At 44.9% G+C, this 51527-nt stretch carries 59 protein-coding genes and 1 pseudogene; 24 read left to right on the forward strand and 36 right to left on the reverse strand.

The genetic code is table 11. The annotated features are described in order from the left end of the window. Positions 1 to 59: 59 nt before the first annotated feature. The gene (gene purU, locus QUB30_RS18400) at positions 60 to 914 is read left to right on the forward strand and encodes a formyltetrahydrofolate deformylase (RefSeq protein WP_333336099.1); all 855 of its coding nucleotides are present in this window, start codon (positions 60 to 62) and stop codon (positions 912 to 914) included. 137 nt (positions 915 to 1051) lie between these two features. Here the strand turns inward: purU and QUB30_RS18405 are convergent, their stop codons facing one another. Both QUB30_RS18405 and QUB30_RS18410 read right to left on the reverse strand, forming a co-directional pair. Further along, positions 1052 to 2038, reverse strand: coding sequence for a mechanosensitive ion channel family protein (locus QUB30_RS18405; RefSeq protein ID WP_333336101.1), 987 nt, complete (start codon positions 2036 to 2038; stop codon positions 1052 to 1054). 309 nt (positions 2039 to 2347) lie between these two features. Continuing rightward, the gene (locus tag QUB30_RS18410) at positions 2348 to 2983 is read right to left on the reverse strand and encodes a hypothetical protein (RefSeq protein WP_333137922.1); all 636 of its coding nucleotides are present in this window, start codon (positions 2981 to 2983) and stop codon (positions 2348 to 2350) included. Between the two features lie 143 nt (positions 2984 to 3126). Between QUB30_RS18410 and QUB30_RS18415 the strand changes: the two genes are divergently transcribed. Both QUB30_RS18415 and QUB30_RS18420 read left to right on the forward strand, forming a co-directional pair. Next, a complete protein-coding gene (locus QUB30_RS18415) occupies positions 3127 to 4152 on the forward strand; it encodes a YihY/virulence factor BrkB family protein (protein ID WP_333037462.1) in 1026 nt (341 codons plus the stop codon). Positions 4153 to 4390: 238 nt separating this feature from the next. Then, positions 4391 to 5053 (forward strand): hypothetical protein, encoded by a 663-nt coding sequence (locus QUB30_RS18420; protein ID WP_333336105.1) that lies wholly within the window; start codon positions 4391 to 4393, stop codon positions 5051 to 5053. 91 nt (positions 5054 to 5144) lie between these two features. On the opposite strand, the gene QUB30_RS18425 is transcribed toward QUB30_RS18420, so the two are convergent. The 3 genes from QUB30_RS18425 to QUB30_RS18435 all read right to left on the reverse strand — a co-directional run bounded on the left by QUB30_RS18425 (position 5145) and on the right by QUB30_RS18435 (position 7316). Beyond that, positions 5145 to 5837, reverse strand: a complete 693-nt coding sequence (locus QUB30_RS18425; protein ID WP_333336108.1) for an MAE_28990/MAE_18760 family HEPN-like nuclease — start codon at positions 5835 to 5837, stop codon at positions 5145 to 5147. Positions 5838 to 5839: 2 nt separating this feature from the next. Then, positions 5840 to 6922, reverse strand: a complete 1083-nt coding sequence (locus tag QUB30_RS18430; RefSeq protein ID WP_333336111.1) for a DUF262 domain-containing protein — start codon at positions 6920 to 6922, stop codon at positions 5840 to 5842. Positions 6923 to 7082: 160 nt separating this feature from the next. Then, positions 7083 to 7316, reverse strand: coding sequence for a hypothetical protein (locus QUB30_RS18435; RefSeq protein WP_333336114.1), 234 nt, complete (start codon positions 7314 to 7316; stop codon positions 7083 to 7085). A gap of 205 nt (positions 7317 to 7521) precedes the next feature. Here QUB30_RS18435 and QUB30_RS18440 point away from each other — a divergent pair, with 205 nt between their 5' ends. Together QUB30_RS18440 and QUB30_RS18445 are read left to right on the forward strand one after the other, a co-directional pair. Continuing rightward, on the forward strand, positions 7522 to 7698 hold the full coding sequence (locus tag QUB30_RS18440; RefSeq protein WP_333336117.1) for a ribbon-helix-helix domain-containing protein: 177 nt from the start codon (positions 7522 to 7524) through the stop codon (positions 7696 to 7698). Between the two features lie 39 nt (positions 7699 to 7737). Then, complete coding sequence (locus QUB30_RS18445) at positions 7738 to 7929, forward strand: ribbon-helix-helix domain-containing protein (RefSeq protein ID WP_333062430.1); 192 nt, start codon at positions 7738 to 7740, stop codon at positions 7927 to 7929. Between the two features lie 117 nt (positions 7930 to 8046). Here the strand turns inward: QUB30_RS18445 and clpB are convergent, their stop codons facing one another. After that, a complete protein-coding gene (gene clpB / locus QUB30_RS18450) occupies positions 8047 to 10662 on the reverse strand; it encodes an ATP-dependent chaperone ClpB (protein ID WP_333336121.1) in 2616 nt (871 codons plus the stop codon). 410 nt (positions 10663 to 11072) lie between these two features. Here clpB and QUB30_RS18455 point away from each other — a divergent pair, with 410 nt between their 5' ends. Next, the gene (locus tag QUB30_RS18455; RefSeq protein WP_333336124.1) at positions 11073 to 11765 is read left to right on the forward strand and encodes a DUF2259 domain-containing protein; all 693 of its coding nucleotides are present in this window, start codon (positions 11073 to 11075) and stop codon (positions 11763 to 11765) included. A 365-nt stretch (positions 11766 to 12130) separates the two neighbouring features. Here the strand turns inward: QUB30_RS18455 and QUB30_RS18460 are convergent, their stop codons facing one another. From QUB30_RS18460 to QUB30_RS18480, 5 genes are all read right to left on the reverse strand, one after another. Continuing rightward, complete coding sequence (locus QUB30_RS18460) at positions 12131 to 13846, reverse strand: ATP-binding protein (protein ID WP_333336127.1); 1716 nt, start codon at positions 13844 to 13846, stop codon at positions 12131 to 12133. Between the two features lie 259 nt (positions 13847 to 14105). Next, positions 14106 to 14627 carry a hypothetical protein gene (locus QUB30_RS18465; RefSeq protein WP_333336129.1) on the reverse strand — a complete coding sequence of 174 codons (522 nt, stop codon included), beginning with the start codon at positions 14625 to 14627 and terminating at the stop codon, positions 14106 to 14108. Between the two features lie 188 nt (positions 14628 to 14815). Further along, positions 14816 to 15814 (reverse strand): hypothetical protein, encoded by a 999-nt coding sequence (locus QUB30_RS18470; protein WP_333336132.1) that lies wholly within the window; start codon positions 15812 to 15814, stop codon positions 14816 to 14818. Between the two features lie 46 nt (positions 15815 to 15860). Then, complete coding sequence (locus tag QUB30_RS18475; RefSeq protein WP_333336135.1) at positions 15861 to 16433, reverse strand: thermonuclease family protein; 573 nt, start codon at positions 16431 to 16433, stop codon at positions 15861 to 15863. A gap of 11 nt (positions 16434 to 16444) precedes the next feature. Then, complete coding sequence (locus QUB30_RS18480) at positions 16445 to 19813, reverse strand: DNA polymerase I (RefSeq protein WP_333336139.1); 3369 nt, start codon at positions 19811 to 19813, stop codon at positions 16445 to 16447. A 98-nt stretch (positions 19814 to 19911) separates the two neighbouring features. Between QUB30_RS18480 and QUB30_RS18485 the strand changes: the two genes are divergently transcribed. Continuing rightward, complete coding sequence (locus QUB30_RS18485) at positions 19912 to 21312, forward strand: J domain-containing protein (RefSeq protein ID WP_333336142.1); 1401 nt, start codon at positions 19912 to 19914, stop codon at positions 21310 to 21312. A gap of 60 nt (positions 21313 to 21372) precedes the next feature. On the opposite strand, the gene QUB30_RS18490 is transcribed toward QUB30_RS18485, so the two are convergent. From QUB30_RS18490 to QUB30_RS18505, 4 genes and pseudogenes are all read right to left on the reverse strand, one after another. Further along, entirely contained in the window at positions 21373 to 23124 is a 1752-nt protein-coding gene (locus QUB30_RS18490; RefSeq protein WP_333336145.1) for an EAL domain-containing protein, read from the reverse strand. 187 nt (positions 23125 to 23311) lie between these two features. Next, positions 23312 to 23685, reverse strand: a pseudogene (locus QUB30_RS18495) (sensor histidine kinase). Continuing rightward, complete coding sequence (locus QUB30_RS18500) at positions 23642 to 24706, reverse strand: PAS domain-containing protein (RefSeq protein WP_333336151.1); 1065 nt, start codon at positions 24704 to 24706, stop codon at positions 23642 to 23644. The pseudogene QUB30_RS18495 and the gene QUB30_RS18500 overlap by 44 nt, the downstream one beginning before the upstream one ends. A gap of 553 nt (positions 24707 to 25259) precedes the next feature. After that, positions 25260 to 26450, reverse strand: a complete 1191-nt coding sequence (locus QUB30_RS18505) for a WD40 repeat domain-containing protein (RefSeq protein ID WP_333336155.1) — start codon at positions 26448 to 26450, stop codon at positions 25260 to 25262. 259 nt (positions 26451 to 26709) lie between these two features. On the opposite strand from QUB30_RS18505, the gene QUB30_RS18510 reads away from it, so the two are divergent. From QUB30_RS18510 to QUB30_RS18520, 3 genes are read left to right on the forward strand one after another with little or no spacing between them, the layout of a single operon-like run. Continuing rightward, the gene (locus QUB30_RS18510; protein WP_190743059.1) at positions 26710 to 27084 is read left to right on the forward strand and encodes a DUF1257 domain-containing protein; all 375 of its coding nucleotides are present in this window, start codon (positions 26710 to 26712) and stop codon (positions 27082 to 27084) included. Positions 27085 to 27130: 46 nt separating this feature from the next. After that, complete coding sequence (locus tag QUB30_RS18515; protein ID WP_333336159.1) at positions 27131 to 27991, forward strand: DUF6920 family protein; 861 nt, start codon at positions 27131 to 27133, stop codon at positions 27989 to 27991. Beyond that, the gene (locus QUB30_RS18520) at positions 27975 to 28199 is read left to right on the forward strand and encodes a hypothetical protein (protein WP_333336162.1); all 225 of its coding nucleotides are present in this window, start codon (positions 27975 to 27977) and stop codon (positions 28197 to 28199) included. The genes QUB30_RS18515 and QUB30_RS18520 overlap by 17 nt, the downstream gene beginning before the upstream one ends. On the opposite strand, the gene QUB30_RS18525 is transcribed toward QUB30_RS18520, so the two are convergent. From QUB30_RS18525 to QUB30_RS18535, 3 genes are all read right to left on the reverse strand, one after another. Continuing rightward, entirely contained in the window at positions 28187 to 28534 is a 348-nt protein-coding gene (locus tag QUB30_RS18525; RefSeq protein ID WP_333336165.1) for a type II toxin-antitoxin system PemK/MazF family toxin, read from the reverse strand. The two genes, QUB30_RS18520 and QUB30_RS18525, sit on opposite strands and share 13 nt — an antisense overlap. After that, complete coding sequence (locus tag QUB30_RS18530; RefSeq protein ID WP_015177442.1) at positions 28534 to 28740, reverse strand: hypothetical protein; 207 nt, start codon at positions 28738 to 28740, stop codon at positions 28534 to 28536. Before QUB30_RS18530 ends, QUB30_RS18525 begins: the two co-directional genes overlap by 1 nt. 138 nt (positions 28741 to 28878) lie before the next feature. Then, positions 28879 to 29397: a hypothetical protein gene (locus QUB30_RS18535; RefSeq protein ID WP_333336168.1), complete on the reverse strand. Its 519-nt coding sequence runs from the start codon at positions 29395 to 29397 to the stop codon at positions 28879 to 28881. A gap of 277 nt (positions 29398 to 29674) precedes the next feature. Here QUB30_RS18535 and QUB30_RS18540 point away from each other — a divergent pair, with 277 nt between their 5' ends. The 3 genes from QUB30_RS18540 (at position 29675) to QUB30_RS18550 (ending at position 30822) form a co-directional block, all read left to right on the forward strand. Beyond that, positions 29675 to 29995 (forward strand): hypothetical protein, encoded by a 321-nt coding sequence (locus tag QUB30_RS18540; protein WP_333261838.1) that lies wholly within the window; start codon positions 29675 to 29677, stop codon positions 29993 to 29995. 201 nt (positions 29996 to 30196) lie between these two features. Then, the gene (locus QUB30_RS18545) at positions 30197 to 30412 is read left to right on the forward strand and encodes a hypothetical protein (RefSeq protein WP_333083234.1); all 216 of its coding nucleotides are present in this window, start codon (positions 30197 to 30199) and stop codon (positions 30410 to 30412) included. Positions 30413 to 30417: 5 nt separating this feature from the next. Continuing rightward, positions 30418 to 30822 carry a hypothetical protein gene (locus QUB30_RS18550; protein WP_333083233.1) on the forward strand — a complete coding sequence of 135 codons (405 nt, stop codon included), beginning with the start codon at positions 30418 to 30420 and terminating at the stop codon, positions 30820 to 30822. A gap of 13 nt (positions 30823 to 30835) precedes the next feature. Here QUB30_RS18550 and QUB30_RS18555 read toward each other — a convergent pair whose 3' ends face one another. The 3 genes from QUB30_RS18555 to QUB30_RS18565 all read right to left on the reverse strand — a co-directional run bounded on the left by QUB30_RS18555 (position 30836) and on the right by QUB30_RS18565 (position 31770). Further along, positions 30836 to 31084, reverse strand: coding sequence for a hypothetical protein (locus tag QUB30_RS18555; RefSeq protein WP_333336173.1), 249 nt, complete (start codon positions 31082 to 31084; stop codon positions 30836 to 30838). 161 nt (positions 31085 to 31245) lie between these two features. Continuing rightward, entirely contained in the window at positions 31246 to 31443 is a 198-nt protein-coding gene (locus QUB30_RS18560) for a hypothetical protein (protein ID WP_333336176.1), read from the reverse strand. 27 nt (positions 31444 to 31470) lie between these two features. Further along, positions 31471 to 31770: a hypothetical protein gene (locus tag QUB30_RS18565; protein WP_333336181.1), complete on the reverse strand. Its 300-nt coding sequence runs from the start codon at positions 31768 to 31770 to the stop codon at positions 31471 to 31473. A gap of 221 nt (positions 31771 to 31991) precedes the next feature. Between QUB30_RS18565 and QUB30_RS18570 the strand changes: the two genes are divergently transcribed. The 3 genes from QUB30_RS18570 to QUB30_RS18580 are packed head-to-tail and all read left to right on the forward strand — an operon-like array spanning position 31992 to position 32868. Continuing rightward, the gene (locus QUB30_RS18570; RefSeq protein WP_333336184.1) at positions 31992 to 32162 is read left to right on the forward strand and encodes a hypothetical protein; all 171 of its coding nucleotides are present in this window, start codon (positions 31992 to 31994) and stop codon (positions 32160 to 32162) included. A gap of 26 nt (positions 32163 to 32188) precedes the next feature. Then, positions 32189 to 32524: a DUF433 domain-containing protein gene (locus tag QUB30_RS18575; RefSeq protein WP_333336187.1), complete on the forward strand. Its 336-nt coding sequence runs from the start codon at positions 32189 to 32191 to the stop codon at positions 32522 to 32524. Next, entirely contained in the window at positions 32521 to 32868 is a 348-nt protein-coding gene (locus tag QUB30_RS18580; protein WP_333336190.1) for a DUF5615 family PIN-like protein, read from the forward strand. The genes QUB30_RS18575 and QUB30_RS18580 overlap by 4 nt, the downstream gene beginning before the upstream one ends. A 35-nt stretch (positions 32869 to 32903) precedes the next feature. On the opposite strand, the gene QUB30_RS18585 is transcribed toward QUB30_RS18580, so the two are convergent. The 6 genes from QUB30_RS18585 to QUB30_RS18610 all read right to left on the reverse strand — a co-directional run bounded on the left by QUB30_RS18585 (position 32904) and on the right by QUB30_RS18610 (position 37683). After that, a complete protein-coding gene (locus QUB30_RS18585) occupies positions 32904 to 33182 on the reverse strand; it encodes a hypothetical protein (protein ID WP_333336194.1) in 279 nt (92 codons plus the stop codon). Beyond that, complete coding sequence (locus QUB30_RS18590) at positions 33179 to 34351, reverse strand: hypothetical protein (RefSeq protein ID WP_333336197.1); 1173 nt, start codon at positions 34349 to 34351, stop codon at positions 33179 to 33181. The genes QUB30_RS18585 and QUB30_RS18590 overlap by 4 nt, the downstream gene beginning before the upstream one ends. 69 nt (positions 34352 to 34420) lie before the next feature. Next, positions 34421 to 35932 carry a threonine ammonia-lyase, biosynthetic gene (gene ilvA / locus QUB30_RS18595; RefSeq protein WP_333336200.1) on the reverse strand — a complete coding sequence of 504 codons (1512 nt, stop codon included), beginning with the start codon at positions 35930 to 35932 and terminating at the stop codon, positions 34421 to 34423. A 4-nt stretch (positions 35933 to 35936) separates the two neighbouring features. Then, positions 35937 to 36107: a hypothetical protein gene (locus tag QUB30_RS18600; RefSeq protein WP_333164050.1), complete on the reverse strand. Its 171-nt coding sequence runs from the start codon at positions 36105 to 36107 to the stop codon at positions 35937 to 35939. A 24-nt stretch (positions 36108 to 36131) separates the two neighbouring features. Further along, entirely contained in the window at positions 36132 to 37274 is a 1143-nt protein-coding gene (locus QUB30_RS18605) for a GUN4 domain-containing protein (protein ID WP_333336203.1), read from the reverse strand. Between the two features lie 52 nt (positions 37275 to 37326). After that, entirely contained in the window at positions 37327 to 37683 is a 357-nt protein-coding gene (locus QUB30_RS18610; RefSeq protein ID WP_333336207.1) for a hypothetical protein, read from the reverse strand. Between the two features lie 180 nt (positions 37684 to 37863). Between QUB30_RS18610 and QUB30_RS18615 the strand changes: the two genes are divergently transcribed. Beyond that, complete coding sequence (locus QUB30_RS18615; RefSeq protein ID WP_333336210.1) at positions 37864 to 37989, forward strand: hypothetical protein; 126 nt, start codon at positions 37864 to 37866, stop codon at positions 37987 to 37989. A 356-nt stretch (positions 37990 to 38345) separates the two neighbouring features. Further along, the gene (locus tag QUB30_RS18620) at positions 38346 to 38900 is read left to right on the forward strand and encodes a GNAT family N-acetyltransferase (RefSeq protein WP_333336213.1); all 555 of its coding nucleotides are present in this window, start codon (positions 38346 to 38348) and stop codon (positions 38898 to 38900) included. A 91-nt stretch (positions 38901 to 38991) separates the two neighbouring features. Here QUB30_RS18620 and QUB30_RS18625 read toward each other — a convergent pair whose 3' ends face one another. From QUB30_RS18625 to QUB30_RS18645, 5 genes are all read right to left on the reverse strand, one after another. Next, positions 38992 to 39561 carry a hypothetical protein gene (locus tag QUB30_RS18625; protein WP_333328596.1) on the reverse strand — a complete coding sequence of 190 codons (570 nt, stop codon included), beginning with the start codon at positions 39559 to 39561 and terminating at the stop codon, positions 38992 to 38994. Between the two features lie 188 nt (positions 39562 to 39749). Then, positions 39750 to 40607, reverse strand: a complete 858-nt coding sequence (locus QUB30_RS18630) for a bifunctional class I SAM-dependent methyltransferase/HIT family protein (RefSeq protein ID WP_333336216.1) — start codon at positions 40605 to 40607, stop codon at positions 39750 to 39752. A gap of 109 nt (positions 40608 to 40716) precedes the next feature. Continuing rightward, entirely contained in the window at positions 40717 to 42381 is a 1665-nt protein-coding gene (locus QUB30_RS18635; RefSeq protein WP_333336219.1) for an Hsp70 family protein, read from the reverse strand. 20 nt (positions 42382 to 42401) lie between these two features. Beyond that, positions 42402 to 43184 carry a helix-turn-helix domain-containing protein gene (locus QUB30_RS18640; protein ID WP_333336222.1) on the reverse strand — a complete coding sequence of 261 codons (783 nt, stop codon included), beginning with the start codon at positions 43182 to 43184 and terminating at the stop codon, positions 42402 to 42404. An 11-nt stretch (positions 43185 to 43195) separates the two neighbouring features. Beyond that, positions 43196 to 43408: a DUF2997 domain-containing protein gene (locus QUB30_RS18645; RefSeq protein ID WP_172187871.1), complete on the reverse strand. Its 213-nt coding sequence runs from the start codon at positions 43406 to 43408 to the stop codon at positions 43196 to 43198. Positions 43409 to 43490: 82 nt separating this feature from the next. Here QUB30_RS18645 and QUB30_RS18650 point away from each other — a divergent pair, with 82 nt between their 5' ends. Continuing rightward, on the forward strand, positions 43491 to 44513 hold the full coding sequence (locus QUB30_RS18650) for a low specificity L-threonine aldolase (protein ID WP_333336225.1): 1023 nt from the start codon (positions 43491 to 43493) through the stop codon (positions 44511 to 44513). Positions 44514 to 44712: 199 nt separating this feature from the next. On the opposite strand, the gene QUB30_RS18655 is transcribed toward QUB30_RS18650, so the two are convergent. Both QUB30_RS18655 and QUB30_RS18660 read right to left on the reverse strand, forming a co-directional pair. Beyond that, the gene (locus tag QUB30_RS18655; RefSeq protein WP_333336228.1) at positions 44713 to 45111 is read right to left on the reverse strand and encodes a DUF4112 domain-containing protein; all 399 of its coding nucleotides are present in this window, start codon (positions 45109 to 45111) and stop codon (positions 44713 to 44715) included. Between the two features lie 70 nt (positions 45112 to 45181). Then, a complete protein-coding gene (locus QUB30_RS18660) occupies positions 45182 to 45520 on the reverse strand; it encodes a helix-turn-helix domain-containing protein (protein ID WP_333336231.1) in 339 nt (112 codons plus the stop codon). Positions 45521 to 45636: 116 nt separating this feature from the next. Here QUB30_RS18660 and QUB30_RS18665 point away from each other — a divergent pair, with 116 nt between their 5' ends. Next, a complete protein-coding gene (locus QUB30_RS18665) occupies positions 45637 to 46335 on the forward strand; it encodes a pirin family protein (RefSeq protein WP_333336234.1) in 699 nt (232 codons plus the stop codon). Between the two features lie 76 nt (positions 46336 to 46411). Here the strand turns inward: QUB30_RS18665 and QUB30_RS18670 are convergent, their stop codons facing one another. Next, on the reverse strand, positions 46412 to 46864 hold the full coding sequence (locus QUB30_RS18670) for a DUF2442 domain-containing protein (RefSeq protein WP_333336237.1): 453 nt from the start codon (positions 46862 to 46864) through the stop codon (positions 46412 to 46414). A 189-nt stretch (positions 46865 to 47053) separates the two neighbouring features. Here QUB30_RS18670 and QUB30_RS18675 point away from each other — a divergent pair, with 189 nt between their 5' ends. Both QUB30_RS18675 and QUB30_RS18680 read left to right on the forward strand, forming a co-directional pair. After that, positions 47054 to 47260 (forward strand): hypothetical protein, encoded by a 207-nt coding sequence (locus QUB30_RS18675; RefSeq protein ID WP_333164430.1) that lies wholly within the window; start codon positions 47054 to 47056, stop codon positions 47258 to 47260. Positions 47261 to 47565: 305 nt separating this feature from the next. After that, positions 47566 to 49209, forward strand: a complete 1644-nt coding sequence (locus QUB30_RS18680) for a WD40 domain-containing protein (protein ID WP_333336241.1) — start codon at positions 47566 to 47568, stop codon at positions 49207 to 49209. 220 nt (positions 49210 to 49429) lie between these two features. Here the strand turns inward: QUB30_RS18680 and QUB30_RS18685 are convergent, their stop codons facing one another. Continuing rightward, positions 49430 to 49627 carry a helix-turn-helix transcriptional regulator gene (locus tag QUB30_RS18685; protein WP_332970604.1) on the reverse strand — a complete coding sequence of 66 codons (198 nt, stop codon included), beginning with the start codon at positions 49625 to 49627 and terminating at the stop codon, positions 49430 to 49432. Positions 49628 to 49799: 172 nt separating this feature from the next. Here QUB30_RS18685 and QUB30_RS18690 point away from each other — a divergent pair, with 172 nt between their 5' ends. Together QUB30_RS18690 and QUB30_RS18695 are read left to right on the forward strand one after the other, a co-directional pair. After that, positions 49800 to 49997, forward strand: coding sequence for a hypothetical protein (locus tag QUB30_RS18690; RefSeq protein ID WP_333336243.1), 198 nt, complete (start codon positions 49800 to 49802; stop codon positions 49995 to 49997). A 327-nt stretch (positions 49998 to 50324) separates the two neighbouring features. Continuing rightward, positions 50325 to 51527, forward strand: a 1203-nt coding sequence (locus QUB30_RS18695; RefSeq protein WP_333336248.1) for an ABC transporter ATP-binding protein, incomplete at its 3' end; no start/stop codon positions are given.

Below are 51527 nucleotides of genomic sequence, written 5' to 3' on the forward strand. Positions count from 1 at the left end.
AACTCCTGTGAGATAACTTTTTCTTGCTCGACTCAGCGAGACAATTTTGTCATTCTACCATGACTAAGCCTACAGCAACCCTGTTAATTGCCTGTCCCGATCGCAAAGGACTCGTCGCCTTACTTGCTAACTTTATCGCCTCCCACAATGGCAATATCATCCACGCGGATCACCATACAGATTTTACCGCTGGATTATTTCTGAGCCGTCTAGAATGGCAATTAGATGATTTTGATTTAACCACCGAACAAATAACACCTGCTTTTAGTGAAATTGCCAAGGACTTACAAGCCAATTGGCAATTGCATTTCTCCCAAAAAATTCGACGCATCGCAATCGGGGTAAGCCGTCAAGATCACTGTTTATTAGACTTGATTTGGCGACAGCGAGCGCAAGAAATCAGAGGTGAAATTCCGCTGATAATCAGCAACCATGAAAATTTAAAGCCCATTGCCGCACAATACGGTATCGACTTTGAGTATATTCCCATTACTAAAGACAATAAAGCTATTCAAGAAGCACAACAGTTAGAACTTCTTAAAAAATATAATATTGATTTAGTAGTTTTGGCTAAATGTATGCAAATATTGAGTCAAGACTTTATCAGAAATTTTCCCAATGTGATTAATATTCACCATTCATTTTTACCCGCCTTTGTGGGCGCAAATCCCTACGAAAGGGCTTATGAAAGAGGGGTAAAAATTATCGGTGCAACAGCGCACTATGTTACACCCGATTTAGATGCGGGCCAGATTATCGAACAAGATGTTGTGCGCGTGAGTCACCGCGATGAAGTGTCTGATTTGGTTCGCAAAGGTAAAGATTTAGAAAGAGTTGTGTTAGCAAGGGCGGTGCGATATCATTTACAAAATCGTGTTTTAGTTTACGGCAATCGGACTGTGGTTTTTGCTTGAAAATTAGGCATCATATCAATCCTGGTTTGTTACTCTTTTAATCCCTCGGTGAGTGATATCAATTCCGGTTGCACGAGCGAAGTGCAGCGAATCCCACAGTTTGCTCAACTTGATATTTTTCATTAATTGTGATGCTGTTAAGATTTTCCGTTGTCGTCAAGTTGCGATCGCCCTTGGGTCAATTTTCGCAAAGAGCGGCCCCTACGACGAGGTTTCGGAACTTTACTTTTGCCCGCGGGCCATCCTTCGCGCTGCTGGGAGCGATCGCCATCGGTCTCTTCGGTTTGGTCATGAAACAAAATTTGTCGCGTGGGATAAGGCAAATCGATGCCGTTTTCCACAAGCTTTTTTTTAATAGCACAAATTACCTTGTCGCGCGATCGCATATCGTCAATTCGGCGCGGCGGAGAAATCCACCACCGAACGCGGATCTTGACGGTACTTTCTACTAGCTCAAGCACCAGCACATCGGGTGCAGGATCTTTCAACACCTCCTTTATGTTGTACAATGCTTCCAGCATTAACTGCTTGGCGCAATCAATATCGTCGCCGTAACCAATACTAAAATCGTATTCTGTGCGGCGTTTATCGAAAGCGGTATTCACTGTCACCGAATTCGTAAACAATTCGGCATTTGGAATGACAATCCGGCGACCATCATAGGTTAAGATTGTTGTAGCGCGCGTCTCAATATTTTCTACCGTTCCCTCAAAGTTTTTAAACACAATCTGGTCATCGATACGGAACGGTTCAGTCAACAGAATTAGGATACCGGCTAAGAAGTTTTGCAAGATATCGCGAAAGGCAAAACCAATCGCCACCCCGCTAATTCCCAGCAATTGAATCAAATCCCCAGCCTTAAATGTGGGAATTATAATCGAAAGCGCAACAAACAGACCAACTAGAACGATCGTACCCTGCGCCAACCGTCCTAACACCAGCCCCAAATTTCGTGCTTGGCGGTGGTGGCGGGTAACCCGCCTGACCGCTCTCTTAATTGCCCCGCCCACACAGAAAAAGATTGCAAAGACAATTAACGCCAGCACAATATTTGGCAACATGATAATCAAGCCGTCGATCATGCTCTCCATCTTTACCCAGACTGCGGATATCTCTGCCTTCATGAAGTTTCCTCGCGTATCAGTCGGTGTCGATATTACTAAAATTTAGCTCGGTTAAGTTCTATCTAAAGACTGTAGATTAATATGACGCGAGGAATATCTTTTGGCAGTTTTCAAAATTTTGAATGTGGATTATAGATTGGGATAGAGTACAGTTACATCGATTAGTACACCATCTGTAGATGGGGAATAATAAAGAAGCGGATGAATTAATGCCCTCTAATTGCAGTTAAGGCAAAAACAACGCATCGGTGACTAAATCCTACCTGTTAAGGGGACTCGCCATGCCGAAAATTCCTGAATTTTTAACTTCTAATTCCCAAAGGGCGGTAGATCGAGTAACTGATTTTTAGAAGGTGGAAGCTGGGCGGGATTTTTGCCTGTTTGGGCGGAAGTTTGGCGGATTTCCAGAGCAGTTTCGCCAGGATTTGCAGTGCGAGTAGGTACTATTTCTAAAGAATATACTGTCTCCGTTTTTGCAGGGGCAGGATTTTGTGCTTTCGTGAGCAAGTCAACGGCATCTCCGAGGGCGCTAGTTAAATTTTTGCTAGTTTCGGCGTGACGGGCCTCTTCTTGTTTGAGGGCTTGAGTGAGTTGTTTAACTTGTTCGATCGCCCGATCGCGCTCTTGAAGAACTTCTGCTAACTTAGCTTTAAGTTCGCCTACTGTTTGCAGTTGTTCGACTTCCTGCTGGCGAGCAACTCCAGCATCGTCCCCTTCGGGCATAATGGGGGAAAAATTTTGTAATTGCTCTATTTGTGCTTCCAGAGAAGCGATGCTTTGCTGAGTTAATTTGGCATCATTCCGCCGCTGTTCGGCTTCGGTATTGTAGAGTTGACGCCACTGAGCCGCACTTTCACCGGCTTCATCGCGATCCCGCGAAACTTCTGTTAACTGCTGTTGCAGCCGCTTGATTTCATCTAACCACTGTCTGACATCCTGAGCCATATTGATTTTAGATTTTAGATTTTAGATTTTAGATTAACAATGGCGCATTGGTAATGGCTTAATTAAGTAACGCTGCTTATTTCCAGTTGCGCGATCGTCCTGCATTCATTTTCCATTTTCTAGTTCCCCGTCTCCTGTGCGCTATGAACATTTTTTACTGGTTGCGCTACCTGATTTTAGCTTTGTTTAAGGCATTTTTGAGGCTGCTTCGAGCTCTCAAACGGAAATTTGGGGGTTTTTGGCTGTTTTGTCGGTGTTTGACTTGGGGCACGCTCAAGGAAGTCGGCGCGAAGGCGGGAGAGCAGCGCTTGCCGGGGCTGTCTGCAGAAATGGCCTACAATTCTATGCTGGCGCTGTTTCCGGGGCTGTTGGCTATCTTATCTGCGATCGCCCTCTTTGAACCTTTGCAGTCAACACTTTATCAAATCGCCCGTCTTTTGGGCGAAGTTATACCCGATGACGTGCGGAAGTTGATTGGTGGCTTAATCAAAGAAATTCTGTTAACTCGCAATAAAGGGCTGTTTTCGGTGAGCTTTCTTGCCTCGATTTGGGCATTTTCTGGAGTAATGAGCGCGGCGATGGCTGCACTCGATCGCATCCATGAAATCCCTAGCGATCGAACTCGACCATTTTGGAAAGCAAAACTTATTTCTTTGGCGCTGAGTGTCGGCACAATTGTGCTGTTAATTCTAGCATCGGGAGCTGTATTTCTCAGCGACTTAATTGTGCAAGCTGTTGCCCGCCAGAGTTGCCTGCTGGAGTCCGTCGCCAACTGCGATTTAAAAGATGTCCAAAACTGCTTGCTCCCCGCCGACAATTGCCCTTTGGAGTCGGAACTATTAGGTGTTTGGCGGCTGTGGCGGTGGCCGATTTCTTTAGGAATTGTCTCACTTGCCTTTGCCTTTATTTACCGCTACGGGCCGAGCCGCCGTCAACCAGATATTCCTATTTTGTCGGGAGCTGTTTTTGCAGCTATTTTGTGGGCACTATTTTCAGCTTTATTTCGGTTTTATGTTTTGCATTTGGGCAATTACAGTTGGACTTACGGCACGATCGGAACTTTTATTGTGTTGCTGCTGTGGCTCGATCTTTCTTCTTTGGTGATGCTGATCGGCGCTCAGTTCAATGTGACAGTGGGAAAGGCAATGAAACAATCCAAATTAAAATAATTTGTTAACTTTTAAGTGTTAATTCTTATTTGTTATTTGCCGGATGCTGGCTTACCGACGGAGTAAAGTGCTGAGGATACCCGCAACAAAAGACAACAAAATCAGTATCCAGATAACACCACCGGGAATGAATGTCAATATCCCAACACCTCTGAGAATCCAAACTAGGAGGGTGAGGCCCAGGATAGCCAAAAAGATACGGGTAGATAGTCGCATTTGAAATCTAGGAGAATTAGTCATGTTGAATGTTAAAGTTTTGTCTGGATCAATGATAGCTGCTTTGCTGGCGATCGGCAGTTACCTCACTTTAATTTCAGTTCCGGGTTCCGCTGTTACGCCTGGGGCTACAAATGCGCTGGCAGAAGCGGCAAATGCTGCTCAAAAAACACCTGCTGCAAGTTTAACAATTTCCGATCGCACAATTGGAGCGGCGAAGGTGGGGATGACTTTCGGACAATTGAAAAAGGCTCTGGGTTCCACGGCGCAGTTTAAGGTAGAGTCTCCTTTTATGGTAGACTTTGATTCTGTGGCAGTTAGCCAGTCGCGAAAAGTGCAATATCGGATTATCTACGCTGCGGGTACAAAGCTAAAAGATACCGATGTAATTGAACTTTTGATGACTGAGAATTCTAATTATAAAACAGTTCAGGGCGTCGGGCCTGGAATGACTTTGAAACAAGCTGAGGCCATTTACGGCAAAGCTACTTTATCTTATAACGTGGATAATGAAATGAGAGAAGGGGTTGTATTTGCCAAGCAACCCACTAGAAACATTATGTTTGTTCCCCAGGCTCAAGGGAAACAATTTGCGGGAGTTTATGGCGCTGGTCAAGGGGGATTTTATCAGACTAATAAGTATCAGCCGAATGCTGTAATTAAGTCTGTGATGGTGCGGAAGTAGCCTTCACATCATTCCAAGAAACCGGGTTTCTTCCGAGATATCTCGCCACCCAACCTAAATCATCCGAGAAACCCGGTTTGTTAGCCTAAAATTAAGGATTACCTGTAGTTACGTCCAAATACTCTTGATTGTCAAGATAAGTTTTAATATTCTCCAGTATTTGACGTAGGTATTCTATGACTTCATCCTTAATCTTTAAAAGATCCTCAATAGTCTTACCTTGCCCCACTTCCTTAAAAGACTTAACTCCGTGGGCTAAGTCGTTCCTTTTGTCTTTAATATCTACAAGGCTTTCCCCGTTCTTTGTCTTAGCAAAGTCTGTTTGATATGAAAAACCGTATTTTTTGGCTATTTCTTTAATCAACCTAGCATCCACATTCCCTGAAAATAGTTTTTCGCCGTCAAATGTAGCTATGATGATGTCTGTAGATATTTGGTTGATTTGTAAATGAATTTTCTTAGGAGAACGGTTTTTAAGATTTTGAAGAACAATCATTTTGATTTCTGATTTGAGTTGATCGAAGGAGATTGCTTGATTTTTTAACTCATCAAATATGGCTACAATGGCATTTCGCATAGTGGATTCAACTAAGTTATACAATAACAACAAGCCATTGGCTTTTAGAGTTTTTTCCAACTCAGGATTAAGGCTTTGTATTTGATATTGTCCAGCACTATCGGCGACAGCTAACTTAGTGGTTTGTTTGCTCAAACCATGTAAAAAGATGAAGTAATCATCTACCTCTTGAGCGCGTGTATTGAAATCTAAGAGTACAGTATTCATCTTTAGCCTAGCAGTCGATCGCGGACATACTCAATGCGTAAAACTACTTTATTTTTAGAACTGCTAGCATCAGATTTTGTGAGATCCTTAAATTGTTGTGAATTAAGCAATTCTGTTGACTTTGGCTCAAGATTGCTGTTTTTTCTCAAAGCAAGAGCAACACCGACAGCCAGAGACTCGAATTTAATCCGAGTTGTTGTTCTTGCGCCATTTTTACCTTGGCGAAATCCTTGAGGAAAATATTTTTCTACAAAATTTAGCATTGACTCGAATTCTGCCCGCATTTTTTCGCTATCGAATTTCGGATCTGCATTTACTTGCTTCAGATACTCATCAAGGAATATGTTTATCTTACTATTAAACTTCTCATAGTTATTTAAAAATGCAAAAAAACGCAACACAAATTCTTGCGGTTCGCGACTGCGAATAGCAGACTCAGAAAAAGCGCATAATTTGCGGAACTTGTCATGTTTCGATAGTTCCTCAATCAGTTCAAGAAACTGGCCGGGCAGTATGCCTCTGCGCTTTTCCATCTCGTTTAGATCGACACTACCTGTATTAATGCGTTCAAATAAATCTCTTCGCACTTCCTCATTTGCACTTTCAGTTAGTTGAATCATCCGAAGTGTCGTGCGGTTGAAGCGCCTCTGACGGGCTAGGGGCAAATCAGCAAACTTAAATCCATTTAAACTCTGTATTTTCTTTAAATCGGTCAAGGTTAATTCGTTATTTATAAATCTAGTTAGAGTCCGAATGCGTTGTGTACCATCTATTATTTCTAAACGGGCTTCATCGTTTTCGTCCTCATGGATGTCAGCAACAAAAATATAAGGTATTGGCAGACCCAAAATTATAGACTCAATAAACTTTGACTGCCTTGCGTCATCCCAAGCCATTTCACGTTGGTAGTCGGGGATGAACAACTCATTGGTATCCTCATCCTTTCCTTCCATATATTTTTGAACGAGTATTTCGACTGGATACTCTTTGGTATCGTAATTAACTAGCTGCTGCTTGTCGCGGATTTCGGCTTCAGCAGCATCAACCTTTTTGTGTTGCTCGGTAGTTTCTAGTTTCGATCGCATATTCTTAAATAATAATTGGATATTGTGGAGTGAATAGACTTATCGGTACTAGGATTTTACCATAAAAATTTGGGACTTACTTCGTAAAAGCGATCGCACTTATCGAAAAAAGTGCGATCGCAAATGTTTAGTTAACTGAAATCGCCGCGAAAATTACCATTTATAACGCGCTGGTGACGGGATTGGAAGGGCGGCCCAACGCCGATAAACGGTGACTGTCCCCACTGCGATCGAACACAACCTCAAACTTAACGTGAGGTATAGTTTGTCGCAAAAACTGAAAATGCCCGTCTGCATCAGAACGACTGCGGAAGCGGGCAACAATAATCCATTGCTGAGTGGGTAACAGACGGGCGATCGCCCAACAACACAAGCGGTCTTTGTATGTCAACATAGAACTCGTCTCCATTGATATTTTTGGAGCCAGAGCCAGCCCGGAACCTTGGACAGTGAGGGGCTGGCTTCTGACGTTTTAAGGCCTGAGCCTTATATACACTAATAGCATAATTTGATGTTAATAACATCAAATGACACAAAAATATATCTAATGACGTGAGAGTGTAAAATTGAAGACAATTGAAGTAAAACCATGCCAGCCCATGCCTTCACGAATGCGAGTCACAGTTACACTGCCAGAAGACGTTCATCAAGCCCTGTCCGAATGGGCCGAAGAAGAAGATAGAACCCTTGCAAACCTGCTATCCCATGTGGCAGCTAAAGCAGTCAGAGAGCGCCAAGAGCAGAAAAAGGAAGAATCAGAAGGCGATCGCCCTTAAGCGATGGCCACGGCGTAAGATGGACTGTGTTGAAATGTTTTGCAGTACAACGAAATGGCTTCACGGGGACGAGTTACCGCATACTTGCCAGAAGAGATTCAAAAAGCTCTCGAAGAATGGGCAGAAGAAGACAGCAGATCCGTTAGCAGTTTGGCAACGTACCTGCTGACGAAATCTGTTCGAGAACGCCAAGAACAGAAAAAAGATAAATCAGAAAGCGATCGCCCTTAAGAACGATCGCCCGCAATCCCATCCGCGTCCATCCGCGTCCATCCGCCTACATCTGCGGTCAAAAAAAGAACCATCGCCTCAAAAAAATAAGGTGGGCCGCAGCCCACCCTACTCAAATTATTTCGCAGTTACCAACTGTGCCGGCAGCCGCTTAAACGCCAACCTTTCATTCTCGATATCCACAAAAATGGTATCGCCGTCAGCAAAATCTCCCCGCAAAATACCCTTCGCCATTTGGGTTTCCAACTCGCGCTGAATCCCCCGCTTCAGAGGCCGCGCACCGTAAACCGGATCGTAACCAATTTCTGCTAAGAAGTCGATCGCAGATTCCGACAATTTCAGAGACATCTTGCGTTCAGCTAACCGTTTTTCCAAGCGCTTGACTTGCAACTGCACGATTTGCCGCAGTTCTGCCTTACTCAAACCGTGGAAGATAATCATCTCATCAATCCGGTTCAGGAATTCAGGGCGGAAAGTTCCCCGCATCGCTTCCATCACCCGACTCCGCATTTGTTCGTTATCTCCGGCCACATCTAAGATGTATTGAGAGCCGACATTCGATGTCATAATAATCACAGAATTCTTAAAGTCTACCGTGTGACCTTGAGCATCGGTAACGCGGCCGTCATCCAGAATTTGCAGCATGATGTTGAAGACATCCGGGTGCGCTTTCTCTATTTCATCGAATAGAATCACGGAGTAAGGACGGCGGCGCACAGCCTCAGTTAATTGTCCACCTTCATCGTAGCCGACGTATCCCGGAGGCGCACCAATTAACCGCGAAACCGCGTGTTTCTCCATGTATTCCGACATATCAATTCGCACGATCGCTTCTTCCGTGTCGAACAGATAAGACGCTAATGCTTTAGCTAACTCGGTTTTGCCAACACCCGTGGGGCCGAGGAAGATAAAACTCGCAACCGGACGATTTGGATCTGCTAAACCTGCGCGCGATCGCTGAATTGCATCTGCAACCGCCGTCACCGCTTCATCTTGTCCGATTACCCGCTTGTGCAGTTCATCTTCCAAGTGCAGAAGTTTCTGCATTTCCGATTCAACCAACTTGCTGATCGGAATTCCCGTCCACTTGGAAATAATCTCGGCAATGTCACCTTCTGTAACTTCTTCCCGCAGCAAAGTTTTACCTGTGGTTTGAGTTGCTGACAGTTGAGCTTCTGCTTCTTGCAATTGTTTTTGCAATTCGGTTAACTTGCTATATTTCAACTCAGCAGCGCGGTTCAGGTCATATTTTAATTCAGCTTGCTGAATTTCAATATTCACCTTATCAATCTGTTCTTTAATCTTTTGAATGCTGCCGATGACACCTTTTTCCGATTGCCACTGGGCATTCAAACCGTTTTGGTGTTCCTTGAGGTTGGCTAAGTCTTTTTCCAGTCTTTCCAAGCGTTCGATCGAAGCAGCGTTACTTTCTTTTTGCAGCGACAGTCTCTCCATTTCTAGCTGCAAAATTCTGCGGTCGATTTCGTCTAGTTCTTCCGGCTTGGAGGTAATCTCCATTTTGAGTTTAGCTGCTGCTTCGTCCACTAAGTCAATGGCTTTGTCTGGAAGAAAGCGATCGCTAATATATCGAGTAGACAAAGTAGCCGCCGCCACTAGGGCGCTGTCAGAAATTTTAACGCCGTGGTGAACTTCATACCGTTCTTTCAAGCCCCGCAAAATCGAGACAGTATCTTCAACTGTCGGTTGGTCCACATAAACTTGTTGAAAACGGCGTTCTAGTGCCGCATCTTTTTCCAGGTACTTGCGGTATTCGTCGAGAGTTGTAGCGCCGATACAGCGCAATTCTCCCCTCGCTAACATGGGTTTAAGTAAGTTGCCGGCATCCATCGAGCCTTGAGTTGCACCAGCACCGACAACGGTGTGAATTTCATCGATAAATAAGATGACTTTGCCGTTGCTGTCGGTCACTTCTTTGAGTACCGCTTTCAAGCGTTCTTCAAATTCTCCCCGGAATTTTGCACCGGCAATTAACGCGCCCATATCTAAGCTAATTAATTGTCTGTCTTTGAGAGATTGCGGCACATCTCCGGTGATAATTCGTTGGGCGAGTCCTTCGGCGATCGCAGTTTTGCCGACTCCCGGTTCCCCAATCAATACCGGATTATTTTTGGTGCGACGGCTCAAAATTTGAATCGTGCGGCGGATTTCGTCATCCCGTCCGATTACCGGATCGAGTTTGCCTTGACGCGCGGCTTCTGTCAAATCTCGGCCGTATTTTTCCAGCGCTTCGTATTTGCCTTCTGGATTTTGATCGGTCACTTTGTTCTTCCCCCGGACTTGGGTAATGATATCTTTGAGCTTGGCTTCATCTAGTTTAAATTCTTGTAGTAAATTTTTGCCGAAACGATCGTCCTTAACGTAACCTAGTATCAAATGCTCGATCGAAATAAATTCATCGCCGTACTCTTTGCGATAAGTTTCGGCGCGATCGAGCAAAGTGTCGAGAGAACGACCTAGATAAACGTTGCCGCCGCTTCCTGAGATTTTCGGCTGGCGGCTGATAAACTCATCAGTGCGATCGCGCAATTTTGCTACAGAAACTCCCGCTTTGTTAAATAAGCTGCTAGCGAGTCCCGATTCTTGTTCCAGCAAAGCTTTCATCAAGTGTTCGCTTTCTAGCTGCTGCTGCTGACCTGCTTTGACGATTTCGGGGGTGCGGGCGAGGGCTTCCCAGGCTTTTTCGGTAAATTGGTTTGGATTATTTGGTTGCATAAATTTTAATTCCCTGCATTAAAAATGATGAGTGCTGTAGAGGCAATTGCTCGATCGCCCGTACAATTTTCATTGTAGGGAGTTGCGGAGGGGGGGCGGATCGGTGTTCCCCTATCTTGAGATAGGTATTTCCGTCCTATGTAGGAGTCTCTCGCAAGGAAAAGCAAACAGTCGCGCCTAAAAGTTGGACTCTTGGATAGGAGCAACTCTCACATTAAAAATGCTTTCTAGTGCCACTTGAAAAAACTGCACATTCTTAAACAGTCTCCTGCTGCGGAAAATGGAGAAACACTTATGTAAATAGGAGAGAGGACTTGAGAAGCGTCACAGTCCTATAGCGAAACCCGAAGCGTTATTGTTTTACTCATCAATAACAGCCGCTATAACTCTCACACCTGGAAAATATAGCTATGAAAATTGTACCTTTAATTTCGTTAGGTATTATAGCAAGTGCCGCGATCGCACTAGCCCCTGAAGCTTTGGCAAGTACCTGGCGTGCCGCACACCGGATGTCTGGTTTTTCCGCCGACAGCAATTACTACTTGTATTTAGAAAGTTCCAGAGATACTGGAGCGGGAATTCCCAAAGCAAAATTGCAAATTGTCCAAGTTGCTGCAAATTCCTGCATCAAAAATGGGTGTATCCAAACTAAATATGGCGAGCCAGACTCGAATAAAAGCACTAAAATGGCAGAAGATGACTTGCTTAAAAAAAGTTGGAATAGCAGGGAAACTTTGAAGTTAACTCCTCCTCAAGCTGGAACTAAACTGAACATTATTTCTCGTACTCCCGGAGCCAATGGAAGCGAGACAGTCGCCGTCAAAGTCAATACAGCAAAGCCTTTACAAATTCGCCTGGAACAGCGGCAAAAAACTGCTTCTCCTGGCAAAGAAAGCGCGGCAATGCGTCTGGTAATTAATCATAACGGTCGGCAGCGTGTCCTCGGAACGCTGAACAATTTTCAAGATTGGGTGTTCTCTTATTCAATCCGAGAAGTTCGTTTGTCTCCGAACGGGCGCAATGTCGTTGTCCTGGTGGACAAGACAGAACGCACTTTTGAAGGAGTCTTGAAAACTACTGTTGTACAAGGCTTTGTTCTTTAGGCTTGCTATATTCCCAGGTCAAAACCTGGGAATTATCAAAACTTACGCAGAACCCCTATATGTAAGGTGCAAACGGCGCACCTACAGATAGAGTCTGTGCGTCAGTCCGGGTTGTTAATTATTCTTTATTTTGATAATTGATATCAATACATTTTAAAATTTCCATCTTCCTTCCTCCCTCTTTCTTTTTCCTTGAATATCTGCCTCTTGACTATTGACGAATGCTCAATAATTCATCCGTGTATCCGTGTCAAAATCCCTATTTTGCCTGACCGAAAGCATCCAGGATACAAGCCCCCGAATTTATCCGTGGGGTCAATGCTTCAATCTAAAATCTCAAATCTAAAATCTAAAATCGATTGACTTCATGCCTGCATCACAACCCGTTCCGGGAGACTGACAATAAACGTTGAACCCTTACCGTCCTCGCTTTCGACGCTAATTTCGCCGCCGAGAATTTGACACAAACGCTGGCTAATTGTCAATCCCAAACCCGTGCCTCCGTACTTGCGGGTAGTCGAAGCATCAGCTTGGGTAAAAGGTTTAAATATCTGCTCTAATTGCTCGTCCGTCATGCCGATGCCGGTGTCGCTGACTCGAAACATTAAAACTTGAGAAGTGTAGTTTGAACCCGAGTAAAAATCATTATTTTTATTTGGTTTCGTCGGTCTTGATTTTTCAATTTTCATTCTTTCGACGCCGATAGTAATGACGCCTTTTTCGGTAAATTTGGCAGCATTGCTGAGCAAATTGAGGAGAATTTGCCGCACTTTCGGTTGGTCGGCGTACATTGTGCCGAGTTCGCCTTTGGTTTTCAGCGCTAAAGCATTGCCTTTTTTTTCTACTAGCGGTTGAGCAGTAGTCATCACTTCTTCAATCATGGTCGCCACGTCGAAGTTTTCCAAATAAAGGGTGACGTGACCTGCTTCTATTTTGGAAATGTCGAGGATGTCGCTAATCATATCCAGCAGGTGTTTGCCTGCGGTTTGAATTTTTTCTAAGTCGGGGAGAAAGTCTTCTGAACCGGAATCTTGAGCATCTTCTTGCAGCATTTCGCTGTAGTTAATGATGGCGTTGAGGGGGGTGCGGAGTTCGTGGCTCATGTTGGCAAGAAATGCACTTTTCGAGCGGTTGGCAGCTTCGGCGGCTACTTTTGCTTCGTGCAATTCTTCTGTATATTCCGCTACTCTTTGGATCAGTTCATTGAGGGAAGTTGCTAGCATTCCCACTTCGTCGGAAGTAGTGACTGGTACTTGCAGGTCAAAGTTCGATTCTTCTGTCACTCGCTGAGCGATGAGGGTTGTGGCTTCTAAGGAACGAGCGATCGCCCCGCTGGTGTATGCTGCTAGAATTGCTGCGATCGCGGCTGATATCAAGAGAGAGCAAATGAGAATTAGAGTTCCGAGTTTTTCTGCTTTGTCGTAGGTACTCAATGCCTCGTCTGCTTTCTCGCCAAAGCTGCCGGCCAGTTTGGCTGAATCCTGCGACAACTGTTCGAGTTTCAAAGCGGTTTCGCCAGCCGCAAAATTGTTCAACTTCCGCTCGAAAGCCTGCTGCTGCTTCGGATTTAAACCAGATAATTTCGCAGTCGCCAACAATTTTTGTACTTCTTGAAAGTATGATTCTACAGTTTTGCCGTTGACTTGAACGAACTGTTGAAGCAGTTCGTAGTCTTTGGCCACCTCGGGATTCTTAGTCGGTGGAAAGGTTTGCAGTTGTTCGAGGATGCCGCTCATCTGAGCAACGCGAGTCAGGAATTCCGAGCGTTCGCGATCGAAAATTTGCGGTTTGGCCGTCAGACTCGCCAGCTTTTGCTGCTGAATTCTGACTTCCTGCACGGTGTTATTGAGGTTGGTCAGGATTTCCCCTTTATCTCGATCGATCGCCAGTTTTTCCCGCACCTGCTGTTTGTAATAAAACTCTACTCCCCGTCCCGCCACAGCACCCACAATGGCAATACAAATGACCAAGGCGTATCCGCAGCCGATTTTCTGCCTGATACCCAAGCGACTGAAGAGATTTCTCAAATCTGTTTGAGGGGGGTTATGGGGTTGATTTTTCGAGGCTAAGGTTGAAGACATGGGCAATATACTCGTCACCCTGAGAGGCACTATCTATATTCTAATTGATGCCTGCGTGAGGGTAAATAGAGTTTTTCATGCCCAACCAAATTTCGGCACTTTCGGGTCTGTGCAGGGTTCCACTGCTTTCTCTGCTTGACAGTTTGGCTAATTTGTGAATAACTAATTAAAATTTACGAGTTATAAGTTGCAAGTTATGAGTTAGATTGGTTATTCACAACTTAACTCTACTCACAACTCACAACTTGTAAGTTCTCCTCTACTGGCAAAGTCGAAATTGTGCTATCTCAGCAGGAATTTTTGAAGCATTAGGTACGTTTGCAGAGGCAGGAACGAAGATTCCCATGCCGAAATTGCAACCCTCTGCCTTCTTGCATTCCCCAGGCTTAGCACTGATTTGATATTCGCCTTGGGATGTGGGAGTAAAAGAGATTGACGCCAGTTCGCCTGTTTTTTGACTCACAGCGATTTCCTGGCCGCTTGCATCCTTGAGAGATAAGTTTAAATCCTGGCAATTTCCGTCGCAAGTGGCAACAAAAACATACTCCACATTAGGATGCAGCGTGGCTCTAAAAGGAGATGAAACTTGCTTGCGAACTTGGCCCAGCAACGGCACAAATACTAATTTTTGACCGTTGCCTTTCCGCTGGTCAACTTCTGTTTTCAAGCGACAAACAACCGTTTTTTGGTCGTCGGTCAGTTCTTGAGCAATAGCATTTCCTACGATTGCAGTACCGAGGAGCAGAGCCATGCCGGAAATAACCAGATGTTTGAAATTCATTGATGTCCCTTAATGTTAATTTTTTGCTAATTGATTGGACTTGCACAAAGAATCTATCGGTAGGGTACGTCTCGGCGCGCCTTACTGCGACAGGTAGTGTCTAATTTAGCAGGCCTGATGCAGCACTGTCTATTTACAAAGGCAATTGATGAATTGTCCCTATATACAATCGAGATTCTGCTAGTAGACTACCAATTGCCATCTCTGACTCCATCGGGATCGACTTTGAGCTTTTTAATTTGTGCTTGAGGAATGTCAACAGATGTATCGTCTTGCTGCGGTGCAAATCCGTGATTTTTGTCCATCTCTTTGACAGACTTGACTTGAGAAAGGATAGTTGAGGGTGCGACATCGCCTTTTTGTTCGTCGTAAAGGTCGAACCAAGGAAGATTGTATTCACTGTAACTTTTGGCAGTAACGGGCGTGTTTGGCGGTTCTTTACCAGTGATTTCCCGATACATCATGCTATTAACAATGTGGACGTATACTCTGCCGAAATTTGTCTCGTCCCAGGTGTTGATACCGTAACTATCGGGATAAATTTCTTGTGTCATTTTACCACCTGCTGCTAATCCCATTTCCGCACTAAATGCGGCACCATAGGTAAGTGGCATAACACCACTAAAACCTCTAGATATCTTTAATTTTGAGGGCGGCGGTTCTTCGGGAAATAACCCTGGTTTCGGATCGAATACAATGATTTGAATGCCGCCAAATTCTTCTTTACCAGTTACTTGTGCTTCGACAGTGTAACCCATACCGAGAGGCATAGCAACAAATTGGCGGATGTAACCTTCACCAGAATTGATACCATCTAACCAGGGTTGATCCGGACAAATGACATAATCTTGGTCATCAGCTTGCAGTTTTTGCTGCCAAGGTTTGCCGGAAACGGCATTGATTTTACCAACAGCAATTTTAACAGCATTGGGTCGCCAATGAGCGCCGCTAAAATAAATCCACAAAGCTTCCCGTTGATACATGGGAATAAACACGCCCCCGTGTTCTTTCCAAGTTTCAGGTACTCTAGAAATGTAGTCATCAACTTTGCATACTGGAAACTCGCCTAATCCCGGCGGTAACGGATAGGTTTTACCGTCGTCGGGTATCCGCAAAGTGCGTTGAAAATTCAGGGAGAAGTGTTTGCCAAAACAGATAGCGTTGTTTTTTACGGTGATTTCTAACATGGGGATTCTTAGATAAAGAACAATTACCAGAATATCAAAATTTCGCTCATTTCTCGTTGTGTCTAAATTGCCAAGCTGGCACAAACTTGGAATCACCCCAAACGCCGCGGCGATTTTTCTTAGCTTCGGCTTCGGCTTTTTCCAGAACACTTGCACTCGGACAGTTTTTTAAGTAAGGACGGTAAACCATTGCTAATCCTTCGCGGGTCAAAACTTCTTGGGCAAATGTGCCGTTGGGCAAGCGAACTTCGCTAACTTTGCGGCCGTAGCGGTCAGTATCGGTGACGGTCAAAACAACGCGACCGCCCCCTTGGTTGACAAGCTGCTGCATTCTTTGGTGCGCTAGATTTCCCCACTTAAATTGATTTTTTTTTGCTGCTGCTTTGCTATTTTTCTCAGCATTGGTGTGCGCGACTTCCGGTGCATCTACACAGGCAAAACGCACTTTGATATCTTTTCCAGCGCTATCACTGGCGACAAGGGTGTCGCCGTCGCTGACTCGCTTGACAGCATAGTTGTTGGGCCCTAACTTTTGGGGGCATCCGAATAGTAGCAATAGCAGAGCAACTGCACCTAATGTTTTTATTTTTGGGAAAATGACGATTTTAGTTTGGCTCATATTTCTCTGTTTTATTTAGTTTCCATCCAATTTTGGCCAGCGTGGATGTCAACTATCAGCGGTACCATACCTGGCGCATTTTCCTTCGCACTTGTATTTTTCGGCAGAGCATTTTCCATCGCACTTATAATTGTCGGAGCATTTTCCATCGCACTTCTAATTTTCGGCTGCAATTCTTCCCATTCATCGGGAGGGACTTCAAAGATTAATTCATCGTGAACTTGCAGCAGCAGCCGCGCCTGATAGTTTTGCAAAATTTTGTGTACTTCAATCATGGCAAGTTTAATGATATCAGCACTGGAGCCTTGAATGGGAGCGTTGGCTGCTGCCCGCAAAGATTGCGCGTCATCTCTGCTGAGAGATTTAAGTCTATCGGAGTGAATGTCTTGGGGATTGCGACCTTTTAAGTCCAGGAGGCTTTCGCTCTCGAATTTTAAATAGCGGCGGCGGCCGAGTATTGTGGTAACATAGCCGAGGGCGATCGCCTCTTTTTTTACTTTCTCCAAAAATTCAAAAACCTTAATGTAACGCTCGTTAAATCGCTTAATAAACTCTTTGCCGTCTGCTGAAGTTTTGCCCATCGAACGACCAAACTTAATCGCCCCCATACCGTAAACTACCCCAAAATTAATCGTTTTGCCAAACCTGCGCTCGTCGGGAGTTATTTCTTCCTTTTCAAACAACAGTTGAGCCGTCACAGTATGCACATCTCGGTTATTTTGATAAGCTTCTATTAACACAGGTTCTTGACTCAAATGAGCCAAAATTCGCAGTTCAATTTGAGAATAGTCCGCCGACACCATCAACCAATCTGCTTCTGGTACAAAAGCCTTGCGAATTTGCCTAGAAAATTCCGTACCGATTGGAATATTCTGCAAATTAGGATTAGAAGAAGACAGACGACCTGTGTCTGTAACAGTTTGATTGAAATCAGTATGCAATCGCTGAGTATCGGGACGCACCCGCTTCGGTATAGCATCTACATAGGTAGAGTAAAGCTTTTGCAGGGTACGGTAATCTAAGATAGCATCGACAACCTTATGGTCTCCTTGCAAATTTTCTAGAAAGTCAGCATTGGTGGAGTAGAAGCCTGTCGGGGTTTTCCGAGACTTTTTGGTGTCTAGCTTGAGTATGTCAAACAGAAGTTCACTCAACTGGGATGGTGAGTTCAACTTTAAAAGTTCACTGGGTGATGTGTTGTAAACTTTCTGTTTAATCTCAGCTAAATCCAGGTTGTTTTTTGGCAAGACTTTCTTGAGATAAGGCTTTAAAATTGCACTGGGCACGGTCTCGTAAAATTTTTGAGGAACCGTGCCTAAAGTTGGTTCGATATGTTCGATTTTTTCAGCGAGATAAGCATTGAAATCATCAAGAGGTATGGCGTTATAAATTTCCTGCTCAATTGCTGCCAATCGCGGTTCCATTTGATCGGATAGTTCTTTAAGATATCCTGTGTCTATGCGAACCCCCTGATATTCCATTTCAGCTAAAACTGGTTCTAGGGGCTGTTCTACTTCCAGCAGCAACTTGTGCAAAGACTTATCGGGAAAGTTAGCTTCATCAGCTTTATCTAATTCTGCTCTAAGTTTACCTACTAACCCAAATGTGGTGTGAACATCCATGCCGCAGTAGTCGGCTACCGCCGGAATACTGATGTCAGCAATTGTTTTGTTTTTAGGTACTAATTCATTGTAACTTTTGGCGACAATGCCTAAGTATTTCCTAGACAATTCGCTGAGACTGTGGCTGGTTTCTGGATTGAGTACGTAACTGGCTAGCATGGTGTCGAAGACGACTCCGGCTAGTTTGATTCCCTGACAGCGCAGGATCGATCGATCGAACTTAGCATTTTGCAGCGCCTTGGGATAATTCTCGCTTTCCAAAATCGGACGCAAAGCATTTAAAACTGTGGCTTTATCCAAGTTTTTGCCCGTTTTGTGTCCCGTGGGAATGTAAGCGAGATCCTCTTCACCCGTTCCCCAACAGCAGCCAATTCCGACTAATTCGGCGTCTCGGGGTTCGATGGCGGTGGTTTCGGTATCCCACGCCACGGGTGAGGCTTTGTCGGTGCAGGTTTGCAGCAGTTGGACTAATTCGTTTAACTGTTGGGTTGTTTGAATTATTCGGGGTTTAATTGGCAGTTTGTTTTCCTGCTGGGCGGCTTTGGTGTCATCATGAGTCCAAAACCACAATTCGTCTGCTTCTGAACTTTCAGAAGTTGCAGGTGACTTATCTATTGTGGGGTGGGCATCTTGCCCGCCCTTTGCAACAGGCAAGATGCCTGTTCCACTCTCCATTGAATTGATTGTGGGGTGGGCATCTTGCCCGCCCTTTGCCACAGGCATCTTGCCTGTTCCACTATCGGAAACAGGCAAGATGCCTGTTCCACTCTCCATTGAATTGATTGTGGGGTGGGCATCTTGCCCGCCCTTTTCTAATGGCTGTTCAGGGCCACCAAAACGCTTTTGAATTTGTTTAACTTTGCTTAAAAATGTCTTGAATTCCAACTTTTCCAGCATGGGAATCAAGGCTGATTCGTCAAAACCTATAAGCTGGCAATTTTCTAAGTTGATTTCTAATGGCACGTCTTGGACAATTGTCGCCATGCGTTGAGAATGATAAGCAGCTTCTTTGCCTTCTTCTAGCTTTTTCTTAGTTGCTCCTTTAATCTCGTCGATGGCTGCATAAATTCCATCGAGGGAATTGTAAGCTTCCAGCAATTGCAGGGCGGTTTTGTCGCCGATGCCTTTAACTCCGGGGATGTTGTCGGATTTGTCGCCGCAGAGGGCTTTGTAATCTACTACTTGTTCTGGCAAAATGCCGAGTTTTTCTTTGACTGCTTCCGGGCCGTATTCTTGGGATTTGCCTTTGCCCGATCGCCTGAGTTCATCGGTACTCAAATACAATACGCTGATTTGTTTGTCGGTTTCTACTAATTGAAACAAATCTCGATCGCCCGTGAGGATTTTGACCTGATAACCCGCCGCGCTGGCTTTGTTTGCCAAAGTTCCCAAAACATCGTCTGCCTCGTAGCCGGGAGCAGTTATTGCAGGTAAATTCAAATAGGTGAGCAATTCTTGCAGGTTTTTGATATCCGGCTTAAAATCTTCCGGTGTTTCGGCTCGACCCGCTTTGTACGTGTCGTCTGCTTCGTGGCGAAAAGTGGGCGTGGCGAGGTCAAAGGCGATCGCCATGTACTGGGGGTCGTGGGCGGCCATAACTTCCAGCAGCGACTTGAGAAAGCCAAAACAGACGCTGGTGGGAATGCCCGTCGTAGTTCGCAAACCCCCATCTCGGCTTTTGGCGAAGGCGAAGTAGGAGCGAAAGGCCAGGGAGTGGCCGTCAACTAGGATGAAGGTGGGAGCTTGATTTTCCGACACAGACACAGTTACCGATCGCGCGAAAGGATTTTCTCATTGTAGCCAGTTGTCAGTCTGCATCGATCGACCGGAAGGATGGCCCGCAGACTTGAGAACGGTTGACAGTTGATGGGCTCTCGGCTTACTGTGCAGCTTGGCTGAGAATAGTAGAAGATGTTAAGTGCGATCGCCAATTTACCAACACCTGCCGATCGAAGCCTATGGCTGACATTAATCGATGCTACGAAATCCTCGAAATTGAGCCGGGAAGTTCCCTAGAAGAAATTAAGCACGCTTACAGGGATTTAGCGTTTGTGTGGCATCCCGATCGGTTTGCCCACAACGACCGCCTGCAACAAAAAGCTCAACAACGATTAACAGAAATTAATGAAGCTTACCAGGAATTGGTGTTGTTTCTGAGTCAGCCTGAATCGAGGTCGATCGAAAAACAGTTTCAGCAGCCGCCGCCACCGCCGGAAAAGCCGCTGAGAAGGCGTTCTGGAAAATCAGCCGGTAGGCCTGGTTCCCAGCGCAGTCAAACCCGCCCAAAAGCCGCCTCCACAAAAATTCAAACTCAAAACAACTCTTCAACCAAGAAAGGATTTACCAATCAAAATCGCCAAGCGCGGCGGGGAAAAAAACCATCTGCCAAAAGCGTTGCGAGGAAAGCGCGGTCATCTCTAAACTATTCAAACCTTACCCCCAAAAGGAAAAAAGAATTTCCCACTCAATACTCCAAACCGCGATCGTCTCAACAATATTCAAGCTTCCCTTGGTGGCCGCTGGCAATCGCCGTGGCGAGTTACGCTTTGACCGGTTGGATTTTGACGGTATCAGAGGCCCCGCTGTGGATGTGGGCTTTAATCTGCGGTGCAGATTGGCTGTGGGCCGCGATTTTGCTGGCGGAGGGTTGGGCAACGCCTAGAGTGTGGCTGGCGGCGTTGGTTTCGGCTGGGGCGGTGGGGGGGTCGATCGCCGGTTTTCAGGCGGGAGGAATGGAAACAGGGGCTGCTTGGGGCGCAGTTGGGGCTGGTTTGGGGGCGATCGCCAGTTCCGAGGCAGAGTCTCGGGCTGTGGCTGTAGTTTTGGCCGTAGCGGGAGTGGTCACAGTGCTGGGATTGATGGCTGGAACTGGTTCTGGGGATTGGGTTAAGGCGGTGGTGGCGGCGGTGTGTTGGGCGATTGTCGGCTTGACGTGCGGGCTGGCGGCGGAAGTAGGCGTGAATTCCCGGGGCCCCATCGGGCTCGGAGGTGCGATCGGGCTGGGGATTGGGGCGTGGGCGGGGGTTTTGGCTGGGGCGGGTTCTGAGGCGATCGTCCAAGCTTTGGCTATCGCCGGGTCTAAGACTGTTTATGGGGCTTGGGCTGCTATCGGCATTATTGCTGGAGTCGTGGCGCGGATGGTAGCCGGAGAAAGGTCGATCGGCTATGGCAACGGGCTTTACACGTTTATCCTGTTGGTAGCAACTTCGGGTTTTGGACTGTGGCTGGGAAATTGGTTGGGCGATCGTATCTTTTGAATTAATCATTAGTCATCAGTAATTAGGGAAAATTACCCATTACCCATTACCCATTACCCATTATCCTATTTTATAGCAACTGCCAAGACGATTAGGAGTTTCTTCTTTGCTGAAACCTGAGCTTAAAATTGCTTCTTCGTTTTTCCTCCAGCATAACTCCCAGCACTTATCGCTTTTCAGCAGCGCTTCAAACTCAGCCCTTGGCAAAGGCTGGCTGAAAAAATAACCTTGAATTTCGTCGCACTCGCGATCGCACACAAAAGCAAGTTCCGACTCATTTTCTACCCCCTCAGCAATCACAGTCATGTTCATGCAGTGTGCCATTTGAATAATCGCTATTGTAATCGCTGCATTTTGGCGATCGTCTGCAATATTCCGAATAAAACTCTTGTCAATTTTGATTGCATCAAACGGAAAGCGTTTCGGATAACTCAAAGAAGAATAACCAGTGCCAAAATCATCAATTGCTATCCTAATCCCCATATCTCTCCACACCGTAAAAGCTTCAACTGCTGCCGTTTCATCTTCCAAAATCAGACTTTCCGTTAATTCTAATTCCAGACATTTAGGATCGAGATTAGTTTCTCTCAATATCTGTCTGACTCTCTCCGTCAAGTTTTTGCGATCGAACTGGCGGGCTGACAGGTTGACGGCTACCCGCAGCGGCGGCAACCCCTGTATTTGCCAAGCTTTAGTTTGCCTGCAAGCAGTCTCTAAAACCCATTCGCCCAGCGGTGCAATCAAGCCCATTTCTTCAGCCATTGGAATAAATTCTGCCGGGGAAACTCTGCCCCTTTCTGGATGATTCCAGCGCACCAAAGCTTCAGCACCAATAATTTTACCTGTTTTAATTTCTATTTGCGGCTCATAATAAACTTCAAACTCCGATCGTTTTAAAGCATTGCGGAGGCAAGTTTCTTGAGTAAATTTATTGATAGAAATACTCGCGGCTTTGGCAGTATAAAACTGATATTTGTTGCCACCTTGTTGCTGAGAATTGTACATGGCTGTATAAGCATTTTTCAGCAGTTCCTCTCCATCGCTGGCGTCGCTTGGAGATAAAGAAATGCCGATACTCGCCGTGACGTACAGTTCCGAGCCTTTGACAATCATAGGTTGGGCTACAATATCTAAAATGTTTTGAGCCATCTTGGCAGCCTCCTGTTTTTCGGCAACTGGTTGGAGAACAATTGCAAATTCTGCTGCTTCCAAACGAGCCACAATATTAATGTTCTCCGTGCAGTTACTCAGCCGCTGCGCAACTTTGCAAAGTACGGAGTCGCCAATATCGTGTCCTAAGGTACTGTTAATCCGGTTAATCCTATCTAAACTGAGAGTGACAACGGGAATCATTGCTGGCGATGCTTTTTGCTTGTTTAATAACTGACTTAGCAGTTCTCGCAACAGCGAACGATTTGGCAAGTTTGTCAAGCTATCGTACTGATGTCGGTGGAGAGCTAATTGAATAGTTGTGTGCATTTTTTTTGCCTCAAAAGGTTTGACAATATAGCCGAAGGGTTTGGTTCCCTTGACGCGCCACAAAGTGTTTTCGTCAGGATAAGCTGTCAGATAAACTACCGGGATTTGAAAGCGCGATCGAATTTCTTCTGCTGCTAGAATGCCGTCGATTGATCCTTGCAGGTTCACATCCATTAAAACTAAATCCGGCCGGAGTTCTGCTGCTGATTGAATCGCTTCTTCTCCGGAATAGACAATACCAGTTATTCTATATCCTAGAGATATTAAACTGTCTGAAATATCTTCTGCAATGATGTTTTCGTCTTCAACTATCAGAATTTTTTTCTGTGACATTAACTTTTCTCCTACAAGTGCTATTTGGGTTGTAAAAATGTTAGCTTCAAATTCGTGATAGCAGTTTTTAATATTTCTATTTTTTTGCGAATTTGGTTGACTAAAGACCCGAGCAGCCGCCAACCTAATTTTAGGGAATATAGATAATCTAAGTGTTAAAGAAAACCCATTCCACTCTCCATCATCGCTAGCACGCAAACTCTGTTATCATCCTAGTGAAACTTTTTTTAATTTTACCTTGAGTTTGTCCTCTCAAAGCATACTTCAGGGAATTTGTTACAAGCTCGTAGATAATGAATCTGCAAGGAACTGCCGTATTAATATTGACAGAATGCGATGCAACATTTGTTGTAAATTTGACGCCTGCTGCATGAATTTCATCAGCGTCTAATAAATGGTGGGCGAGATTGTGGATGTATTCCGCAAAATCAATGTTTGACAAGTCTTTGGATTGAGAGAATTGTTCGTGAACCAGGGCCATTGACCTGACTCGGTTTTGACTTTTTTTAACATTTCATTAACTTGGCTGTCTTGGATGTAGCTGGACTGAAGTTTGAGCAAACTGGAAATAAAGTGGAGGTTGTTTTTGACGCGGCGCTGAATTGGTTGGAGGAGGACTTCTTTTTCTGCATCGCTGGCGATCGCTAATATCTGTCGCCGTTCCGCACAAGCCTAAAAGAGCGCCGTTTTTAGCTTGGTTGACGATGCTGTTGACGCGCAGGCGGACAGGAGTACCATCTTTGCGGATGTATACTGTTTCGTAATGAGAATTAGCGGTTTGTGGCTGAATGCTGGTTCTAGCTAAAATTGGTGCCAACATTTGTATTTGTCTGGTTTTTTGTTGGGGAACCAAAAACTCGGTGAAGCGACGGTTGAGCCTTTCTGACGGTTCGTAACTGTAGATCCGTTTGGCGGCGGAATTGACAAAAGTCAAGAAACCTTCAATATCGATCGACCAAATCAATTCTTGGGAGGTTTCTACGAGGTTGCGGTACTTTTTTTCGCTTTCAGCAAGTGCTGCATGGAAGACTGCCGTTTGCTGCTGAAGTCTGTCTTCTAATTCTTGATTTACCGTTTCCAGAGTGGCGATGGACGGATCGCGCTCGGTAATTTGAGTAGAAACACCCACTGCCCCGACAACTTCGCCGTTTCCATCTCGCAGGGCGGCCGATCGAATTTCGTCAATAAAATACCCCTTTAGGATATTCAAAATGCGATCGTTTCCTGTTAGTACCTCAGCAATATTTTCTAAGATATCTGGCTGGCTGCTGTAAACTTCAAAAATCGACAGCCCGACAGTTGCACTTGTTGGTTTGAGTCCCAAATTTTCTAATCCTTTCCCTGCTGCAAGGGTTAACTTGCCGTCTCTGTCGGTTGCCCACAGGAAAATCGGGGCACAACTGACGGCTGCGTGCAGGGTTTCGTTGGCTTGTTTGAGCCGATCGATTTCTGCGTGAAGCAGTTCCTGGGTGCTGCTTAATTCTACCGTTAGTCGATCGGCTTTTTGCTGCCAACTCGCAGCAGTGTCGCACATTTCTGCGGGATTGCGGGAAGGACAGATGGATTGCTTGCAGTGTGACATGGTTACTCTGGGATGCACTGTATATTTAACCCCAGCCTATCTTTTAAGCATAAACTTTTTAAGTCAATTATTACAGTTAGCAATAATACTCATGCGAGCCAAATGCGATAGTTTAAACCTAGTTTCAAGGATTCAGTAATGGCGGCTAGCTCAGGTTTTATGGCGACGGTTCACAAATTGATAACAAGCAGAATAATCCCTGCAAATCGGTATTTTTACGGTAAGTATTTGTAGTAGGGCAAAAAGAAGTTCCGCAATCCTCAGCTTGGACAAGAACTGGAATTGTAAATTTATTATATTTGTTTGCGTAGATTCACGTACCGAGGCATCGGGAATCGGGAAAATTGAAATACAGCCAGCGCCTGAATGGTTAGGAGGTACTTAATTTGTGACAATCATGAGGTCGATTCCCTCTTCTTTCTGCCTTGTGCCTTCTGCCTTGTGCCTTCTGCCTTCTTCCCTATTCCCTATTCCCTATTCCCTATTCTCTATTCTCTCTTTCTTCCATCCGCTACATCCGTTACAGAATCCGTTGCCGAACTTCCTTTTTCCTTCAATTAACTCCCCAAATTTTGACAGTTTTATCTAAGCTGCCGCTGATAATAGTTGCACCATCGCTGCTAAAAGTAAGACAAGTAACAGAGCTTTGATGTCCGCTAAGAGTGTAAAAATTTTCGCCGGTACTGGCATTCCAAAATTTGATATTACCATCGGCACTAGCACTGACAACAGTGCGCCCGTCGGGACTAAAGGCGATCGCATTTATCGAGTTAAAATGCCCGACCAAAGTGATTGAACTATCTGGATTCGATAGCTGCCGCAGTTGAATATTTCTGTCCCAGCCGCCATTCGCCAACGTCTGCCCGTCTGGGCTGAAAGCCAGACAATTCGCGTAACCCTTAATTGTTTGGGAGCATTCTCTGCTGCGGAGGTTCCACAGTTTAATTGTACCGTCAGAACTGCTGCTAGCGAGAGTTTGTGCGATCGGGCTAAAAGCAAGACTAACAATTCCTGCTTTATGAGCTCCCCAAGTTAAAAGACTGCCAAAAGTACAGATTAACTTTCCCGTCTCTAAATTCCAAATTTTGATAGTAGTATCTGCCGAACCGCTGGCGATAACTTGACTATCAGGACTGACGACAATTGCGCTAATTTCCCCTTCATGTCCGAGGGAAGTATGCCGCAATTCTCCTCCTTGCCAAATTTCGATTGCACGGTGTTTCGGAGTATTTCTGCTCCTCACAAAAACTTCGCTTTCTTTGCAAAGGACAAAAGTTTCTTGAGCGCGGGGATACTTCTCAACAGTATAGAGTATTTCTCCTGTCTCTACATCGCAAATTCTAATTATTTTCCCGTGCAAACTCGCCGTGTGAGATCCTCCGGGACTAAGAGCAAGATTTGTTCCTGTTTTCACAGTGCGGATGCAGTCAAAAAGCTTGTAAGGCACGAATTCTTTTAAAGCTTGGCGCACTAGAGGTTCTGTCCTCTGTCGCAAAATTAAATAAGCAACTCGCTGCACTTCTGGTGCGGGGTCAAGCAGCGCCTCAATTGCTAAATTTAAACCAGCGCCTCCGTATTTAGGAGCATCTTTAACAGCGGCAATCCGCGACTCGATACTAGGACTGTTGAAGCGCTGCTTTACCCCCGCGATGCCTCCCAAAACAGCGCCGGCGATCGGGATTTGGCTTTGACCGCCGAGGACGGCATCATATTCTCTGGGTTGGTTAGAATTGTCGGGCATCATACGATTTTAGATTTTAGATTTTAGATTTTAGATTTGAAGAAGTGGAGGATTGAAGAAAGCGAACTCACGGATGAATCTGGGGAATTGTTATCGGATACTCTGTTGTTGTTTTCTGAAGATATGAATCCGGGGGCTTGTAACCTGGCTGCTTTCGCTGACGCTCAAACCGCGTTTAAGCTTGCAACTTATAACTTATTGACTGTTGCAGTTTATAGTATTATAATCAAATCAGCGTTTCACACAAAAATCCGAAAGTGATATGTCACACTTCACAACGATTAAGGTTCAGATCAAAAACGGCGAACTGCTGCATCAAGTGTTGGAAGAGTTGGGTTATCAAGTAGAGTCCAATGTGCAGGTGCGGGGTTATCGGGGCGACAAAACTAATGCGGAGTACGTGATTCGGCAATCCAACGGTTACGATTTGGGTTTTCGTCGCAGCGGAGAGGATTACGAATTGGTGGCGGATTTTTGGGGCGCTCGAATTAATCAGCAGGAATTTATCAATTCAATTAGTCAAAAATACGCGCGCAAAAGTTTGATGGCGGCGGTGCAGTCAGAGGGTTTTCATGTTGAAGAAGAGGAAACTTTGGCAGATGGAACGCTGAGAGTTGTAGTGGGTAGATGGGTTTAAGACAGGCGCTTGATTAACTCGTTTTTAGGTATCAAGAGGAATCACTATGTGGCGATCGGCGATCGTACTAATCTTTCTCGCGCTTGTAGTTGGCATTGTTGGCGCGATCGCCCTTGGAGCATACCGCTGGCATCTCGGTACCAAGGAACTGCGAGCCAATCTGGAAGCGGCGCGATCGCCGATTAAACCTCTCACATTTGATGCGCGGGAAATCGCCGATTTACCCCAGCCAGTGCAGCGTTACTTTCGCGCGGTGCTCAAGGATGGACAACCGCTAATTGCAACAGCGCGGGTTTCCCACGAAGGCACGTTTAACATGAGCGAAACCGCAGAAAAATGGAGCGCCTTCAACTCAACTCAACTCGTAATTACTCAGCGCCCTGGCTTTGATTGGGACGGGCGAATTGCCATGATCCCCGGTATCAATGCGTTTGTTCATGATGCCTACATTTCTGGCGAAGGCATCCTCCATGCGGCGCTGCTGGGCCTGGTGACTCTGGCGGATATCCGCGGCACTCCAGAAGCGGCACAAGGGGAACTGATGCGCTTTTTCGCGGAGGCTGCTTGGTATCCGACGAGACTGCTGCCGAGTCAGGGTGTTCGCTGGGAGGCGATCGACAATTCTTCGGCCAGAGCAACGCTACAGGATGGCGACACCGCTGTTTCCCTGGATTTCCGCTTTGATGAAGCAGGGCTAATCGCCACTGTCCGCGCCGAGGCCCGCGCCCGTACAGTTAACGGGGGGCTGGTGTTTGCGCCCTGGATTGGCCGCTTCTGGGACTACGAATTGCGAGACGGTATGCGGATTCCGCTCTCCGGTGAGGTGGCGTGGCAACTGCCTGATGGCTCGCTATTGCCCTACTATCGCGGCCGCATCACGAATATTGCCTATGAGTTTGCACGATGATTCTAGTTTGTGTTGTAAAGTTGCTTTGCGATTGTTAGATGAGTACGATCGCGCCGATCGCCAGTGGATCTATCCTGTACGAGTTAAGATAGATGCTGCTGTTGCTATGTCCGAACATACTCCACCGATTGATGGCGAAACCTTTATTGCAGGGATTTGCGATCGTTTCCGGCAAGTACGCGAGAGTAAACAAGGCTATACTAATTGAAATGCTTGTATGATAGTTGCATTCAATTCCTGCATTTGCTGACTTCCTAACTCGCCCAATCGTCTCAGTATTAATCTCTGTTCAAGACTGACAATCCGAGTCACTCTAACTTTAGAAGATACTTTTAATCCCGTGCTGGTAAATTCGGGATCTGAAGCATTTAAAGCAAATTCATCTAAACTTAGGCTAGTGACATTTTGCGAAGAAATGAAGCAGATCGTAATTTCATCTATGGTTGAACTTGCCCACAGCACTAAAGCCGGACGTAACTTTTTCTGACTCAAATCTGTAAAGGGAAATTCAGCTAAAACAATATCTCCTTTTTTTAGCTTCACTAAATTGGCTCTCCATCTTCAAGGGTGTAAATATCAGGTTCGTCGTCCAGGAATTGAAATGCTCCTCCGCTTTGGGCTAACTGGGTTATTTCCACAGTAGAAGGATAGGGGATGTTATTAAATAGTTTTGCTTTTATTAGCAATTGCTCGTCTTCAGAGAGTGTCTGGATGATTTGTACTAAGGATTCAATGAGTTTTGTGTTCATAGCTGAAAAAAGGTGGGAATATTTTATTTGACTTCAACAAGGCAACCTTCGATGATTATAACAAAACAACTAAGAGCGTGAAGCGAAGCTATCCCGTAGGGAATCGCCCATCCAGTAAAATTCGCAGGTAGCACAGATTTACTCCTCGAAGTCCACCTGCTTAACCAGCTCTAAAGGTATATCTAGCGCTTCTGCAATTTGTTCGTCGCTCAAGCCAAACTGCCGTAATTTATCAATTGTTTCAATCTTAGTTTGATTTTTGCTTTTCTGCTGCAAGTCTGGAATTTCCGGCTGACTTTTATCTGGGGTAGGAGTGGGTTCTTCGGAACCCATGTTTACACAGCCGATTATATTATTATTACTATTAAAGCTTCGAGCGCCCAAAGAAATATTTAAATTACTTTGCCGTTCTACGACGGATTTAAGATTTTTTTTATCTACTTCTTCATCAAAGATATCAGATAACATTTGCAAAAGCTCATAACCGACATCCTTAGCATGACCCGCTGAACAACCACAATTTTCTGCAATGTCATCATACTTTTGACGCTTCAGCGTTCCTTCGATAATTCCGCGCTGCAAGTCATTGAGATGTTTGCCTGTGTTGGCGTAGACAGCATCATCTATAAATTGAAGTATTTCTGGGAGGCGCATCATCCGGAATGTGGGAGGACATTAGTTATTATAGCCGACTTGATCCGTCTCGATCCGTCTTTTTCCGTTGTTGACAATTATTTAATTAAAATCCGTCTTTTTCCGCTTTTAATTTGGGTTCGATTAGTTTACTATAGGCAAAAAATGGGGTAAGTTTTGGCTCCACACATATTGGCTCGGTAGATTTGCAAAATTAGTAGCTTCTGCCTTGAAAAGATGTGGCTATATGTGGAAAACTCAAACAAAATGTCAGATCATTACTAACTAAAGGAGAGCAACTGTGAACAGCAAAATTGATGAGGGAACGTTAAACAATCTGCCAGAGAGTCTGCAACTTGCACAAAAAGCGATTGATACTGAAGAAGTGCAAGAAATTATCAAACAACTGGCAAAATACAATCTTGGGGTATGTATGCCACATATGCACACAAATAACAACGGGTTTGTAGAGCTACCAAAGGATATGATTCAAGTGGAGCGGCAGTTAGTCACTTCTTTCGTTCACTCCTCAGAGGTAGATGATAAAACCATGATTCCGGTGGTGTGGAGGTACATTGATGGTGTAGTTGTAAGTGCTTCAAGCTGTAGAATGTGTGAATAATTCTCACAGAGCGATCGCCCTTACCAGACCAAAGTGCGATCGCCCGCAACTACCAAATCGTTTCAACGTAAGGAATATCATACGCCCGCGCGATCGCAACTAAAATGCGATCGCGCCTATTTTTGCCAAGCTCCCCTGGAAGTTGCAATTACTACGCTAAGCTGCTACCGTTAACATAGACGCATCGTAGGAAAACAACTGATGACACTAACAGAATTACTCCCTACAATTAGACAACTGTCTGCGATCGAGAAACGAGAGTTAATCCGCATTCTAATGGCGGAAGAAGATATCATTGAGGATATTTCCCCTTTGGAACCTTACAAGATTTACTACCTACCAACACCCTACGATACTTTTGGTGCTGGTGCAGCTTTGATGCAGGCAATGAATTTGGCTAACAACAACGAAAACTGAGTATTATGCGATTCCAATACTCTACCAATGACCCCTCTCAAGATGAGTTTGATAGCCTACCCCGCATTCCCTTGATTCTGCACCACAATAACCAGGGAGTCGAAGTTGTTGGGTTAGTAGATAGCGGTGCAACCGTGAATGTATTGCCTTACCAAATAGGAACTCAGCTTGGCTTAGTTTGGGATGACAGTAAAGCCATTATTCGACTTGCTGGTAACATTGGTAATCAACCAGCGATGCCAGTATTTTTCATGGCTGAAATAGGGGAGTTTGCTCCGGTAAGATTAGTATTTGCTTGGGCAAAAAGTGACAGCGTATCATTGATTCTGGGACAGACAAATTTCTTCTTAGAATTTGACGTTCACTTTTATCGTTCTCGGCTTGAGTTCGATATTGAGCTGAAGCGTTAATCTCCACCAGAATTCATGTACCCAGCGCATCCCATAAATCTGACATCGGCTCATCAAAATCCTCGGCAATTACCAACGGCATCCCGCGCAGAGGATAATGTTTTTGCGCTGTCAATCCAGCACTTGAAATCTCAGCTAAATCGATCGACAGAGAAGGCTCAGACTGCGACAACCGTGTCTGACGCAAAAAACTCAATAGCACCTGAAGTATATCATCTAATGCTTGCTCAATCTCATGGATTAGTTCTTCCCGAACTGTCACGATCGCACATTCTTCTTACTAGACCTTATTAACCATTATATCCCAGAGGAACTTTATGCCATCCCACCACCTACGATACTTTTGGTGCTGGTACAGCTTTGATGCAGGCAATGAAGCTGGCTAACCACAACGAAAACTGATTATTATGCGATTTCAATGCTCTACCGTTGAATTTCGGGGTTGATAGTAGCTAGCAACTCTGTAAAAATTGGCAAAGCAGCAGGTATTTTTTTACGTAAAGTGCGATCGCATTCCTGCAAAACTTGCTCAGATACAACCAACTTGAAAAGACCTATTTCTGCCATTGTCAGCACAGCACGACTCGCTCCTGTTCGCGATCCGCATCCCGCAATTAACACACTCTTTGTCTGCAAATATCCTACGCATCAAGACTGTTTCTCCTGCCAAATCGCCTCTCTCTCCGCTTCTAAACCCGATAATAAATCAGTCAAACTCACATTTTCATTTTCCATAATCGTTGCAATCCGATCGATTAGTTGGCGAGCTTGAGGTTGTTTGGGAGCAAGCACAATCAGATTACCTATTTGGAGTAGCACCAGCATATCTCCCTGATTAACATTGAGAGAATCTTGTAATAACTGGGGAATGGTAATTTCCCCTCCCTGTCCTAGAATAATCGGGAACTGTTTTATTTCTACATCCGTTTCTTGTGAAGTTATTGTCACGACGTTAACCTCAGCCTTTAGTGTTAAGTTTTTAAGACTCTTTATTATAGCAATGTTTGGGAAGTTTTTGCCAAGCTCCCCTGGAAGTTGCAATTACTACGTTAACCTGCTACCGTTAACATAGACGCATCGTAGGAAAACAACCGATCGCACTAACAGAATTACTCTCTATCATTAGACAACTATCTGCGATCGAGAAACGAGAGTTAATCCGCATTCTAATGGCGGAAGAAGATATCAGTGATGAACGCGCGTGGAATGCTGAATTTGAAGCTACAACAGATGCCCAGTGGGATAGTCTAGCTGAGATGGTACGTCAAGAAATCGCTGCTGGCGATATTACCCTTCTAACTGACATTTTCCCTGAAAGTAATATCGCCTTTCTGATATAATTCAGAGAGTAAGCGTTAAGGTTGCCATGACATTAGCAGTTGTAGCTGAACCGGCCCCCCTAAAGATCAATGCTGACGGTGTAGTGCGAGTCGGTAACACTCGCGTGACTTTAGATACCGTGATTGCAGTGTTTAAGCACGGAACAACCGCAGAGGAAATCGTTTATCGTTATCCGTCGTTGAGATTAGCTGACGTGTATGCCACCATCGGTTTTTACCTCAATCATCAGCAGGAAGTCGAAACGTATTTGCAGCAAAGACAGCAACAAGCACAAGAGATTCGCAAAATGAATGAGGCAAGGTTTGATCCGCAGGGATTGCGTGACAGATTGCTGGCCCGCAAGGCAGAGAAATCAGCATGAAGTTCTTGGCTGACGAAAACTTTGATAATACAATTGTTAGAGGTTTGATACGTCGGAAACCTGACATAGATATTATTCGCGTCCAAGACGTTGGCTTATCCGGTGAAGACGATCCAATAGTCCTGGAATGGGCTGCCGAAGAAGATCGGATATTACTAACCCATGATGTTGCTACGATTACCCGCTATGCCTATGAACGTCTGGCGGCAGGTAAGTCAATGCCAGGAGTTTTTGAAATTACCTTCGATGCCCCCATTGGTCGAGTTATTGAGGATATTCTAATCCTTCTGGAGTGCAGTCTTGAGGGAGAATTGGCAGGACAAATTCAGTATCTTCCTTTATGATGAGTTGCAACCGTTTAATTTAGCTTTGCCACACCTTAAACTCGATCGCCCATTTGAAAACTTTGTCTGCTGACGAACAGAATGCGATCGCCGTTCGCCTCCTCGCCAAACTGAAATATGTCGAACGGCGAGAAATGTTTATTTACCAGCAACAAGAAGCTATAATTAAAGGTGTTCAATAAGAAAAGCTGGCGATCGCGCGGCAATTGCTCGATCGCCTGGATGATGCAACTATCGGTCAAACAACCGGACTCAGTATTGAGGATGTGCGGAAATTGCGATCGCAAAGAGATTTCTTTGCCAACAACAATCACAACTGCAAAGCCCCAGACACCTTGGCATTTTTAACACTTGAAATCCTAATCAAAGACCCTGATTTTACAGCAATCTTAGGTTTCCATTCATAAACCCCATCGCTAGTCGTGCGGTTGGCTATGCTTTCAACCAACTTATTCTCTTGATACAGCTCAATCTTGACCTCATCCTGAATATTGTCTCTCCACAAAATCAAATAAGGTTTATTTGCTTCCACCTGCACTTGGACTGCTGGTTGAGCCACCAATATGTTTGGTGAAGCTGTCTGAGATTTTCTATTCCTAAATCCTAAATAGTGCGGCAGTTCGCGAGTGGCAATATTATTTGATTGAGGCAACATAATCTCCCCGATTTTAGGATTGAATAGATAAGTTGAGAGTCCGCCGTCGATCGTCACTATATCTCCTTTGACTCCGAACTCTCGCATTAACTTAGCTGCTGCATCTAATGTCGCTTCATTAACAGTGATAATTGCTAGCAATTCATTACCCTTGCGACCATCTTTGTCCAGCGTACCGATGACGTGATACCTATTTGCCGGATTTTTAGATATGAGTTTAGCTGGATGGTGCTTGTATTCGTAAGTAACAAGTGCATTTTGTACTTCTTTTTGATTCAATGGCTTTCCTGTTTGCGGTTCGTAATTTGTGATATATGCTTCTCGATCATTCCAGACCAAAGCTTTCAATCGAACATTTTTATACTGCCCATCTTTGGGCTTCTTGACGGGGCCGTAGATGCCGTTACCGCCAGTAATAACTTGACCGTAAAATTTGATAGGAAAAGATAGCTGCGTGCTGCGTTCGTATTGTTCAAAGAAAGAACAGTTAATGACGGAAAAAACATCCTTAGCGTAAAGATTTTTGTATTCACCTGTAACTTCAGAGAATAACTTGCTCTTAAAGAAAGGACTGTAATATTTGTTTTCTCCCTGATAATACAATCCTTTATTGAAAGCCATTCGATCGACCTCTCCAATTAGCTGGTCTATTTGCATTTTTTGGACGTTAATAACTTGCAAATAAGCCAGATTTCCGTTGGGGAGTTCTTTTTTGTACAACTCTGCACCATCTCTGGTATCCACAGGTTGAAAATAACTGACTGGGCTGGAAAGTTGTTCGATCGCAAAATGTGCAACTGCTGCCACCATAGCAACAGCAAAAATCATCAAAAAAAACGGCAATATTTTTTTGAACACGTTCCTAAATATTAATTTGTTTCAAGACCACAAACCAAACTATCTTAAAAATAGCTTATACGCCGGATTTTGACTTTCATCCCCATACTGATAGCCCAGCGTATCCAAAAAAGCCTGCCATTCCTGCATCTCATCGGGCGGTACTTGAATTCCCACCACAATTCGCCCGTAATCTGCGCCGTTATTTCGATAGTGAAAAACGCTGATATTCCAGTTAGGGCTCATCGAACCGACAAACTTCATCAACGCACCGGGACGTTCGGGAAATTCAAAGCGATAAAACAATTCATGATCGGCCAGCATCGAACGCCCGCCCACCATATGCCGCACGTGCAATTTCGTTAATTCATCATCAGTTAAATCCAAAGTCTTGAAGCCACAATCTTCAAAACTTGCGGCTATATTCACCGCATCGGCACGATTTTGAATTTGTACACCGATAAAAATATGTGCCTCTTTCTCATCCGCAATTCGATAGCTAAATTCAGTTAAATTGCGTTTTCCCAGACATTCGCAAAACCTGCGGAGACTTCCCGGTTGTTCGGGAATTGTCACTGCAAAAATGGCTTCCCGGCGTTCGCCAAACTCGGCTCTTTCTGCTACAAAACGCAACCGATCGAAATTCATGTTCGCGCCGCAAGCAACAGCAATTAATGTTTGTTCTGCGATTTGTTCCCGTTCCACGTAAGCTTTCGCACCTGCGATCGCCAAAGCGCCAGCAGGTTCTAAGATCGATCGCGTATCTTCAAAAACATCCTTAATCGCCGCGCAAACATCATCCGTATGCACCAAAATAATCTCATCCACATACTCCTGACACAACCGAAAAGTTTCCTCCCCCACTTCCCGCACAGCAACGCCATCAGCAAATAAACCCACCTGCGACAAACGCACCCGTTTACCCGCTTTCAGCGATTGATTCATTGCATCGGAATCCACTGGTTCGACGCCAATAATCTTAATTTCCGGCCGCAACCGCTTGACATAGGCCCCAATTCCTGAAATCAATCCACCGCCACCAATTGCCACAAAAATCGCGTGAATGGGTTTTTGATGTTGCCGCAGAATTTCCATGCCGATCGTACCCTGTCCCGCAATTACGTGCGGGTCATCAAAAGGGTGAATAAAAGTTAAACCTTTTTCCGCCTCTAATTGGCGCGCAAAGGCGTAGGCATCGTCGTAGGTATCCCCATGCAAAACTACCTCTCCACCCCGGGATATCACCGCATTTACCTTCACCTGCGGCGTCGTTACGGGCATGACTATGATCGCGCGAGTTCCCAGGTGGCGGGCGGCGAGGGCGACTCCTTGGGCGTGGTTGCCGGCGGAAGCTGCAATGACGCCTTGTGCTAGCAAATCCGGCGACAGTTGCGCCATTTTGTTGTACGCACCCCGCAGTTTGAAGGAAAACACCGACTGCATATCCTCTCGCTTCAGCAAAAGTTTATTGTTGAGCCGTGCTGATAGATTCGGGGCTACTTCTAGGGCTGTTTCTTGAGCAACATCGTAGACGCGGGCGGTGAGGATTTGTACCAGGTAATCGCAAAGCATGGGGTTAGCAGGTTGGTTGATGCCGGATGGTGGGATAATTGTAGGGCACTTGTGCGATCGTTATGTCTAAATTTTGGGGCGGTGGTTGGGCTAATCGTAAGTTCTCGATCAGAACTTTTTCATTTTGGAAATCAACCGCTGAAAACGAACTATCGCCGTTATTTTGTTTAGTCATCTGGGAGAATAAGTCATGCTCAACTTATTCATCGATTAACCAATGTTCTAGCCATGATGGAATAAAGGAAATTTTGTAATATTCACGATCCATTAGAGCTTTGAAAATAGTTGTATTCAAATGGTAATAGTTAGAAGAGCTACTAGAATAATAATACGGATCTTGAAACATCAGGATAGCAGGTAAATGTCCCTGTGGTGCATTCAGAGAGTATTGTAGATCGCCATGATATATACGGTTGCTCTCTCTGTTCCAGCCAACTCGATCGATAAATACATTGTACACAGAATCATCAATCCAATATTTTTCCCCTTTACTGTTATAGATGTTCAAAATTTGAATCCAAATATTTTTCTGAACGCTAAAACCAAACCTTCCCTCACTAAATTTCACCCAAAGTCGATTGATTTTTCTAAGGTCTTTTGGAGGAATTTGATCGATATCTATGTACGTATAACTGCGAGATGGCATTAAGTTGCATATAATATTTAATGTCTCTTCATCAGCCTCTTGCCATTTCCTTGCATCAAGTAATTCGTACAGTTTCTTGTATTTTCCCTCTATAACCAGAATAGAGTGTCGGGAAGATTTTGGAGACTCTTCAGTGGCCAAACTTACGATTCTTTCAGCCAACTCATTCTCATCAGGTACTCTGGTGTCAGAAATACCTAATTTTTTATTCCATCTAAAAAATTGTGCTTTAATTTTAGAATTTCTGCGTATTTGAATTTTTAATTGATTAATCACTTGTTTCTTAGCTGTTCCGGCATCATCTCCTTGATTTTGAAGTTGATTTAATATCTCTTGAATTTGAGCAATAAATTGCGATAAATCCTGATTTAAATAGATTTGATTGCCTTGTATATTGATACAATCACCTTGAATCTGTTCGTGATAATTACCACCCTGTGTACCTATATTCCGATTGTTAGCATACATCCTATCCTCGTTACTATCCTCGTCACTATTTTCATCGTAAGGAATTCTCAAGCTTTCTTGCTTAAGTTGTAGTTTTAAAATATATAAAGAACACCCAACTACAGCGCTCGCAATAGCAGTGCATATTAGAATGACAAACAATGTATAATTCCACGCAAACGTAATACCCAAAATAACTAACGATAGCCCGATAGCATAGTAAAACCTTTTTTGGGGAATCTTACTCATTATTAATCTTTTAACTTATAAATTTCACACGATCCCAGTTAACTATTTTGCTTTAAAATAGTGGAATCCCTGCTAATTTAACAACATTTTTCAATACTTCTATAGTAGCTTCACCTATTAATCCATTAGCAGCAGCATCACCCAAATACTGAGCTATTTTAGCTAACTTACTCCTAGTAACAGGGTCATTATTTGCTTGATTAGCTAAATTATTTGTTACTTTTTGTTGAGCTTCTTCAGGTGTATATCCCTGGGTTTGAAGCTGAGTTAAAAGTTCCTGGATCTGAGTGGCAGCTTGAGATAAATCTTGACTTATATTTATATGATTGCCTTGAATATTAATATTATTTCCATGAATGGATTCATTATAAGCACCGCCACCTGTATTGATAATTCTATTTGCGCTCATAAAATACCTCTATATTAAGACTTTTGCATTATACACGATGGCTACACCCATACGCAACTGGTCATCGACCGAAAAATCGTCATCGGTGCAAGCTCAATTCGCCAACTTATTCCAGCAGTCAAGGATCTAGTTACTTAAGCAGATCACATTTTGAGAAAAATTTTACATTTCAACTATACTATGGTAGCATTTTCAGGATTAGCTACGACACTCAAATCTAGCAAACTAGAGATCGCCAACTATCTCCACAGAAGCTCGATCGCCCTTACGATCGCAAAATGCGATTTTATGGCAAAATTAGCCTAGACTGAAATATGAAAGCTGGCGATCGGGCAAGCTGTAGCGAATGTTGCCCTCGCCCGACAAACTGGTTGTAACCTCAAGGGTATTGTACTAACCTACGTTCAAGATCGATCGGCACAAAAAATAATATCAAATCTGGCTTAAATACCCTCTTTATTTGTTAGTTCCTCGCTCGCTCAGACGCAACTTCGTTACGTAGCAATTTCAATTTCCGAGTCTGAGCGAGGGTTTTTAACGCGGATTTGATATAATTAATTAGATTTGCCTGAGTCCTGACTTCGTTTTTGCCGTTTACCCCGGTTATAAAATCCGGTTTGTGAGGGTATTAGTCCGTAATCCTTGATTTAGTATGTAAATTCATGGACGTACAAATTACAGATTTGCGTGCTGGCGACGAGCCAAAAATTCAACAGGTAGCTAAATTAATAGTTGAAGGTTTTAAAGACCATTGGCCCGATGCTTGGCCCGATCTAAAATCTGCTTTGCAAGAAGTGCAAGAATCTTTGGGAGCAGATCGCATCAGTCGAATTGCTGTCGGCGACAGCAATCAAGTTTTGGGATGGATTGGCGGGATTAAACAGTATGACGGTAATGTTTGGGAACTGCACCCGCTGGTAGTGGGAACAGAATTTCGCAGACAAGGAATTGGTCGATCGCTCGTAGCTGATTTAGCAGCAGAAGCTAAAAACCGGGGAGGGATCGTGCTGTGGGTGGGTACCGACGACCAAGACAATCAAACAACTCTTTCAGGCATCAATCTTTATCCTAACGTTTGGGAACACATCGCCAAAATTAGAAATTTGCGCGGTCATCCCTACGAATTTTATCAAAAAATGGGTTTTGCGATCGTGGGAGTGATGCCCGACGCGAACGGAATTGGCAAGCCAGATATTTACATGGCAAAGCGGCTGTAAACTTTAATGTAGGTTCTAAATTTACTGCTCGGTGGCTTGCCAATCCAACACTTAGCAAAATTAGTTGTTGAAAGTTTCCCAGAAAATCGGTCTAGTCTGGACGTGCGAACCCCGTTCGAGGGTCGCTAATAAACAAACCCAGAACTAACGAATCCATCACCGTATCCCAGACCGGCGTCAAACGTTCAGCATCGTCAACCCAGTAATCAAAAGTAATCAAACACTGAACATTAGAACCCAATCCAATACAGATTCGCGAATAAGCTTCCCGCTGTTCTGGAGGGTCGATAAACTTAAATTCAGTCCAAACAACGCGGGCAGTTTGCCGCTTCAATTGGATAATTTCCCCAAAAGCGATCGGATTTCTGGTATCATCTTCAACCACCTTCTGTAATAGCGGCACCAGCGGAAAATCTGCCCAGTTACCAGGTGGTAGCAAATTAAACGAAACCTCCAAACGACAATCATCATCCGGCGGCTTTTTATCCGTAAACCTGAACGAATTAGTATCCGGTTCAAAATGCCAATCTTCGGGGACATCAAAGCGGACTGCACCTCTTCCTGCTACAAAAATTCGAGTTCCAGGCTTTGACTTCCAATTGTGGTCTTCTTTGAGTTCTAGAGTTTCCTTGAGCCATTCTTGCTTTTTGCGCTTAGACATAAACAGAACACCAAATTGCTGCTAATGTGTAGTTTTAGACCTTGCAAACACATTTTAACTCTATTTTGCTCGCCGTTTGCTCAAATATAAAAATCCTTACAAAAATTATGAATTCCTCTCTTCTCTATTCCTCTGTGTTCTCTGCGCCTCTGCGGTAAAAAATAATTCCTTTCACAATTTGCTAACTTTTATTTTTCACTCTTGGGAATCACATACCTAATTCCGCCTTTATTCCCAGCCGCATCGCCCTTGTAACGGGGGATAACATGAATAGCCGCGTGATTGCGACTTTGACCACCCTGTTTATTAATATTGATTCCCACATTAAAACCGTCTGGATGAAACTCTTTAATTAACATTTCTTGCACCTTATTAGCCATAAACCAACAAGCCGATTGCTCTCGAAAAGGCAGTTCAAAATAATTTGCAACGTGACGCTTGGGGATGATTAAAACATGACCTTTGCTGGCGGGATAACCGTCAAACATCGCATAAGCTGTTGCTGATTCTGTTAGCAAAATTAGGTTTTTATACGGATTGCAGAATATGCAGTTATTAGTAGAATTTCTTTGATGGTTGTAATGCACGTATTTGTAAATTTCGCAATACTCATCTAGGTGAACTGGCTTAAAGGGAAGTTTGACAATGCACTGATATGTAGGTTTTTTGTGGACATAATGTTCTCGAAAGCCTTCTTTTTTGATATCCCTTCTCACCGCAAAATACGCATTGCCTCCCGGTTTCAACAGGTGCGACACTTCCATCAGAACATTAGCTTGTTCTTCAGGAAACAAAACATTCAAAACATAAAAACAAATGATTGTGTCGAATTTATCTTCGGGGAATTCCGGGAAATAATAAGGGTCATAACCCGTAATATCGAAGCCTTTTTGCTGCAACAATCTAACATCGCTGCCCAAGCCGCACCCAAAATCTAAGACTTGGCCTTGCAGCAAGTTTTTATCCAATAAAAATCTGGCCGGGAATGACAGGGAAATTCTTTCGATTGCCGTCAGGTGGCTGAATTTATTTTGTTGCTTTTTCATGGCGGCATAAATTTGATTGAAATCGATATTCTTCAGTCCGCGCACCATCCGGACGAGAGTTTGTCTAGTACCGATTTCAAGCTCCGAATGTTATCTAAAAATTTTACCATTATTGCAGTTTGGCGATCGCCCCTTTTTCCACCAACACCTTACCAGTCACCAAATCCCGCACCGTCGCCAACAAAACCCGCCTCTCATCCACCTCAAAACTCACTGAAACCCTGTCAATTCCCAATACCCCAGGCGGGTTCAAATGCGCCACACAAACTTGCTGGTGGTGGCTGTCCAAAGAGCGAAAATCCGTCTGTTTGTTGAGCCAACTGCTCGTCATTTGCCCTTTTTCGTTAAAAATAACCTCCGCTTGCGATACCTCCGCAACTTCCCCAATATCTAACCGAATTTCCCTTTGCCCTTCAATTGCCACTTGCAGCGTCAACTCTTCGGAACTTTGACAGGGATACTTCATTTCCTTGCTAAATATCGGCGAATAAGCATAAGCTTTAGCATAAGGTTCCCAGAGGCGAATTGCATAGCTGTGGCGCAAATAATCGTCAACACTCGCCAATTGTGTCAAGGCTAAAGCACCGTGCGCCACTGCTTCAAAAGGCTTGTCTCTTTGGACTTTTTGCCGCCCAAAATACGAAACCACTAAATTAGATACAGCCGGAATTAAAGAAGTTCCTCCTACCAGCAAAACCTGTTCGATATCTGCTTTGCCGATACCTTTTCCCAGTGCAATACTCAGCACTTCATCTAAACTTTCCCGCAACTGTTCTAACAACTGCCTAGATTCCAGAATTTCCTCAAGCTTGTCTCGGTTTAGCTGCAAGTCGTAAGACATAAAATTTTCATCGTCAAACCAGCTTTCCTTCGCCTCATTAACTTGAGAAAGTTGAATTTTTAATTTTTCCGCTATTTCTAATAAGTTTTGCCAGCCAATTGGGCCGACTTCTGCGCGCGACGAACCAATTGGCCGCAAATAATCTTCGACAATCCAGATATCAATATCTTCGCCGCCTACATAAGCATCGGATTTTGCCAACACTTCGGCACGCACCCCCCCCAGCCCCCCCTTGGTAAGGGGGGGAGCGAGATTTCTCTCCCCCTGGCTAAGGGGGGAAGCGAGATTTCTCCCCCCCTTGGTAAGGGGGGGTAAGGGGGGGGTTAGAGCAGTACGCACTAAACTTAAATCTAAAGTTCCGCCGCCAAAATCAACTACTAAAACTAGAGATCCGGGGCGTTGTACTGCATATCCCAGGGCGGCGGCTGTGGATTCATCTATTACTTGAACTTCCGCAACTCCCAAACTTTCTCCTAAGTCGCGAAACCAATCTAGATATCGCTCAAATGCCCCTACGGGTACTGTAAAAATTACTTTGTCTGGCTGTATATTTTGTAAATATAATTGTTTCCAAATGGTTTTTATAAACTGTTCTGCTACTGATTCGGCTGTGTAGGTGTCGCCGTCGATATTGCGGGGCGGCGGCTGAAAGTCGGCAGCTAAATTGCGTTTAAAAGCTTTGAAAAAGCGGTCTGGCTGGGATTGCCCCAAACGCTGCGATCGCACTTTTTCTCCCAGCACCAACTCTCCGGCATTTTTCACAAAGACTAAAGTCGGCACTACAGATATTTCTCGAATATCTCCGCTCAAATTCTTCGTTTTAAAAATGCGGGACATCTCGCCCAACCGCAAAGTTTCTGGTGTTTGCGTATCTGGGTTAAGAATGCAGACAACCGTATTGCTGGTGCCGAAGTCAATGGCAACTGTAGTCATGTTGATTTATAATTTAAAATTTAATTTTTCATTCCCGCTGGAAGGGTGCGACTAACTTTAGCAGGAGTAAGAATTCGCTCTCCCTCTCGATAGCCGACAAACCGAATATAAACTAATTCTCCTTCGGTTATATCCTCAACATCCGGCTGGTGCAACTGCGGATTGTAAGCAGTTTGTTCCCACGCAGAACCAATCATTTCAAAATCCCAACTTGACAAGAGATTTTCTAAGGGAGTAAACAAAGCTGAGAGATTTTTGGCGGGCATCTCCGGCTTTGCTTCTGCCATTTTGCGGGCGGCGGGATAGTTGGTTAACAAAGTTTGCAACTGTTCAAATGTAGCGCGGCGAAAATCGGCAGTTAGTTGAGTTTTTTGCTGCTGCAATTCCGATCGCAGCCGGAAACACTGCTGCCTTAATTCTTCAATTTCGGTGGGATTAGTTGTGATTGTAGCCGATATTGGCAGCGCGATCAAAGTGCGATCGAACTCTTGAAAATTCAAATTCAGCACTTTTGCCAGTCGCCTCAGTTGGTCTAGCTTGAGGTTTCCCACGTCTCCCTGCCGCACTAAACGCACCGCGTAGCGACTTAAGCCTGCTTTTTCGCCTAAATCTTGCCAATCGAGAATGTCTAGCTGATTCATGCGTTCCCGCAGAATTGTATCGTACTTAAACTCGATCGCATCTCCCGCCTCAGATGCAGCATAAAGGTAGACTAAAATTAGAAAAATGCCCCCGACAGCCAGCGCGAAGCTGAAGGCAGGCACTGTTGTTACATCAACTGTTGCACCGAGGATCTCAAACATCTTTAACTCTTCTAAACTTGTTTTAAAGTCTGCGTTTGTTCAACGCTCAAATTTTCTTCGCCTTGGTAGTATTCTGGCAACAAGTCTTGAGATTCTACTTTTCCGAGGGCTTTTTCAATTCCGGCGGTGGTTTCGGTGCAGCTAGAACCGGTGGCGTTGAGGACGGTTTCGGTAATTTTGCCGTCTTTCCCGATGCGGTATTCTATTTGGCGGTATTCTGCCATAATTCTTCCTCTTGGTTGAATGCTTGACTGTTGACTGTTGACTGTTGAGTTATATTATAGATTCTATTTACCAATTATTCTAATGAATTTTTGTAGCGACAATGCAACCGGGGTTTCGCCGGAAATTATGGCAGCGATTGCAGCGGCTAATTGCGGTGCTGTGATGTCTTACGGAGATGATGAATATACGCAGCGTTTGCAAGTTAAATTTTCGGATTTGTTCGAGACATCGGTGAGTGTTTTTCCAGTAGCAACAGGTTCTGCTGCTAATGCTCTGGCCCTTGCGGTTATGACTCCTCCTTACGGGGCTGTTTACTGTCACGCGGCATCTCATATTAATCTAGATGAATGCGGCGCGCCGGAGTTTTTTACAGGCGGTGCAAAGTTAGTGACATTAACAGGAAATCATGGTAAAATAGACGCAGAGACTTTAGGAAAAATACTCGATCGCGCTGGTGCAGGTGTCGTCCATCACGTACAGCCCGCAGCCGTCAGCATCACTCAAGCAACGGAAGCCGGAACCGTCTACAATCCAGCGGAAATTTCCCAGATTTCAGAAGTAGTTCGCGATCGCAATTTGCACCTGCACATGGATGGAGCTCGCTTTGCAAATGCTGTCGCCAGTCTTGGCTGTTCTCCTGCGGATCTTACTTGGCGCACTGGTGTCGATATTCTCTCGTTTGGAGCGACAAAAAACGGCGCGATGGCTGCGGAAGCTGTGGTTTTTTTTAATCCAGAATTGGCAAAGACTTTTCCTTTTTACCGCAAGCGCAGCGGCCATCTTTTCTCGAAAATGCGGTTTTTGTCGGCGCAGTTGGAAGCGTATATAACGGATGATTTGTGGCTGAAAAATGCAGCTCATGCAAATAATATGGCAGCAAAATTAGCCGAAGGTTTGGCGGGAGTTGAGGGAGCGAAGTTTTGCCATCGGGTTGAAGCTAACGAGATTTTTATTCAACTTCCCGACTCGGTAATTACAGCGGTTTTAGCTGAGGGCTTTCTGTTTTATCGCTGGGATGAATGTACTCTTAGACTGGTAACGGCTTTTAATACTTTGGAAGCGGATGTTATTGCTTTCGTGGAAGCAGTTAAACGACATCAGTAATTATTTCGTAAGGGCGGGTTTTACGAATAATATCTGACGAGTACCAACAATCTAGATCAACCCGTTCCCCACAACAGACAACCCGCATCAACATTAAATTTGGATCGAATGCGGAAAATGTACATTGTGATTTTTCGTTTGATGGGGCGGGTTTGAGAGATTGTTGGTTATTTACAATAATTGTGCGTGAAACCCGCGCCTACAATTTAATAGGTTGAGGAATAGGTTGTGCAACTGCGGCTAGTTCTGGTTCAGCTTCTTCGAGGTGTGCTTCTAAAAGCGCTAGATTCCTCATGTTTGATTTATAAAAAGCATCGAAGATATCTCCGACTAAAGGTACCGATCCCACAACGGCTTCTAGACCGATATTGTAAATCATTTTGCCTAGAGTCTTTTGGGGGATGTTGAATCGAGTTGCTAAATAAATTAGGTAGGCGGAAAACGCGGTATCTACGATATCCCCAGCACCCGGAACTAAACCGATAATGGGATCTAAACCAATGCGAAATTTAGTGCCGGGGATGCCAATGGCGGTATCCATCAGGCGGCTGAGTTTGCGGATGCGGTTGAGGGTGGCGAGACGCTCTATGTTGTTCATATTATTATTGTTGAACTAGGTTGAAAATTTGAAATCTGTCGGAAGACGGAAAAAACCATCTAGAAACCGCTCATTTTCCATCTTCGCTAATATGCTGAATTCCCCATTCGTGCATGGCATTAATAATCGGTTTGAGACTTTCGCCCAAAGGCGTTAGCGAATATTCAACTTTTGGCGGCACTTGCAGGTAAATTTCCCGGTGCACGATCGCGTCTGATTCCATTTCGCGCAGTTGCTGCGTCAGCATCTTCTGAGTAATGCCGTTGACAGCTCGTTGCAGCTCGTTAAAACGCTTCACTCCTTGAAACAACTCCCGCAGAATCAAGACCTTCCAGCGCCCGCCAATCACGTCTAGAGTGCGTTCTACAGGGCAATTTGCGCGATCGAGGTTTACTTCTTGGACTTGCATAGTATCTTTTTGGTAACTACGGCACTTTTAAGTGCGTACTATCCATAATAGCTTGACTCGGTTTAAAATAAAAACATCAAAGAAACACCCGATAAATTTCACTGAGGATTCAGAAAATGATTACCGTCAGAAAAAGTGAAGCAAGAGGACACGCTAATCACGGTTGGCTGGACAGTTACCACACATTTTCTTTTGCCGGCTATTACGATCCAAATTATATGAATTTTCGCTCTTTGCGGGTAATTAATGAGGATTTCGTTAGCCCCGGCAGAGGTTTCGGCACTCACGGACACAGCGACATGGAAATCATTACTTATGTATTAGAAGGAGCATTAGAACACAAGGATAGTTTGGGTACCGGTGCAGTAATTAAACCCGGTGAAGTGCAGCGGATGAGTGCAGGTACGGGTATCCAGCACAGCGAGTTCAATAACTCGAAGACAGACCCGGTTCATTTGCTGCAAATCTGGCTGTTACCCGATACAAAAGGCTTGCAGCCGAGTTACGAACAGCGGGATTTTCCAGTGGAAGAAAGGCGGGGAAAACTGCGGTTAGTGGCGGCGCGAGATGCCAGAGATGGTGCTGTAAAAGTGCATCAAGATGTGGATTTGTATGCGGCTGTTTTGGATAAAGACTCGCGGGTTTCTCATGCTTTGCAGCCGAATCGCCATGCTTGGGTGCAAGTGGCTCGCGGCTCGGTTTTGCTCAACGGTTTGACTTTGGAAAATGGCGACGCTGCGGCGGTTAGCGGCGAGTCTGAATTGGCGATTGAGGCTACGGCAGATGCTGAATTTTTGCTGTTTGATTTAGCATAATATTGAATGCAAAATCCCCGAATTTTCCAAGAAGTCGGGGATTTAATTCGCTGGTATCTGACAGCTCAAAAGGATTTCAATAATTAACAGAAATATTCTTTTTAGGTCGTCCGCCTTTCTTGCCATTTTTCCGTGCTGCTGCCGATTTAGAGCTTGAAGTTGCCTGTCCTCCCTTCCTTCCTAATTCAGCCATCCAAGATTTTGTCCCAAAAATACCTGCGATAAGTTCGGGAATGCCAAAATCAACATCTAAGCTTTCCCAGTGCACGCTGCTACCGGAAGGCGGTAGCCAAACATCAGCAAGTTGTTCTGGTGAAGCATCTTCTAAGCCTTGTGCTAGCTTTGGAGGAAAACAAAAAATAGCGCCGTTTTTCAGTTTGATAACTATTAAATCTTCCGACTGGTTATACTGCACGGATTCGGCACGCGACTCTGTAGCCTCAGCGTTTTTCCATGCTTGCTTGGCTTGGGCTATTTGATATCGGAGATTTTCCTCAGTTAATTCTTTGTCCCAGTTTCTAAATACCATATATTTCTTGCCATCGGTTTTGTTAAGTTTGGATGCTTGATTATTGCTGCATGGGATTGTCTTAAGCGGACTGTGAAGAAAATTATACTTAATCCTGGGTTACTACTTAGGAAATAAGTAAATAGGAGGAAGACAGTAAATTTTATTTGTGGTATTTTTGCTAAGGTTAAGTGTTTAGGATAAATTTTTATGCAAGAAAACCCGATCGCCAGAAAGCATCTTATTTGGAGCCTCATCACTGGTTTAGCAGTTGGCGCGATCGCGGGCGCACCTATCGGCTGGATGGCTAATGGGTATTATTCCGAGCAGCGTTTGGCTCAAATTCTGATTTGCCGAGAAAAGAATAGAGATCAGCCAGTTGCGATTGTTGAGGCTAGGTGCGGTTCCCGATTCTAAATTTTTCTGCTAGCCAGAGGGCTGTGTCACATATTGTGAGGCTTGTGCGAATGTCGAAAGTTCGATCGTCGCGCAGGCGTTTTGGCGTTGTTAACCGTCAATCGATTTTAGATTTTAGATTTTAGATTTTAGATTGAAGCATTGGCTCCACGGATAAATTCGGGGGCTCCTTTATCGGATACAGGTTTTTTATTTCTGGACGGATGAATCCGGGGGCTTGTATCCTGGATGCTTTCGGTCAATATGCCACAAACCGGAAAAGTTATCCGTCAGTTGATATATGGGTATGTTAAATTTACACAATAATGAATTACAGCAGAACTATTCCGGCTATTTTGAGTGCTACGATCGCTCTGAGTTCGATCGCCCTCATCCCAATCACATCACCTCAAATTGCCCTCGCATTAACCGCCGACAAAGTTAAAACCGTTGCCCAACAAATTACGGTTCGCATCCAGGGGCCAAAAGGCGGTTCTGGAGTAATTTTAGAGAAACAAGGCAGCACATACTATATTCTCACAAACTGGCACGTTGTCGATAAAGCCGGCGATTACGAGGTCGTAACTCCCGACGGCAAAGCTCACTCTGTATCATACAGCCTCGTGCGGCGAGTGCCGGGGATGGATTTAGCCGTCGTACCCTTCAGCAGCACTCAAAGCTACCCCCTGGCTCAATTAGCCAATTCCGCAGCAACTAAGGGAAACAAGGCTTATGTGGCCGGCTGGCCGATATCCGGCGGTTCCCTGAGACAGCCGATTTTCATCGCCACGGAAGGTCAGCTTACCGGCCGCCAAACTCCCTGGAACGGGTATACTTTGGTCTACAACAACTTAGTGAGAGCAGGCATGAGTGGGGGGCCGGTGCTCGACGATGCGGGGCGAGTTGTCGCAATTAACGGCATTGTCAGGTTAGAGGACAATTCCGATAAAATCGTGGCTGCGGGAATAGAAATTAATACTTTCATGAAATGGCGATCGACTATTTCCCTGCCAGTAGTTCCCCAATCTCCTACTGCCGGAAACCCGAAAACTCCGGCGAATAATGCCCCCCGCCGGCCCGCAAGTGCGATCGCCTTTGCTGCCACAAATACCCTCAAAGGGCCTTCGGAAGTTGTCAGTTCCCTTGCCCTAGCTTCAGCTTATTTTACTACAGGAAATAGCAACGGCACTATCTCAGTTTGGAATTTTCCCAGCGGGCAATTAAAAACTACCCTGCAAGGTCACACGGAAGCAGTAAACGCATTGGCCGCGAGTGCGGATGGCAAGGTGTTAGCTAGCGGCAGCGACGACAAAACTGTGAAAATTTGGAATTTAGAAACTGGCGCGGTTGTACGCACTTTGAGCGGGCATTCCAATGCTGTTTCGACCGTTGCCGTTAGTGCCGACGGTCAATTTGTAGCCAGTGGCAGTTGGGACAAAACGATTAAGATTTGGAACCAGAAAACAGGAGAGTTGCTGCGGACTTTGACCGGGCATTCTGGGTTGGTGAATGCAGTTGCAATTAGTCCCGACAACAAAACTTTAGCTAGCGGCAGCAAAGATGGTTCAATTAGGTTGTGGAATTTAGCTACAGGTCAAGCAATTCGCACGATTGGCGGCAAAAACTTGGCTGTTTTGTCGCTAGCTTTTACTCCCGACGGCAAAAGTTTAGCGGCGGGAAACAGCAATGGCACTGTTGGGTTGTGGAATGCCGGAAACGGGCAGTTAATTCGGCGTTTAAGCGGGCATACTGACGGGGTTTGGTCGGTGGCATTCAGTCGGGATGGCACTACGCTGGTTACTGGGAGTTGGGATAAGAGTGTGAGACTTTGGGATGTGCGATCGGGGGAATTGAGAGGTAATTTGAGCGGTCATGCTGGCTACGTTAGCGCTGTGGCGATTAGCAGCGATGGGAAGACTATTGTTAGTGCGGGTTGGTTGGGGGAAATTAAGATTTGGAAAAGGAGTTGAGATTTTTTTGAACGAACCGCGAAGGCGCGTTAGGCGAAGCCGCGCGTAAGCGCTAGGACGCGAAGGAGGAGAAGAAAGAGGGCGGTTTACATTTGATTTAGTAAGCTGTTGGGCATCTAAATTGTATTGTTGGGCGGGCGGGACACCTCACAAGAATTTCATCAAGCTGGACTGTCAAATTTAGATGCGCCTGGGCTTATAAAAAAATTAACTCCTGAAGCTACACGACTAAATCTTCGATCGAGAATTTCAATAAGTCGCACAGGGCTTTCATCTGTGCTGGATATAGCTTGGGGACGTGTCTGTCAGTTTCCCAGTTGATGACTGTGGATTCGACCACATTACACGCTCTTGCCACTTGTATTCGAGTCAAACCTAGACTTTCACGTCTTTCTCTTAGCTTTTGCCCCAGCGTCATTATCTATCCCGTACTTAGTTCAGTTGATTATATTTATTCAGTTGACTATATGTAGTTGGTGTCATAACCTAGAGATAGACACGAAGTCTAACAAAGGTCAAAAGCCAGTCCGCGCCCTAGACAAGCATTGAACTGGCTTTGGCTCCAACACTGAATGGAGACAAACTTAATTATGCCCTACAAACAGCGCCTTAACAGGTGGTTGGTTGTTCGCTTGCTTCCCAATATGCAGCGAATCACTGTAGCCCATTTCTTCAGGCATTCCGATGCTGACGGCTATCTGCGGATTATCCGGCAGTTAATCCCCAAGGCTGAATTTGTGATTGTGTTTAATGCCGATATCAACCTAGAAACAGCCCCGCGTCTGTAGCGAAGGCAGCTAGTTGAGGGTTTGGTTACGCACGGACTCTACTGGTAGGGTGCGTCAGGTGGTAGCGATTCGATGTACATCGGCTAATCATTTCCGCGCGCCGCACCCTACTACCTAGCATTTTGTTTCAAAGTCCGATCGACCCTTATGATAGATTTGGTTCTTGCCAGACTACACTGGAAGACAAAATCAAATTAAAAATTTCGCCATAAATTCGATCGACCCGCCGATCGGGCGAGACTCTCAACTTCGTGGAACAGGCGTCCCGCCTGTGGTTGGCAAAGTAAATCTAAAATCTAAAACCTAAAATCGCGTGACTTCTGACAAATGATTGAAGTAGAACACTTAAGCAAAACTTACGGTTCGACCGCAGCGATCGCGGACGTGTCTTTTTCGGTCGAATCAGGAGAAATTCTCGGTTTTTTGGGGCCAAACGGCGCGGGCAAAACCACAACGATGCGGATTTTGTCGGGATATTTGCCGGCATCCAGCGGTACGGCCCGCATCGCCGGCATGGATGTTCACGAAGACTCGATGGCCGTCAGACAGCGCATCGGCTATCTGCCGGAAAACCCGCCACTGTATCCAGAAATGACTGTGGAAGGGTTTCTGTTTTTTGTCGCCCGGATCAAGCAAGTACCTGCGGGCGATCGCGCGCGACGAGTTACCTCCGCGATCGAACGCTGCGGCCTGGTTGATAAACGCAAAGTTTTAATCCGCAAACTTTCTAAAGGATTTCGGCAGCGCGTCGGTATCGCGCAGGCGATCGTCCACGACCCCCCGGTAATTATCTTAGACGAACCAACCGTGGGCCTCGACCCCCGACAAATCATCGAAGTCCGCAATTTAATCAAAAGTCTTGGCGGCCAACACACAATTATCCTTTCCACGCACATTCTGCCGGAAGTCAGCATGACTTGTAACCGCGTTACCATCATCAATCGCGGTAAAATCGTCGCTGCGGGTAGTCCCGAAAATTTGATGGAAGAGTTGGCCGCCGGAGAGGGCTACGAACTCGAAGTTGAAGGCGAGGGGGCTTTGGTAAACAGTCTGCTGTTGCCTTCTTTGGAAAATTTGCCGGGAGTTCGATCGGTCGAATTGATTCCAAGCAATCAATTTTTAGTGGGTCGCTACCGCCTGCGGGCATTGTGCGAATCCGACATAGAACCCGGACGAGAAATTGCTACAGCTATCGTCGCCTCTGGATTTGGACTGTGCGAAATGCGTCGCTCTCGCGCTACTCTGGAAGATGTGTTTTTAAGGCTGACAGCGGCTGAAAAGAAACCGGAAGAAAATCTGGTTCATAGCGAACCGGAGGTCGATCGAAATCTGCAAGAAGCGGCAACAACTCAAGACTCGATCGCGGATACTCATCAATCCGAATCGCAACCGATAGTCGAAAATCTGCCCGTTGTTTCAGAAACAGTAGAGTCGATCGAGCATCCTCAACCAGAACCGATAGTCGAAAATCTGCCCGTTGTTTCAGAAACAGTAGAGTCGATCGAGCATCCTCAACCAGAACCGATAGTC

Source organism: Microcoleus sp. BROC3, from assembly GCF_036702515.1.
GTDB lineage: Bacteria > Cyanobacteriota > Cyanobacteriia > Cyanobacteriales > Microcoleaceae > Microcoleus.

Excerpts from the sequence above, each read along its gene's own strand:
- purU (WP_333336099.1), top strand. The coding sequence starts at position 60 with ATGACTAAGCCTACAGCAACCCTGTTAATTGCCTGTCCCGATCGCAAA.
- QUB30_RS18405 (WP_333336101.1), bottom strand. The coding sequence starts at position 2,038 with ATGAAGGCAGAGATATCCGCAGTCTGGGTAAAGATGGAGAGCATGATC.
- QUB30_RS18410 (WP_333137922.1), bottom strand. The coding sequence starts at position 2,983 with ATGGCTCAGGATGTCAGACAGTGGTTAGATGAAATCAAGCGGCTGCAA.
- QUB30_RS18415 (WP_333037462.1), top strand. The coding sequence starts at position 3,127 with ATGAACATTTTTTACTGGTTGCGCTACCTGATTTTAGCTTTGTTTAAG.
- QUB30_RS18420 (WP_333336105.1), top strand. The coding sequence starts at position 4,391 with ATGTTGAATGTTAAAGTTTTGTCTGGATCAATGATAGCTGCTTTGCTG.
- QUB30_RS18425 (WP_333336108.1), bottom strand. The coding sequence starts at position 5,837 with ATGAATACTGTACTCTTAGATTTCAATACACGCGCTCAAGAGGTAGAT.
- QUB30_RS18430 (WP_333336111.1), bottom strand. The coding sequence starts at position 6,922 with ATGCGATCGAAACTAGAAACTACCGAGCAACACAAAAAGGTTGATGCT.
- QUB30_RS18435 (WP_333336114.1), bottom strand. The coding sequence starts at position 7,316 with ATGTTGACATACAAAGACCGCTTGTGTTGTTGGGCGATCGCCCGTCTG.
- QUB30_RS18440 (WP_333336117.1), top strand. The coding sequence starts at position 7,522 with ATGCCTTCACGAATGCGAGTCACAGTTACACTGCCAGAAGACGTTCAT.
- clpB (WP_333336121.1), bottom strand. The coding sequence starts at position 10,662 with ATGCAACCAAATAATCCAAACCAATTTACCGAAAAAGCCTGGGAAGCC.
- QUB30_RS18455 (WP_333336124.1), top strand. The coding sequence starts at position 11,073 with ATGAAAATTGTACCTTTAATTTCGTTAGGTATTATAGCAAGTGCCGCG.
- QUB30_RS18460 (WP_333336127.1), bottom strand. The coding sequence starts at position 13,846 with ATGTCTTCAACCTTAGCCTCGAAAAATCAACCCCATAACCCCCCTCAA.
- QUB30_RS18465 (WP_333336129.1), bottom strand. The coding sequence starts at position 14,627 with ATGAATTTCAAACATCTGGTTATTTCCGGCATGGCTCTGCTCCTCGGT.
- QUB30_RS18470 (WP_333336132.1), bottom strand. The coding sequence starts at position 15,814 with ATGTTAGAAATCACCGTAAAAAACAACGCTATCTGTTTTGGCAAACAC.
- QUB30_RS18475 (WP_333336135.1), bottom strand. The coding sequence starts at position 16,433 with ATGAGCCAAACTAAAATCGTCATTTTCCCAAAAATAAAAACATTAGGT.
- QUB30_RS18490 (WP_333336145.1), bottom strand. The coding sequence starts at position 23,124 with ATGTCACAGAAAAAAATTCTGATAGTTGAAGACGAAAACATCATTGCA.
- QUB30_RS18500 (WP_333336151.1), bottom strand. The coding sequence starts at position 24,706 with ATGTCACACTGCAAGCAATCCATCTGTCCTTCCCGCAATCCCGCAGAA.
- QUB30_RS18505 (WP_333336155.1), bottom strand. The coding sequence starts at position 26,450 with ATGATGCCCGACAATTCTAACCAACCCAGAGAATATGATGCCGTCCTC.
- QUB30_RS18510 (WP_190743059.1), top strand. The coding sequence starts at position 26,710 with ATGTCACACTTCACAACGATTAAGGTTCAGATCAAAAACGGCGAACTG.
- QUB30_RS18515 (WP_333336159.1), top strand. The coding sequence starts at position 27,131 with ATGTGGCGATCGGCGATCGTACTAATCTTTCTCGCGCTTGTAGTTGGC.
- QUB30_RS18520 (WP_333336162.1), top strand. The coding sequence starts at position 27,975 with ATGAGTTTGCACGATGATTCTAGTTTGTGTTGTAAAGTTGCTTTGCGA.
- QUB30_RS18530 (WP_015177442.1), bottom strand. The coding sequence starts at position 28,740 with ATGAACACAAAACTCATTGAATCCTTAGTACAAATCATCCAGACACTC.
- QUB30_RS18535 (WP_333336168.1), bottom strand. The coding sequence starts at position 29,397 with ATGATGCGCCTCCCAGAAATACTTCAATTTATAGATGATGCTGTCTAC.
- QUB30_RS18545 (WP_333083234.1), top strand. The coding sequence starts at position 30,197 with ATGACACTAACAGAATTACTCCCTACAATTAGACAACTGTCTGCGATC.
- QUB30_RS18550 (WP_333083233.1), top strand. The coding sequence starts at position 30,418 with ATGCGATTCCAATACTCTACCAATGACCCCTCTCAAGATGAGTTTGAT.
- QUB30_RS18570 (WP_333336184.1), top strand. The coding sequence starts at position 31,992 with ATGGCGGAAGAAGATATCAGTGATGAACGCGCGTGGAATGCTGAATTT.
- QUB30_RS18575 (WP_333336187.1), top strand. The coding sequence starts at position 32,189 with ATGACATTAGCAGTTGTAGCTGAACCGGCCCCCCTAAAGATCAATGCT.
- QUB30_RS18580 (WP_333336190.1), top strand. The coding sequence starts at position 32,521 with ATGAAGTTCTTGGCTGACGAAAACTTTGATAATACAATTGTTAGAGGT.
- QUB30_RS18590 (WP_333336197.1), bottom strand. The coding sequence starts at position 34,351 with ATGATTTTTGCTGTTGCTATGGTGGCAGCAGTTGCACATTTTGCGATC.
- ilvA (WP_333336200.1), bottom strand. The coding sequence starts at position 35,932 with ATGCTTTGCGATTACCTGGTACAAATCCTCACCGCCCGCGTCTACGAT.
- QUB30_RS18600 (WP_333164050.1), bottom strand. The coding sequence starts at position 36,107 with ATGACTAAACAAAATAACGGCGATAGTTCGTTTTCAGCGGTTGATTTC.
- QUB30_RS18605 (WP_333336203.1), bottom strand. The coding sequence starts at position 37,274 with ATGAGTAAGATTCCCCAAAAAAGGTTTTACTATGCTATCGGGCTATCG.
- QUB30_RS18610 (WP_333336207.1), bottom strand. The coding sequence starts at position 37,683 with ATGAGCGCAAATAGAATTATCAATACAGGTGGCGGTGCTTATAATGAA.
- QUB30_RS18615 (WP_333336210.1), top strand. The coding sequence starts at position 37,864 with ATGGTAGCATTTTCAGGATTAGCTACGACACTCAAATCTAGCAAACTA.
- QUB30_RS18620 (WP_333336213.1), top strand. The coding sequence starts at position 38,346 with ATGGACGTACAAATTACAGATTTGCGTGCTGGCGACGAGCCAAAAATT.
- QUB30_RS18625 (WP_333328596.1), bottom strand. The coding sequence starts at position 39,561 with ATGTCTAAGCGCAAAAAGCAAGAATGGCTCAAGGAAACTCTAGAACTC.
- QUB30_RS18630 (WP_333336216.1), bottom strand. The coding sequence starts at position 40,607 with ATGAAAAAGCAACAAAATAAATTCAGCCACCTGACGGCAATCGAAAGA.
- QUB30_RS18635 (WP_333336219.1), bottom strand. The coding sequence starts at position 42,381 with ATGACTACAGTTGCCATTGACTTCGGCACCAGCAATACGGTTGTCTGC.
- QUB30_RS18640 (WP_333336222.1), bottom strand. The coding sequence starts at position 43,184 with ATGTTTGAGATCCTCGGTGCAACAGTTGATGTAACAACAGTGCCTGCC.
- QUB30_RS18645 (WP_172187871.1), bottom strand. The coding sequence starts at position 43,408 with ATGGCAGAATACCGCCAAATAGAATACCGCATCGGGAAAGACGGCAAA.
- QUB30_RS18650 (WP_333336225.1), top strand. The coding sequence starts at position 43,491 with ATGAATTTTTGTAGCGACAATGCAACCGGGGTTTCGCCGGAAATTATG.
- QUB30_RS18655 (WP_333336228.1), bottom strand. The coding sequence starts at position 45,111 with ATGAACAACATAGAGCGTCTCGCCACCCTCAACCGCATCCGCAAACTC.
- QUB30_RS18660 (WP_333336231.1), bottom strand. The coding sequence starts at position 45,520 with ATGCAAGTCCAAGAAGTAAACCTCGATCGCGCAAATTGCCCTGTAGAA.
- QUB30_RS18665 (WP_333336234.1), top strand. The coding sequence starts at position 45,637 with ATGATTACCGTCAGAAAAAGTGAAGCAAGAGGACACGCTAATCACGGT.
- QUB30_RS18670 (WP_333336237.1), bottom strand. The coding sequence starts at position 46,864 with ATGGTATTTAGAAACTGGGACAAAGAATTAACTGAGGAAAATCTCCGA.
- QUB30_RS18675 (WP_333164430.1), top strand. The coding sequence starts at position 47,054 with ATGCAAGAAAACCCGATCGCCAGAAAGCATCTTATTTGGAGCCTCATC.
- QUB30_RS18680 (WP_333336241.1), top strand. The coding sequence starts at position 47,566 with ATGAATTACAGCAGAACTATTCCGGCTATTTTGAGTGCTACGATCGCT.
- QUB30_RS18685 (WP_332970604.1), bottom strand. The coding sequence starts at position 49,627 with ATGACGCTGGGGCAAAAGCTAAGAGAAAGACGTGAAAGTCTAGGTTTG.
- QUB30_RS18690 (WP_333336243.1), top strand. The coding sequence starts at position 49,800 with ATGCCCTACAAACAGCGCCTTAACAGGTGGTTGGTTGTTCGCTTGCTT.